The organism is Amycolatopsis sp. NPDC005961 (assembly GCF_040629235.1).
GTDB lineage: Bacteria > Actinomycetota > Actinomycetes > Mycobacteriales > Pseudonocardiaceae > Amycolatopsis > Amycolatopsis camponoti.
The window spans coordinates 225,154-273,093 of sequence record NZ_JBEXVF010000003.1; the positions used below are offsets into that span (position 1 = coordinate 225,154).

48 protein-coding genes (1 of these 48 only partly in view) are annotated in these 47,940 nt (G+C 72.0%); 22 read left to right on the top strand and 26 right to left on the bottom strand.

Features of this window, described 5'->3' with window-relative positions; genetic code table 11:
- Positions 1-1,003, bottom strand: partial view of an RNA degradosome polyphosphate kinase gene (locus ABZ342_RS04470; protein WP_196425504.1) — the start only. The gene continues 1,373 nt to the left of window position 1, outside the view; only the first 1,003 of its 2,376 coding nucleotides appear in the window; its start codon is at positions 1,001-1,003; its stop codon lies off the left edge, out of view.
- 42 nt (positions 1,004-1,045) lie between these two features.
- Entirely contained in the window at positions 1,046-1,657 is a 612-nt protein-coding gene (cofC, locus tag ABZ342_RS04475; protein WP_360468665.1) for a 2-phospho-L-lactate guanylyltransferase, read from the bottom strand.
- A 187-nt stretch (positions 1,658-1,844) separates the two neighbouring features.
- Here cofC and ABZ342_RS04480 point away from each other — a divergent pair, with 187 nt between their 5' ends.
- From ABZ342_RS04480 to ABZ342_RS04490, 3 genes are all read left to right on the top strand, one after another.
- Positions 1,845-2,564 (top strand): lysophospholipid acyltransferase family protein, encoded by a 720-nt coding sequence (locus ABZ342_RS04480; protein WP_360468667.1) that lies wholly within the window; start codon positions 1,845-1,847, stop codon positions 2,562-2,564.
- The gene (locus tag ABZ342_RS04485) at positions 2,564-3,580 is read left to right on the top strand and encodes an NAD(P)H-dependent glycerol-3-phosphate dehydrogenase (protein WP_360468669.1); all 1,017 of its coding nucleotides are present in this window, start codon (positions 2,564-2,566) and stop codon (positions 3,578-3,580) included. The genes ABZ342_RS04480 and ABZ342_RS04485 overlap by 1 nt, the downstream gene beginning before the upstream one ends.
- Positions 3,581-3,770: 190 nt before the next feature.
- Positions 3,771-4,250, top strand: a complete 480-nt coding sequence (locus tag ABZ342_RS04490; RefSeq protein WP_155547257.1) for a cysteine dioxygenase family protein — start codon at positions 3,771-3,773, stop codon at positions 4,248-4,250.
- A 5-nt stretch (positions 4,251-4,255) separates the two neighbouring features.
- On the opposite strand, the gene ABZ342_RS04495 is transcribed toward ABZ342_RS04490, so the two are convergent.
- From ABZ342_RS04495 to ABZ342_RS04520, 6 genes are all read right to left on the bottom strand, one after another.
- On the bottom strand, positions 4,256-5,239 hold the full coding sequence (locus ABZ342_RS04495; RefSeq protein ID WP_360468672.1) for an asparaginase: 984 nt from the start codon (positions 5,237-5,239) through the stop codon (positions 4,256-4,258).
- A gap of 13 nt (positions 5,240-5,252) precedes the next feature.
- Entirely contained in the window at positions 5,253-6,077 is an 825-nt protein-coding gene (locus ABZ342_RS04500) for a class I SAM-dependent methyltransferase (protein WP_360468674.1), read from the bottom strand.
- A complete protein-coding gene (locus tag ABZ342_RS04505; protein ID WP_360468676.1) occupies positions 6,074-6,454 on the bottom strand; it encodes a VOC family protein in 381 nt (126 codons plus the stop codon). Before ABZ342_RS04505 ends, ABZ342_RS04500 begins: the two co-directional genes overlap by 4 nt.
- Before the next feature lie 63 nt (positions 6,455-6,517).
- Positions 6,518-7,297, bottom strand: a complete 780-nt coding sequence (locus tag ABZ342_RS04510) for an FAD:protein FMN transferase (RefSeq protein ID WP_360468678.1) — start codon at positions 7,295-7,297, stop codon at positions 6,518-6,520.
- Positions 7,294-7,749, bottom strand: coding sequence for an FMN-binding protein (locus ABZ342_RS04515; RefSeq protein ID WP_360468680.1), 456 nt, complete (start codon positions 7,747-7,749; stop codon positions 7,294-7,296). The genes ABZ342_RS04510 and ABZ342_RS04515 overlap by 4 nt, the downstream gene beginning before the upstream one ends.
- A 12-nt stretch (positions 7,750-7,761) precedes the next feature.
- A complete protein-coding gene (locus ABZ342_RS04520) occupies positions 7,762-9,108 on the bottom strand; it encodes a ferredoxin reductase family protein (RefSeq protein ID WP_155547258.1) in 1,347 nt (448 codons plus the stop codon).
- 147 nt (positions 9,109-9,255) lie between these two features.
- Here ABZ342_RS04520 and ABZ342_RS04525 point away from each other — a divergent pair, with 147 nt between their 5' ends.
- Complete coding sequence (locus ABZ342_RS04525; RefSeq protein ID WP_155545133.1) at positions 9,256-9,969, top strand: response regulator transcription factor; 714 nt, start codon at positions 9,256-9,258, stop codon at positions 9,967-9,969.
- Positions 9,966-11,387, top strand: a complete 1,422-nt coding sequence (locus ABZ342_RS04530; RefSeq protein WP_360468683.1) for a HAMP domain-containing sensor histidine kinase — start codon at positions 9,966-9,968, stop codon at positions 11,385-11,387. The genes ABZ342_RS04525 and ABZ342_RS04530 overlap by 4 nt, the downstream gene beginning before the upstream one ends.
- On the opposite strand, the gene ABZ342_RS04535 is transcribed toward ABZ342_RS04530, so the two are convergent.
- Complete coding sequence (locus tag ABZ342_RS04535) at positions 11,365-12,015, bottom strand: pyridoxamine 5'-phosphate oxidase family protein (protein ID WP_360468685.1); 651 nt, start codon at positions 12,013-12,015, stop codon at positions 11,365-11,367. The genes ABZ342_RS04530 and ABZ342_RS04535 overlap by 23 nt on opposite strands.
- A gap of 81 nt (positions 12,016-12,096) precedes the next feature.
- Here ABZ342_RS04535 and ABZ342_RS04540 point away from each other — a divergent pair, with 81 nt between their 5' ends.
- Both ABZ342_RS04540 and ABZ342_RS04545 read left to right on the top strand, forming a co-directional pair.
- Complete coding sequence (locus ABZ342_RS04540; protein WP_360468687.1) at positions 12,097-13,467, top strand: PLP-dependent aminotransferase family protein; 1,371 nt, start codon at positions 12,097-12,099, stop codon at positions 13,465-13,467.
- A gap of 274 nt (positions 13,468-13,741) precedes the next feature.
- Positions 13,742-14,836, top strand: a complete 1,095-nt coding sequence (locus ABZ342_RS04545; protein WP_360468689.1) for a D-alanine--D-alanine ligase family protein — start codon at positions 13,742-13,744, stop codon at positions 14,834-14,836.
- 7 nt (positions 14,837-14,843) lie between these two features.
- Here the strand turns inward: ABZ342_RS04545 and ABZ342_RS04550 are convergent, their stop codons facing one another.
- Both ABZ342_RS04550 and ABZ342_RS04555 read right to left on the bottom strand, forming a co-directional pair.
- Complete coding sequence (locus tag ABZ342_RS04550; RefSeq protein WP_196425505.1) at positions 14,844-15,383, bottom strand: DUF3515 domain-containing protein; 540 nt, start codon at positions 15,381-15,383, stop codon at positions 14,844-14,846.
- A 19-nt stretch (positions 15,384-15,402) separates the two neighbouring features.
- Positions 15,403-15,636: an Lrp/AsnC ligand binding domain-containing protein gene (locus tag ABZ342_RS04555; RefSeq protein ID WP_155545137.1), complete on the bottom strand. Its 234-nt coding sequence runs from the start codon at positions 15,634-15,636 to the stop codon at positions 15,403-15,405.
- Positions 15,637-15,773: 137 nt separating this feature from the next.
- On the opposite strand from ABZ342_RS04555, the gene ABZ342_RS04560 reads away from it, so the two are divergent.
- Positions 15,774-16,730, top strand: coding sequence for a thiamine-phosphate kinase (locus ABZ342_RS04560; protein WP_155545138.1), 957 nt, complete (start codon positions 15,774-15,776; stop codon positions 16,728-16,730).
- 16 nt (positions 16,731-16,746) lie between these two features.
- Positions 16,747-17,226 (top strand): GNAT family N-acetyltransferase, encoded by a 480-nt coding sequence (locus ABZ342_RS04565; protein WP_360468692.1) that lies wholly within the window; start codon positions 16,747-16,749, stop codon positions 17,224-17,226.
- Here the strand turns inward: ABZ342_RS04565 and ABZ342_RS04570 are convergent.
- On the bottom strand, positions 17,213-18,367 hold the full coding sequence (locus ABZ342_RS04570) for a glycoside hydrolase family 27 protein (RefSeq protein WP_360468694.1): 1,155 nt from the start codon (positions 18,365-18,367) through the stop codon (positions 17,213-17,215). The two genes, ABZ342_RS04565 and ABZ342_RS04570, sit on opposite strands and share 14 nt — an antisense overlap.
- Positions 18,368-18,459: 92 nt before the next feature.
- On the opposite strand from ABZ342_RS04570, the gene ABZ342_RS04575 reads away from it, so the two are divergent.
- The 3 genes from ABZ342_RS04575 to ABZ342_RS04585 all read left to right on the top strand — a co-directional run bounded on the left by ABZ342_RS04575 (position 18,460) and on the right by ABZ342_RS04585 (position 20,530).
- Complete coding sequence (locus tag ABZ342_RS04575) at positions 18,460-18,990, top strand: gamma carbonic anhydrase family protein (RefSeq protein WP_360468696.1); 531 nt, start codon at positions 18,460-18,462, stop codon at positions 18,988-18,990.
- Between the two features lie 30 nt (positions 18,991-19,020).
- Positions 19,021-19,698, top strand: a complete 678-nt coding sequence (locus tag ABZ342_RS04580; RefSeq protein WP_360468698.1) for a uracil-DNA glycosylase — start codon at positions 19,021-19,023, stop codon at positions 19,696-19,698.
- Between the two features lie 61 nt (positions 19,699-19,759).
- The gene (locus ABZ342_RS04585; protein WP_360468700.1) at positions 19,760-20,530 is read left to right on the top strand and encodes an alpha/beta hydrolase; all 771 of its coding nucleotides are present in this window, start codon (positions 19,760-19,762) and stop codon (positions 20,528-20,530) included.
- A gap of 58 nt (positions 20,531-20,588) precedes the next feature.
- Here ABZ342_RS04585 and rpmB read toward each other — a convergent pair whose 3' ends face one another.
- Positions 20,589-20,780 carry a 50S ribosomal protein L28 gene (rpmB, locus tag ABZ342_RS04590; protein ID WP_247062089.1) on the bottom strand — a complete coding sequence of 64 codons (192 nt, stop codon included), beginning with the start codon at positions 20,778-20,780 and terminating at the stop codon, positions 20,589-20,591.
- Between the two features lie 134 nt (positions 20,781-20,914).
- Between rpmB and ABZ342_RS04595 the strand changes: the two genes are divergently transcribed.
- The 3 genes from ABZ342_RS04595 to ABZ342_RS04605 are packed head-to-tail and all read left to right on the top strand — an operon-like array spanning position 20,915 to position 25,113.
- Positions 20,915-22,489: a DAK2 domain-containing protein gene (locus tag ABZ342_RS04595; protein WP_360468702.1), complete on the top strand. Its 1,575-nt coding sequence runs from the start codon at positions 20,915-20,917 to the stop codon at positions 22,487-22,489.
- A 3-nt stretch (positions 22,490-22,492) separates the two neighbouring features.
- Positions 22,493-24,646 (top strand): ATP-dependent DNA helicase RecG, encoded by a 2,154-nt coding sequence (gene recG / locus ABZ342_RS04600; RefSeq protein ID WP_360468704.1) that lies wholly within the window; start codon positions 22,493-22,495, stop codon positions 24,644-24,646.
- Complete coding sequence (locus ABZ342_RS04605) at positions 24,643-25,113, top strand: GNAT family N-acetyltransferase (RefSeq protein ID WP_360468706.1); 471 nt, start codon at positions 24,643-24,645, stop codon at positions 25,111-25,113. The genes recG and ABZ342_RS04605 overlap by 4 nt, the downstream gene beginning before the upstream one ends.
- On the opposite strand, the gene ABZ342_RS04610 is transcribed toward ABZ342_RS04605, so the two are convergent.
- Positions 25,073-25,708 (bottom strand): TetR/AcrR family transcriptional regulator, encoded by a 636-nt coding sequence (locus ABZ342_RS04610; RefSeq protein WP_360468708.1) that lies wholly within the window; start codon positions 25,706-25,708, stop codon positions 25,073-25,075. The genes ABZ342_RS04605 and ABZ342_RS04610 overlap by 41 nt on opposite strands.
- 31 nt (positions 25,709-25,739) lie before the next feature.
- On the opposite strand from ABZ342_RS04610, the gene ABZ342_RS04615 reads away from it, so the two are divergent.
- The 5 genes from ABZ342_RS04615 to ABZ342_RS04635 all read left to right on the top strand — a co-directional run bounded on the left by ABZ342_RS04615 (position 25,740) and on the right by ABZ342_RS04635 (position 34,687).
- Positions 25,740-26,873 (top strand): erythromycin esterase family protein, encoded by a 1,134-nt coding sequence (locus ABZ342_RS04615; protein WP_360468710.1) that lies wholly within the window; start codon positions 25,740-25,742, stop codon positions 26,871-26,873.
- 53 nt (positions 26,874-26,926) lie between these two features.
- Complete coding sequence (locus ABZ342_RS04620) at positions 26,927-29,257, top strand: caspase family protein (protein WP_360468712.1); 2,331 nt, start codon at positions 26,927-26,929, stop codon at positions 29,255-29,257.
- A gap of 43 nt (positions 29,258-29,300) precedes the next feature.
- Complete coding sequence (locus tag ABZ342_RS04625) at positions 29,301-30,197, top strand: S8 family peptidase (RefSeq protein WP_360468751.1); 897 nt, start codon at positions 29,301-29,303, stop codon at positions 30,195-30,197.
- Positions 30,198-30,521: 324 nt separating this feature from the next.
- Positions 30,522-33,899, top strand: a complete 3,378-nt coding sequence (locus ABZ342_RS04630) for a pyruvate carboxylase (protein ID WP_360468714.1) — start codon at positions 30,522-30,524, stop codon at positions 33,897-33,899.
- Positions 33,896-34,687, top strand: a complete 792-nt coding sequence (locus ABZ342_RS04635) for an arginase family protein (protein ID WP_360468716.1) — start codon at positions 33,896-33,898, stop codon at positions 34,685-34,687. The genes ABZ342_RS04630 and ABZ342_RS04635 overlap by 4 nt, the downstream gene beginning before the upstream one ends.
- On the opposite strand, the gene ABZ342_RS04640 is transcribed toward ABZ342_RS04635, so the two are convergent.
- Both ABZ342_RS04640 and ABZ342_RS04645 read right to left on the bottom strand, forming a co-directional pair.
- On the bottom strand, positions 34,680-35,045 hold the full coding sequence (locus tag ABZ342_RS04640) for a GntR family transcriptional regulator (RefSeq protein ID WP_155545150.1): 366 nt from the start codon (positions 35,043-35,045) through the stop codon (positions 34,680-34,682). The two genes, ABZ342_RS04635 and ABZ342_RS04640, sit on opposite strands and share 8 nt — an antisense overlap.
- Positions 35,042-35,737 carry a hypothetical protein gene (locus tag ABZ342_RS04645; RefSeq protein WP_360468718.1) on the bottom strand — a complete coding sequence of 232 codons (696 nt, stop codon included), beginning with the start codon at positions 35,735-35,737 and terminating at the stop codon, positions 35,042-35,044. The genes ABZ342_RS04640 and ABZ342_RS04645 overlap by 4 nt, the downstream gene beginning before the upstream one ends.
- Positions 35,738-36,020: 283 nt before the next feature.
- Between ABZ342_RS04645 and ABZ342_RS04650 the strand changes: the two genes are divergently transcribed.
- A complete protein-coding gene (locus ABZ342_RS04650; protein WP_155545152.1) occupies positions 36,021-37,301 on the top strand; it encodes a PucR family transcriptional regulator in 1,281 nt (426 codons plus the stop codon).
- Between the two features lie 78 nt (positions 37,302-37,379).
- On the opposite strand, the gene ABZ342_RS04655 is transcribed toward ABZ342_RS04650, so the two are convergent.
- Positions 37,380-38,798: a DUF6801 domain-containing protein gene (locus tag ABZ342_RS04655; RefSeq protein ID WP_360468720.1), complete on the bottom strand. Its 1,419-nt coding sequence runs from the start codon at positions 38,796-38,798 to the stop codon at positions 37,380-37,382.
- A 78-nt stretch (positions 38,799-38,876) separates the two neighbouring features.
- Positions 38,877-39,515: a DUF6801 domain-containing protein gene (locus tag ABZ342_RS04660; RefSeq protein WP_360468722.1), complete on the bottom strand. Its 639-nt coding sequence runs from the start codon at positions 39,513-39,515 to the stop codon at positions 38,877-38,879.
- A gap of 442 nt (positions 39,516-39,957) precedes the next feature.
- Here ABZ342_RS04660 and ABZ342_RS04665 point away from each other — a divergent pair, with 442 nt between their 5' ends.
- Positions 39,958-40,830, top strand: coding sequence for a hypothetical protein (locus ABZ342_RS04665; RefSeq protein ID WP_360468724.1), 873 nt, complete (start codon positions 39,958-39,960; stop codon positions 40,828-40,830).
- A 42-nt stretch (positions 40,831-40,872) separates the two neighbouring features.
- Here the strand turns inward: ABZ342_RS04665 and ABZ342_RS04670 are convergent, their stop codons facing one another.
- From ABZ342_RS04670 to ABZ342_RS04705, 8 genes are all read right to left on the bottom strand, one after another.
- On the bottom strand, positions 40,873-41,523 hold the full coding sequence (locus ABZ342_RS04670; protein ID WP_155545156.1) for a hypothetical protein: 651 nt from the start codon (positions 41,521-41,523) through the stop codon (positions 40,873-40,875).
- Positions 41,524-41,590: 67 nt separating this feature from the next.
- Positions 41,591-42,607, bottom strand: coding sequence for a hypothetical protein (locus tag ABZ342_RS04675; RefSeq protein ID WP_360468726.1), 1,017 nt, complete (start codon positions 42,605-42,607; stop codon positions 41,591-41,593).
- A complete protein-coding gene (locus ABZ342_RS04680) occupies positions 42,604-43,107 on the bottom strand; it encodes a hypothetical protein (protein WP_360468728.1) in 504 nt (167 codons plus the stop codon). Before ABZ342_RS04680 ends, ABZ342_RS04675 begins: the two co-directional genes overlap by 4 nt.
- A complete protein-coding gene (locus ABZ342_RS04685; protein ID WP_360468730.1) occupies positions 43,095-44,294 on the bottom strand; it encodes an MlaD family protein in 1,200 nt (399 codons plus the stop codon). The genes ABZ342_RS04680 and ABZ342_RS04685 overlap by 13 nt, the downstream gene beginning before the upstream one ends.
- Positions 44,294-45,355 (bottom strand): MCE family protein, encoded by a 1,062-nt coding sequence (locus tag ABZ342_RS04690; RefSeq protein ID WP_360468732.1) that lies wholly within the window; start codon positions 45,353-45,355, stop codon positions 44,294-44,296. The genes ABZ342_RS04685 and ABZ342_RS04690 overlap by 1 nt, the downstream gene beginning before the upstream one ends.
- On the bottom strand, positions 45,352-46,380 hold the full coding sequence (locus ABZ342_RS04695) for an MCE family protein (protein WP_360468734.1): 1,029 nt from the start codon (positions 46,378-46,380) through the stop codon (positions 45,352-45,354). The genes ABZ342_RS04690 and ABZ342_RS04695 overlap by 4 nt, the downstream gene beginning before the upstream one ends.
- Positions 46,377-47,360, bottom strand: coding sequence for an MCE family protein (locus ABZ342_RS04700; protein WP_360468736.1), 984 nt, complete (start codon positions 47,358-47,360; stop codon positions 46,377-46,379). Before ABZ342_RS04700 ends, ABZ342_RS04695 begins: the two co-directional genes overlap by 4 nt.
- Positions 47,357-47,940 (bottom strand): MCE family protein (locus ABZ342_RS04705; protein WP_360468738.1); only part of this gene is annotated, 584 nt, incomplete at its 5' end. The genes ABZ342_RS04700 and ABZ342_RS04705, both read right to left, overlap by 4 nt.

Genomic DNA, 47,940 nt, shown 5'->3' on the forward strand with positions numbered 1-47,940 from the left:
TGACGCGGAAGACGTGGTGCTCGGTGACGTCCATCCCGGTGAACAGCTCGCCGAGGTGCGCCGCGATGAGCTCTTCGAGGGGCAGGAACGTCGCGGTCCGGCTGGTCCGCTCGGTCTCGACGCGCATCAGGCGCGGCACGTTGCTCGGCACCTTCACCCGCGCGAAGCGCTCGGTGCCGCCCTCCGGGTCGCGGACCGTGACCGCCAGGTTGAGCGAAAGGCCCGAAATGTACGGGAACGGGTGCGCCGGGTCGACGGCCAGCGGCGTCAGCACCGGGAAGATCTGCTCGGAGAAGTAGCTGGACAGCCGGAGCTGGTCGGCGCCGGAGAGGTCGGCCCAGCCGACGATGTGGATGTCGTGCTCGGCCAGCTGCGGGCGCAGGTGCTTCTCGAACGCGCCGGTCTGCCGCTCGACCAGGTCCTGGTTGCGCTTGGCGATGTAGTCGAGCTGCTCGCGCGGGGTGAGCCCGTCCGCGCTGCGCACGAGGAGGCCGGTCTCGTCGCGGCGCTTCAGGCCGGCGACGCGGACCATGTAGAACTCGTCCAGATTGGACGCGAAGATGGCGAGGAACTTCGTCCGTTCGAGCAGCGGCTGCGACTCGTCCTCGGCCAGCGCGAGCACGCGGGCGTTGAAGTCCTGCCACGAGAGCTCGCGGTTGAAGTACCGGTCATCCGGGAGCGTCTCGGTGGCTGTCGGGGCCGTGGTGACCGCGGGCGGCGCCGACGGGCCGGCGCGGAACTCCTCGCCGGGGCGCTCGCTGGCGCGGCGCCGGGGCGTGGCCGCGGCGGCGGTGCTCTTGCGGGTTCTCGGCTTCCCGGCGTTGGCACGGGCGGCGGTGTCGCGCGCGGTCGACTTCGACGGGACCTTCTTGGCGGCGGCCGGTTTGGCCGCGTTCGCCCGGGCGGTGGTGGTCTTCTTCGCCGCCTCCGAAGATCCGTCCGCCGGGTTCCGTCGCCTCCGCGGTGCGGGTGTTCCGCCGTCGTCTGTGCTCACGGCCCCCATTCTTCACTAAGCCCGGCCGAATTGCGCAGGGCGCGGTGAAGGTCAGATGAACAGCTCCGCGGTGTGTTTCCCGACACCCAGCGCGCGCACGTGGGCGAGGTCTTCGGGGGTGTCGACGTCGCTGCGGAGACTCGGGAGCGGGTTTTTCAGCGGAACGGCCCCGGAGCCGGCGTGTTTTCGCGCCGAGCCCGGGCCGAAGTGCGGGTCGAGGGGCGCGCCGGGCGCGGACAGCAGGAGGGTGGTGCCGGTGCCCTGCCGGTCCGCGACGAAGGCGCGCTGCCCCGCCGCTTCGGCGAGGGCGTCGGCCAGGTCGCCGGCGCGCAGGGCCGGGAGGTCGGCCTGGAGGGCGCCGACGACGGAGCCGGGATCGTCTCGCCGGAGGAGCTCCGCGCCGTGGCGGAACGCGGAGTTCAGGGTTTTCTCGGCAGGTTCGCGGACGATCTCGACCCCGAGCTGGGCGAGCTCGGCGACGGAATCGGGATCGGCGGCGACGAGCAGGACGCGCCGCACGTGCGCACCCGAGGTGACGGCGGCGAGGGTGTCGGCGGCGAGGGCGAGGACGAGGCCGGGGTGCCGATCGGCCTCGACGGCGCCACGCAGCCGCGACTTGCCGTCTCGGGGGTGTTTCATCGGCACGACCAGGTCCACGTCCACCCGTCCATCTTTACCCGAACCGGCGGGTGGGTGCCGCCGACCGCCGGGTTCGGACGGTGGGCCCGGCCGGGAGGCCCTGTCGCCCGGACTCGCCGGCACCCCCCGATCACCGCCTCGACCTCGGCGAAGGCACCCTCCCTGGACTGCTCTCACCCCGGCGCGGCAGGATCTGGGGCGGACGTGACGTGTGGAGGAGGAGATCGTGGCCCGGCGTGAGAAGGGCGGCTTCTGGGTTGGGCTCGCCGCCGTACTGTTCTACCCGCTCACCGCCATCGGGCGGCGGGTCTACGTCGGGGCCGAGAAGATCCCCCGGCAGGGCCCCGCGCTGCTCGTCATGAACCACATCTCGCACCTGGACCCGGTCGTCGACGCCGTCTTCGTGCACCGGCAGAAGCGCGTTCCCCGCTTCCTCGGCAAGGAGAGCCTGACGCGCACCCCGGTCTTCGGGAAGATCTTCGTCGGGGCCGGGCAGATCCCCGTCTCGCGCGGGTCGGCCGCCGCCGGGGACAGCCTCAAGGCCGCCCACCAGGCCCTCGAAGAAGGCAAGATCGTCGTCATCTACCCCGAGGGCACCATCACCAAGGACCCCGCCGGCTGGCCGAAGGAGTCCTTCACCGGCGCCGCGCGGCTCGCGCTGCAGAACGACGTCCCCATCATCCCCATCGCGCGCTGGGGGACCAACCAGATCTTCAACGGCTACACCAAGAAGTTCACGCCGTTCCCGCGCAAGACGATCACCCACTCGATCGGCGACCCGATCGATCTCTCCGCCTACCGCGGCGGCAACACGCGCAGCGCGTCGAAGCTGCGGGAGGTCACCAAGGTCATGATGGACGAGGTGACCCGCCTGCTCGGCGAGATCCGCCACGAAGAACCGCCGACGGCGAAGCCGGGGGACCCCGTCTGATGCGCGCCGACGTCCAGCGGGTCACCGTGCTCGGGGCCGGCTCGTGGGGCACCGCCTTCGCGAAGGTGCTCGGCGACGCCGGTCGCGACGTCACGATGTGGGCGCGCCGCGAAGAGGTCGCCGCCGACATCCGCGAGCGGCACGTCAACAGCGCCTACCTGCCCGGTGTCGGCCTGCCGGAGAACATCACCGCGACCAGCGACCCCGCGAAGGCGCTCGAAGACGCCCAAGCCGTCGTCCTGGCCGTGCCCAGCCAGAGCCTGCGGGCGAACCTTTCGGAGTGGCGCCCCCTGCTGCCGCCCGACGCGGTCCTCGTCAGCCTCGCCAAGGGCGTCGAGCTCGGCACGCTCAAGCGGATGAGCGAGGTCATCGGGGAGATCGTCGGGATCGACCCCGGCGAGGTCGTCGTGGTCACCGGGCCCAACCTGGCCAAGGAAATCGCCGCCGGGCAGCCGTCCGCGGCGGTGCTCGCCTGCGCCGACCACGAACGTGCCGTCGCGATCCAGCGCGCCTGCGCCAACTCCTACTTCCGCCCGTACACCAACACCGACGTCGTCGGCTGCGAGCTGGGTGGCGCGTGCAAGAACGTCATCGCGCTCAGCACCGGCATGGCCGCGGGTCTCGGCCTCGGCACCAACACGATGGCCACGCTCATCACCCGCGGCCTGGCCGAGATGGCCCGCCTCGGCGCGAAGCTGGGCGCCGACCCGCTGACGTTCGCCGGGCTCGCCGGCGTCGGCGACCTGGTCGCGACGTGCTCGTCGCCGCTTTCGCGCAACCGGACGTTCGGCGAGCGCCTCGGTCGCGGCGAGACCCTCGAACAGGCGCAGGCGGCGGGCGGCGGGCAGGTCGCCGAGGGTGTCATGTCGTGCTCGTCGATCCGGGCGCTGGCCATGAGCGTCGGTGTCGACATGCCGATCACCGACGCGATGCACCGCGTCTGCCACGAGGGCGTCGACCCGCGGCAGGCCGGCGCCGAGCTGCTGGGCCGCTCGCAGAAGCACGAGTGGTCCTGACCCTCCCGGCAGGTGGGACGTCTTGACCGGGCCGGCACGGTAGGGAACGCTGAGCGCCATGTTCGCGTGCGAGATGACTGAGCTGCGGGGCCTTACGGGTCTCCGCGCCGTCATGTGCGCGTGTCGCTGTTGTCGGTGAACCCCGCCCCGGCCCCAGTTCGACACCCCTTTTCTCTTCCGTGAGGACCTCATGTTCGCCGTTCCCGACAACACCCTGCTGCGTCCCGAGAACCCCGCGCTGCGCCACCCCGTGCGCGTCGCGCTGGAGGTCGCCGCCGACCGCGACCGCTGGAAGCACCTGCTGCGCTACGACCCCGACGAGCGGTTCGCCACGCTCGTCGAGAAGGACGAGCGGCAGGAGGTCTGGCTGATGAGCTGGCTGCCCGGCCAGCGCACCGACCTGCACGACCACGCGTTCGCCAGTGGCGCATTCACGCTGGTCAGCGGTCATCTGACGGAGGCGGTGGCCCGCCGCGCGCCGGACGGCCGCGCGATCACCGAGCTGCACGCGCTGTCGGCGGGGCAGTCACGGGTGTTCGGCCCGGGGTACGTGCACGAGGTGCGCAACGACGGCCCGGACCCGGCGATCTCGATCCACGTCTACCGCGACGCCGAGCGCGAGATGCGCTCGTACCACCTGGACCCGCTCGGCGGCCCGGTCCTGGACTGAACCATTCAGTCCAGGACGCCGCGGGCCCGGAACTCGCGCTCGATCGCTTCCCGGTCCGCGCCGCCCGCGAGCAGCGTGTGCAGCAGGATCCGGGCCTTGCGCGCGTCCAGCCAGCCGGCCATCGTCGCGCCCATCGCGATCAGGCTCGACTCCGAGCCGGGGAAGCCGTACGTCGACCGCAGCGTCGGGCCCGCGCCCGTCCGGGAAGCGACGACCACCGGCAACGACGTCACCAGCCGGGCCACCACGTCGGCCGTGCCGGCCGACACGTGGCCGGCGCCGGTCGCCGCCAGCACGATTCCGCGCACTCCAGGCTGCGAAGCGGCGTGAGAGAGCACCGCGCCCGAGTCGTCGAGGCCGGATTCCACCACCGGCACCAGCCCCGAAAAGTCCGTGCCCGGCAACGCGGGCAGCCGCGGCGGCGACGGGTGGAACCAGTGCACCGCCCGCTCGACGACCATGCCGAGCGGCCCCGCCGGCGCCGATGAGAACGCCTCCAGGTGGCTCGAATGCGCTTTCCGCACCCACCGCGCCGCGTGGACGTCGTCGTTCAGCGTCACCAGCACGCCCCGCCCGCGGCTGCGCGGGTCGGCCGCGACCGTCAGGGCGTTGCGCAGGTTCGCCGGGCCGTCCGGGCTGAGCAGGCCCGCGTTGCGCATCGCCCCGGTGACGACCACCGGGACCTCCGACGGCCAGCCCAGCTCCAGGAAGTACGCCGTCTCCTCCAGGGTGTCGGTGCCCTGCACGACGACGAACCCGTCGGCGTCCTGCCGCAGCCCCCACTCGCGGCACCGCAGCAGCGTCGCGAAGTCCATCGACGCGCTGCCGATTCCGGCCAGGGTCTCGGCCAGCACGTCCATCGGGAGGTCGCCGAGGCCACCGAGCAGTTCCGACGCGCCGAGCCGGGGGACGGCGCCACCCTCGCCGGAGACGGGGGCCATCGAGATGGTGCCGCCCAGCGTGGCGACGGCGATCAAGGGACGAGCCATGTCGCCACCCTATTCAGCCGCCCTTGACCGCCTGGAGCGTGTAGCTCGCCGCGACCCGCGACGGCGTGTCCGTCATCCGCCACTCGTCCGTGGCCTCGTCGTGCGTCATCTGCCCGGGGATCGCGTTCCACGGGACGCTGTCGTGCTCGGTGAACGCGGTCAGCGTCAGGCCGTTGTCCAGCAGCGCCGTGATGATCTCGCCGAGGGAGTGGTTCCACGAGTGGCTGATGCTGTTCTCCAGCTTCCGCGAGACCTTCATGTACGTCTCGGGCTCGTCGAACACCAGCGGTTCGGCGTGCTCGAAGTACGGGTACCGCGGCCACGCCGGGTCCGCGGTTTCGTCGAGCGCCCACAGCATCGGGTGCCCTTCGCGGACGAACAGCCGGCCACCGGGCCGCAGGAGACCGGCTACGACCGACGCCCACCGCGCGATCGAAGGCAGCCAGCACAGGGCGCCGATCCCGGTGTAGACCAGGTCGAACCGCCCCGCGCCGAGCACTTCGACGGCGTCGTAGACGTTCGCCTCGTGGAAGTCGATCGAAGCGCCGGCGGCGGACGCGAGCCGCCGCGCCTCCGTCAGCGCCGCGCCCGAGAAGTCCAGGCCCGTCATCGAAGCGCCCAGCCGGGACAGCGAAACGGTGTCCGTCCCGATGTGGCACTGCAGGTGGACCGCGCGCAGCCCGGTGAGGTCGCCCAGGCGCGGCCGGTCGAACCGCACGACGCCGCTCAGGTACGCCGGGTCGGCCGCGATGGCCGCGAAGTTGGATTCCGGCGAAGCCGCGTGCAGCGCCGCGCGTTCGTCCCAGTTGGCCTTGTTGACGGCGAACGAGTCCGTCACGACGTCGCTGCCCGTTCGGCGGCGCTGCGCAGGACGCAGAACTCGTTGCCCTCCGGGTCGGCGAGCACGGCCCAGCCGGTGCCGTCGGGCTTGCGGAGGTCGTTCACCAGCGTCGCGCCCAAGCCCAGGATCCGCTCGACCTCTTCGTCGCGCAGGACGTCCGGCTGCAGGCACACGTGCAGGCGGTTCTTGACGGTCTTCGGTTCGGGGACGCGCAGGAACAGCAGGTCGATGCCGCCTTCGAGACCGATGCCGCACTCATCGTCCCCGGGCTGGTCCTCGTCGGGGACCGGCTTCCCGGTGACTTCGCTCCAGAACTGGCAGAGCTTGTAGGGGTCGGCACAGTCGACGGACACGTGCAGGACGGACGACGGCATGGCACTCCTCAGGATCGGGTGCCGTCGAGTCTGGCCGAGCCGCCGGAGGAGGGCGAACCGATTTCAGGACGCCCGAGCGCTCGCGCGAGGATGTCCCGCTTCTCCGGAAGCCAGCGCGAGCCCGGCCGTCCGGTGCACGCGCCGGCTGTCGTCGACGATCAGGATCTCGCAGTCCGGCCGGTCGGCCGCCCAGGTGATGCCCTCGGCGCCCATCGCGAACGCCGCGGTGGCCAGCGCGTCGGCCGTGACCAGGTCGCCGGCCACGATGGTGACGCTCATCAGCCCGGTCGCCGGTGTTCCCGAACGGCCGTCCACGATGTGCGAGCCGCGCTCGTAGGCCGCCGACGTCGCGATCGCGCCGTTGCGCGACTCCAGCACCGCGCACACGGCCAGGGGCTGCTCGGGGTGGCGGATGCCGACCCGCCACGGCCGTCCCGGTTCCGGCTCGCCCGCCGTGACGACGTCGCCGCCGGCGTTGAGGCAGAACGTCGTCGCGCCCTCGGCCTTGAGCATGTCGGCGGCGCGCTGCACCGCCCAGCCCTTGACCACCGCGCACGGGTCGAGCCCGCGCCCGGGCAGCCGCGCGCGGAACGCGCCGCCGGAGAGCTGCTCGTAGTACGCGCAGAGCTCCAGGACCTCCAGGAGGTCGTCGGTCAGCTCGGCCGCGGTGAGCTCGCCGCGGTCGTAGCGGCTGACCTCGCTGTCCGCCTTGAACGGGCTGAACCGGGCGTCGACGTCGCGGAACCAGGCGAACACCTCGTCGACGATCTCGGCGAAGTCGCCGTCGTCCCGCAGGTCGAGGGAGATCGGCAGGCCCATCACCTGCTCGACGCGCGTGGTCATCTGTTGCCCCTGGCGTCGATGGCCGCCCGCAGCGACGTCTTGTACGACTCGCTCGTCTCGGTCGCCCCGGTGATCGTGTCGATGTCGGCGCTCTGCGCTTTCATGGCTTCCTCCTGCAACCGCGGCAACGCGGTCAGCGCGCGGCCGTCGTGGGGAGCCTGCAGCAGCGTCACCGCCACCATCCGGGAGCCGGTGAACGTCACCTCGACCTGGACGGTCCCGTAGTTGCTGGACTCCGCGGAACCCTGGGTCGTGACTGTCGCGTTCGCACTGTCCGGAGTGGACGTGGTGGACGGTGCCGTCGAAGCCCGCGGAGCGGGGGCGGTCGACGGTGCGGCGATACTCGGCGGCGGCGCGGCGACGGCGGTGTTGTGCACCGGCCCCGGCTCGAACCGCCAGACCGCGATGAACCCCGCGACCGAAAGCGCGACGACGAAGATGGTCCGTTTCACTGGGCTGTCCCCTTAGGCCGCGAGGCTGAAGCGTTCGGCGTGGACCTGGGCCTTCGGCACGCGCAGCTCGCGCAGGCTGCGCAGCACCGCCGACGTCATCCCCGGCGGGCCGCAGACGAACACGTCCCGCTCGTGCACGTCCGGCACCATCATGTGCAGGTTCGCCGGGCCGAGCATCGCCCCGCGCGGGCCGACCGCCTGGTCCGATCCGGTGAGGACGCTCACCACCGCGCCACGGGCTTTGGCGAGCCCGTTGAGCTCGGGCAACAGGACCGCGTCGGCCTGCGTGCGCACCCGGTAGAGGACGACGACGTGGCCGTCGATGTCCTCCAGCAGCGCCCGGATCGGCGTGATGCCGACGCCGCCCGCCACGAGCAGCGCGTTGGGCCGCTGCTGGTGGATCGTCGTGAACGCGCCGTACGGGCCTTCGGCGAACACCCGCGTCCCGACGCGCAGGCTGCGCAGCGACGCGCTGGAGTCGCCGAGCGCCTTCGCGGTCAGGCGCAGCGTGCGCCCGTCGGGCGCGGCGGACAGCGAGAACGGGTTGGCCTGGTACCAGCGGTCCTTCGTGAGGAACCGCCACAGGAAGAACTGGCCCGCGCGCGCCGGCATCTTGTCGAGGTGCTTGCCCGTCATGTAGACCGAAACCACGTCCGGCGCCTCGGAAACCACGGCGGTGACGCGCAGCTGGTGGCGCAGGTTCCGCCACAGCGGGAGCACGACGCGCCCGGCGAGCACGGCGAAGCCGGCGCCCAGCCACATCGTCCACCAGTAGGCCTTCGCCGTCGGGGCACTGGCGAACGACGTCCCGAGCGCGATCTGGTGCGTGAACGCCAGCACGATGGCGGCGTAGGTGTAGAGGTGGATGAAGTGCCACGTCTCGTAGGCCAGCCGCTTGCGCGCGAACTTCGCCGAAGCCGCGCCCACGATGAGGATCACGGCGAACGCGACCAGGGCCCGCAGGATCCCTTCGAGCGTGTTCGCCATTTCGACCAGCTCGTCGACGACGCCCTTGTTCGAGACCTCCGCGTACCCGAACGCGATGAACACGAGGTGCGCCAGCAGGGTCCAGAGGATCGTGAAGCCGGTCCACCGGTGCCACGTCGTGAGCCGGTCCATCCCGATCCGCCGGTCCAGCCAGGGCAACCGGGCCACCAGCAGCAGCTGCGTGGCCATCGCCAGCGCGCCGTACATCCCGGCGAGCCTGCCGATGCTGATCAGCACGTTCTGGGACAGCCCGGCCTGGGCGAAGAGCACCGTGACGGCGCCCACGTTGGCGCCCAGGAAGAGGAAGAGGCCGGATTTCGCGGCGATCCGGGGGCGGATCGCCGGGCGCGTGGCCTCGGCGGTCTGCGTCATGCTGGTCACACGGATCCCCTTCGGTTTCGGTTCACGAAGGCCAGCTTCGCCACGGAGCCTGTGGCGAGTCTGGGTAACGGCTGTCGGATTCCTGTCGGCCCGGGTCACCGGTCGCCGCTCGCCCGCGCGCCGGGAGAAGATGGGGTGGTGCAGCCCTCCGAACCCGTGCGCCTGCTCGTCGTCGACGACGAGCCGCACATCGCCGACCTCGTCGCCACCGTCGCCCGGTACGAGGGCTGGCAGGCGGTCACGGCCGGGTCCGGGAAAGCCGCGCTGAGCCAGGCCGCGGAGTTCGGGCCGGACATCGTCGTGCTCGACCTGATGCTGCCCGACCTGGACGGCTTCACCGTGCTCGACCGCCTCCGGGAGAACGGCAGCACGGTGCCCGTGGTGTTCCTCACGGCCAAGGACGCGACGGCCGACCGGATCGCCGGGCTCACCCGCGGGGGTGACGACTACCTCGTGAAACCGTTTTCCGTCGAGGAGCTGATGGCGCGGCTGCGGGCGGTGCTGCGGCGCAGCTCCGGCGTCACGCACCAGGTGGTGACGCGCGGCGCCGTCCTGCGCGTCGGCGACCTGACGCTGGACGAGGACACCCGCGAGGTCCGCCGCGGCGACCGGCCGGCCGAGCTGACCCCGACCGAGTACGAGCTGCTGCGCTACCTCATGCGCCGCTCGCCCGCGGTGCTGACGAAGGCGCAGATCCTCGACCACGTCTGGGAGTACGACTTCGGCGGCCGGTCCAATGTGGTCGAGCTCGTCATCTCGCACCTGCGGCGCAAGGTCGACGCGGGCGACGGCGAACCGCTGATCCACACCGTGCGCGGCGTCGGGTACGTCGTGCGCCAGGCCAGCCGGTGAAGCGCTTCTTCCGCCGGTGGTACGGGGCCTGGCAGCGCACGCGGCTGGGCACCCGGATCACGCTCGGCCTCGGCGCGCTCGCGCTGGTCGTGTTCGCGGCCGTCGGCGTCACGACGGTCGGGATCATGCACGGCTACCTCGACCGGCGGCTCGACGAGCAGCTGTCCAAGAGCCAGAACACGCAGCTGCCGATGCTGCGCGAGACGCACGGCTCGCCGCAGTCGATCTACTCGTGGTACTCGGCGCTGTACAAGGTGCGCGACGGCGTCGCGATGCCCGAGCCGGGCGGCAAGCTGCCGGGGGACGGCCGCCAGCTCGCGAAGATCGCCGCCGAGGCGGCGGGCGGCGACGTCACGCGCACCGTCTACCTCTCCGACGACGGCCCCTACCGGGTGCGGGCCTGCCCGGTCGACAACGGTTCGGTGCTGCTGTCCGCCGCGCCGCAGAAGGACCTCGACGGCACGGTCCGGCAGCTGATCTGGGTGGAGGTCGGCGCCTTCGCGTTCGCGCTGGCCGTGCTGGTGGTCGTGGGACGGCTCGTGCTGAGCCGCGGCTTGCGCCCGCTGGCCGACATGGCCGGGACCGCGCACGACATCGCGTCCCACGACCTCACCGCGAACCCCGCCCTGCCGGCCCGCGCGGCGGGCACGGGCGGTGGCGCCGAGGTCGACGAGCTGCGGACGGCGTTCAACGTGATGCTCGCGCACATCGACACGTCCCTGGCGGCGAAGACCGAGGCGAACGAGCGGCTGCGCCGGTTCGTGGCGGACGCGTCGCACGAGTTGCGGACGCCGTTGACGTCGATCCGGGGCTACGCCGACCTTTTCCGCTACGCGGCGGCGAACGAGCCCGCGGAGCGGGAAGCGCACCTGGGGAAGATCCGCTCCGAGACGGCGCGGATGAGCGTCCTCGTCGACGACCTCCTGCTGCTGGCCCGGCTCGACGCGCGGGCGGCCGAGACGCCGTTGCGGCCGGAGCGCGTCGACCTGGCCGAGCTGGCCGGCGACGCGGCGGACGCGTTCGCCGCCGGCCGTCCCGACCACCCGCTGACGACTTCCCTCGACGCGGCTTTCGTGGACGCCGACCCGGTGCGGCTGCGGCAGGTGTTCGACAACCTGCTGGCCAACGCGGCCGTGCACACGCCGCCCGGGACCGCGGTGCACGTCTCGGTGACGGCCTCGGCGTCCGAAGCGGTCGTGGCGGTGGCCGACGCCGGACCGGGGATCGCCGCGGCCGATCAGGAGCGCATCTTCGACCGGTTCTTCCGCGTCGACGACTCGCGCACCCGCGGCAACGGCGGCACCGGGCTCGGGCTGTCGGTGGTCCAGTCCCTGGTCACGGCGCACGGCGGCACGGTCGCGGTCGCCTCGGAGCCGGGCCGGACGGTGTTCACGGTCAGGTTGCCGCTCGCCCGGTGACGTGGTCCGGGGTCGTCCAGCCGGGGGAGAGGTCGGTGGACGGCTCGGGCGCGCCGAAGACCGTCCGGACCGGGAGCACTCCCGCCCAGGCGGCGTCCGCGTCGAGGTCCTCCGGCTCGTCGTCCGGGCCCTCGGCGCGCATTTTCACCGACGCCTCGGCGAGGTCCAGCGACAGGACGCTCACCGCCGCGAACTCCTTCGCGTTGACCTCGCGCGCGTGCTCCCAGGAACCCGGCGCGAGGTGGTCGGTGAGGACCTTGAGGCCGTGCATCTTCGCTTCGGGGTCGACGACCGGCTCCGCCTTCCCGAAGATGACCGCGCTGCGGTAGTTCATCGAGTGGTTGTTCACCGAGCGCGAGTAGACGATGCCGTCGAGGAGCGTCACCGTGACGCAGACGTCGAGGTCCCGGGACGCCGTGCGCAGGCTCGACGCGCCGGTGGAGCCGTGCAGGTAGAGCGTGTCGCCGTCGCGGCCGTAGCCGGTCGGCAGGACCAGGGGCGCGCCGTCGCGGACGATGCCGAGGTGGCAGATCAGGCCCTCGTCCAGGACGGCGTGGAGTGCGGAGCGGTCGGTCACGGCCCGGTGCTTCTTGCGGCCGAGCGTGGTGCGGGGCGTGGTGGACAGCATGCGACCAGCGTCTCCCAGCACAGTGGCATCGGAGAACGTCCACTTCTCGTACACTTGGGAAGTCCACTTGAGGAGGTCCCCGTGACCCACGCCGACACCGCGCTCCCGGTCAGCCTCGACCGGGACGACGCGACGCCGCTGGCCGTCCAGCTCGCCGACGCGCTGCGCGAAGCGGCCGCTTCGGGCCACCTCCGGGGCGGCGACCGGCTCCCGTCGACGCGGGCACTGGCCGGACGCCTCGGCGTCAGCCGGACGGTGACGTCGGCGGCGTACGAGCAGTTACACGCCGAGGGGTGGATCGCCGGGCGGCACGGGTCCGGCACGTACGTGACGACACCGCCCTCGTTTTCGGCGTCGGAGGTGCCGGCGCCGGCTGTCCCGGCGCCCGAGTCCGAAGCGCCGTCGCTGCTCGACCTCGGGCCGGGGACGCCGTGGGCGGACGGCCTGGACCGCGCGGCCTGGCGCCGCGCGTGGCGGGCCGCGGCCGACCCGGATCCGCTGGTCCGCGCGCACCGCGCCGGGCTGGCGGAGTACCGCGCGGCCGTGTCGGAGCACCTGCTGCGCCACCGCGGGCTGGCGGCGGGCTCGGTGCTGGCGACCGGCGGGACGACGGCGGCGGTCGTCGAGCTGGCCGCGGCGGTGCTCGAACGCGGGGACGTCGTCGCCGTCGAGGAGCCCGGCTACCAGCGCGCGGTGCAGGCGTTCCGGCGGGCGGGCATGCGGGTGGTGGGCGTGCCGGTGGACGACGAGGGCCTGCGCCCGGACGCGATCCCGGCGGGGGCGAGGGCGGTGTACTGCTCGCCGGCGCACCAGTACCCGATGGGCAGCCGGCTGAGCGCGGCGAGGCGGGTCGCGCTGGTGGAGCGGGCGCGATCGTCCGCGATGTTGGTGATCGAGGACGACTACGACGGCGAGCTGCGCTTCGACGTGGCGCCGCTGCCGATGCTGGCGTCGCTGGCACCGGACGTGGTGGCGCACTTGGGGACGACGTCGAAGATCCTGACGCCGACGCTGGGGGCGGGGTGGATGGTGGCGCCGGAGGCGATCACGTCGGCGGTGCTGGCGTACCGGGATTCGACGGGGACGCGGCCGTCGCCGGCGGGGCAGCGGGTGCTCTACGAGTTCGCGCGGAACGGGGATCTGGGGCGTCACTTGCGGAAGCTGCGCCGCGAGATGGCCGAGCGGCGGACGTTGCTGGCGGGAGCGTTGGCCGGGGCGGGGATCCCGGTGCGGGGCGATGACGCGGGGGCGCATCTGGTGGTGCCGTTTTCGTCGGCTTCGGTGGAGGCTTCGGTGATCTCCGCGGCGGAGCGGCGGGGGATCCGGCTGGACGGGTTGGCGCGGCACTTCGCGGGGGAGCCTTCGGCCCACGGGGTGGCGATCGGGTACGCGGGTTGTGGGCGGGAGGCTTTGGTGGCGGCGTTGCCCACGTTGGTTTCGCTGCTGCGGTGAGGTTCGCGGTTGTCCACAGTCCTTGCGTGATGTGGACAACGAGGCCCGGCCGGCGGTCTTTCGCGGCTTCGGGCCGGTTCGCGGCGCTACGCTCAGTGGGGTGGCAGTCCCCCTGGGAGGGCGGGTTTCGCCCTGGCCCGGCGCGGGGACCTGGCGGTGCCTCGATGTACCAGACGTGACAGGGCCCGCACAGGTTGCGCTCATCGCCCGTGGGGTGCCGCCCGGCGCACCGGGCTCGGCTGTTCGCCGAGGTCACCGGGTACGGTGGCTCACCATGAGCGAGAAGATCCGGGTGGCGGTCGTGTTCGGCGGGCGCAGCAGCGAGCACACCATCTCCTGCCTCTCCGCCGGCAGCGTCCTGGGGAACCTCGATCCCGGACGGTTCGAAGCCGTTCCCGTCGGGATCACCCGCGCGGGCCGGTGGGTGCTCGGCACCGGGGACTCCGCGCAGCTCGCCATCCGGGGCCGCGAACTGCCGTCCGTCGATGACGGCAAGGGACTCGTCCTCGCCGGCGATCCCTCCAGCCAGGGGCTCGTCGCCGTCGAAGCCGGGCGGGAAAGCGAACTCCTCTCGCAGGTGGACGTCGTCTTCCCGGTGCTGCACGGCGCCTTCGGCGAAGACGGCACCATCCAGGGCCTGCTCGAACTCGCCGGCATCCCGTACGTCGGCCCCGGCGTGCTCGCCAGTGCCGCCGCCATGGACAAGGAAACCGCCAAGAAACTCCTGGCCGCCGAAGGGCTTCCGGTCGGTACCTTCGCCGCCCTCAAGCGCAGTGAGTCCACTTTGGACGAACACGACAAGGCCAAGCTCGGCCTGCCCGTCTTCGTCAAGCCCTCGCGCGCCGGTTCCTCCGTCGGCATCAGCCGCGTGACGTCGTGGGACGACCTCGACGCCGCCATCGAGCTCGCCCGCGCCACCGATCCCAAGGTCCTCGTCGAAGCCGCGGTCGTCGGCCGTGAGGTCGAGTGCGGCGTCCTCGAGTTCCCCGACGGCCGCGTCGAAGCGTCGCTCCCCGCCGAGATCCGCGTGCTCTCCGAGGACGAAAACGCTTGGTACGACTTCGAAACCAAGTACCTCGGCGACGACGCGGAGCTGGACATCCCGGCCAAGCTCGACGACGCGCTCACCGAGAAGCTGCGCGCCATGGCCGTCAAGGCGTTCCGGGCGCTCGACTGCCAGGGTCTCGCCCGCGTCGACTTCTTCGTCGGTGCCGACGGCGAGCTGACCATCAACGAGGTCAACACCATGCCCGGCTTCACGACGAAGTCCGCCTACCCGAAGATGTGGGAGGTCACCGGCGTCGACTACACGACCCTGCTGACCACGCTCATCGACACGGCCATCGCGCGGGGCACGGGCCTGCGCTGACCGAGGCTCAGGAGAACCGCAGCGGCCGAGCGGGCAGCTTCGCCGCCACGGTGTCCGAGATCTGCTGCAACGGCCCGGTCCCGGCGCTGTCCGGCACCGTCAACGCCGCGTAGACCTCGCGATCCACGACGTACCACGTCGACGCGCCGTCGCCCGGCACCTGCAGCCACTGGACCTTGTTCACCAGCCGCAGCGCCGCCGTCGGCGTCAGCTCCGGGGGCCGGCTCAGCCCGCACCGGAGCACGAGCGGGTCGTCGGAGCCCCAGGCCACCGTGGCCGGCGGGGCCGGGTCCGCCAGCGCGCGCACCTTGAGAGAAGTCCCGTTCGACGTCAGCTCCGTCGGCACCGCCCCCAGCAGCGTCGTGCAGCCCGGCGACCCCGCGAACGGCGCGGGCACGGGGACGAGCGGCAACGGGCCGGAGTCCGCGGACTCCGAGGAACGCAGGGTCAGGGCGAAGACGGCGACGGCGACCGCCAGGGCCACGGCGAGCGCGGCCGCGGTGACGAGCACCACCCTGGGCGGGGCACCGGTGTCGGAATCGGGCACGCCACCACTACACCATTACTCAGAGATGCACGACCGGGCAGGTCAGCGTCCGCGTGATGCCTTCCACGTTCTGCACCTTGGCGACCACGAGCTGGCCCAGCTGGTCGACGCTGTCGGCGGCCGCGCGGACGATCACGTCGTACGGCCCGGTGACATCCTCCGAACTGGTGACGCCGGCGATGCTGGAGATCTCGGCTGCCACCGCGGCCGCCTTGCCGACCTCGGTCTGAATGAGGATGTATGCGTGGACCACGGCGCGCCCTTTCGTCGGGATCGATCGGCTCAAGGTAGGAACGTTCTCAGCAACGTATCGCCAGCTCACGGAAAAACATAGGGCATCCGACTATCGGTGATCGATCTTTGTCCCGGTAGAGAAAGCAGAGGTGACCGGTGTCACCGAACGACGGAACGGTCGCCGAGACCGGGGAGTTCGCGCTCATCCGCGCCGTCACCGAAGGACGGCGCCAGCCCCCGGGCACGCTGCTCGGCCCGGGCGACGACGCCGCCGTCGTCGCGGCCCCCGACGGCCGCGTGGTCGCCAGCACCGACGTGCTCGTCCAGGGTGTCCACTTCCGGCTCGACTGGTCGCCGCCCGAGTACGTCGGGCGCAAGGCCGTCGCGGTCAACCTGGCCGACATCGCCGCCATGGGCGCCACCCCGACCACCGTCCTGGTCGGCCTCGCCTGCCCGCCCGACACCCCGCGCGACGTCGTCACCGCGCTGGCCGACGGCATGTGGGCCGAGGCCGAACGCGCCGGCATCGGCGTCTCCGGCGGCGACATGGTCCGCGCCGACCAGCTCGTGATCAGCGTCACCGCGCTCGGCGACCTGGGCGACCGCGAGCCCGTGACGCGCTCGGGCGCCCGGCCCGGCGACGTCCTCGCCGTCAACGGGAAGCTCGGCTGGGCGGCGGCCGGCCTGGCCGTGCTCGGCCGCGGGTTCCGCTCGCCGGTCGGCGTCGTCAACGCCCAGCGCTGCCCGGAACCGCCGTACGACGCGGGTCCGCGCGCTGCCCTCGCGGGAGCCACGGCGATGATCGACGTCTCCGACGGGCTCCTGGCCGACCTCGCCCACATCGGCGAGGCGTCCGGCGTCGGGATCGACGTCCGCACGGCCGACCTCGACGTCCCCGGGCGGCTCACCGAAGTCGGCGCCGCACTGGGCGCCGACCCGCTGGACTGGGTCCTGACCGGTGGTGAGGATCACGCCCTCGTCGCGACCTTCCCGCCGTTCACCGAACTCCCCGAGGGCTGGCGCACGATCGGCGTCGTCACCATGGCGGACTCCGGGATCACGGTGGACGGGAAACCGTTTTCGCGAGAAGCAGGATGGACGCACTGGCGCTGATCTAGGCTCGGAAAGCGTGAGAATCGTTCCGGTCCCCTTCGACCATCCCGACGCGGCCAAGCTCATGGCCGCGGTGCAGCAGGTCTACGTCGAGCGCTACGGCGACGAAGACGCCACCCCGATGACCCCGGCGGACTTCGACCCGCCGCAGGGCGTCTTCCTCGTGGGTTACCAGGGCGCCGAAGCGGTCGCCTGCGGGGCGTGGCGCGCCCACGACGGCCCCGCCCCGGACTTCCGGGACGGCGACGCCGAGTTCAAGCGGATGTACGTCGCCGATTCCGCCCGCGGCCGCGGGTTCGCGCGGATGATCCTGTCCGAGCTGGAGCGCACGGCGGCGCTGTGCGGCCGCAAGCGCGCGATCCTGGAAACCGGGACCAAGCAGCCCGAGGCCATCGCGCTGTACACGTCTTCGGGCTACACCGAGATCCCGAAGTTCGGCGTGTACAAGGACGAGGAGTCGAGCCGCTGCTACGGCAAGGACCTCACTTCGGTGTGAGCTTCAGCAAGGCCGCCGCGTGTGGTCGCAGGGACATCGAGACGTCGGAACCGAGGTCTCGATGCGCCCAGAGATCCCGGACGGTCCAGGCGCCCGGGATCGCCGCGGAGACGGTCGCGGTGGTGGTGCCGGTGTTGAGCAGCACCACCGCGAACCCGCCGCCGGTCAGCGGTTTCCCCCACACCTGGTAGCCGGGGCCGGCGGCGAGCTGACGGCCCTGGCCGCCCGCGAAGTCCTGGTCGACGGCGATCGCTTCGGGGTTGGCGAGCGTCGCGAGGTCGGCGCCGGAGAGCTTCGCCGGGTCGGTGCCGGCGAACAGCGGCGCGTTCAGCACGGCCCAGACGCTGAAGTGGGCGCGGGCCTCGTCCGCGGTGAGGGTGCCGTTGCCCACCTGCAGCATGTCCGGGTCGTTCCAGCCGCCGGGCGAGCCGCTGTGGGGCGCGACGGCGGCCTGCTGGTCGATCGTCGCGAGGACGGAGTCCCAGGTCGGGACCAGGTCGTTGGTGGTCCGCCACAGGTTCGCCACCGGCCGGGCCCAGGTCCACGGGCTGGAGACGCCGTATTCGGAGATCGCGTAGACGATCGGGCGGGGCAGCGCGGCGAGCTCGTCGCGCATCTTCTCGAACGCCGCCCTGCGGTCGAGGCCGTCGACGGTGTCGGCGTTGCACCAGTCGTACTTGAGGTAGTCGACGCTCCACCGGTCGAACGTCTCCGCGTCCTGGCGCTCGTGGCCGAGCGAGCCGATGCCGGACGCGGGGTAGGCGTCGTTCGCCATCGCGCAGGTCCGGCTGCCCGGCACGGCGTAGATGCCGAACAGCAAGCCGCGGGAGTGCACGTAGTCGGCGAGGTCGGCGATGCCGTGGGGGAACCGCGTCGGATCGGCCCGCAGCGAGCCGTCGGCCGCGCGCGTGGGTGCCTGCCAGCAGTCGTCGACGACGACGTAGCGGTAGCCCGCGTCCCGCAGGCCGGTGTCGGCCAGGGCGTCGGCGGCCTGCTTGACGACGTCTTCGGTGAGGTCGTAGCAGCGGACCTGGTTCCAGCTGTTCCAGCCCATCGGCGGCGTCGCGGCCAGGCCGTTCGCCAGGGCCGGGGATGCGCCGGGCAGGCTCAGCAGCCAGGTCAGCACGATGAGCAAGAGCACGAGGCCCGTGCTCCCGGTACTGGCGTTCCGGTTCGCGGCGATGGCGTGATCCAATCGCACGGGAAGTGAAACTGCAGTCACTCGGAGGCGGCATGCCGATCTACGCCCTCGGTTCGCTCGAGCCGACGATCCACCCCGACGCCTACGTCCACCCGGACGCCACGGTCATCGGCGACGTCCGGATCGGCGCCCACGCGTCGGTGTGGCCGCAGACCGTGTTGCGTGGCGACCACGGCTACATCGAGATCGGCGAGCGCTCCAACGTCCAGGACGGCTGCGTCCTGCACTGCACCGAACGGCACCCGACGATCCTCGGGCCGTCGTCGGCGATCGGGCACGCCGTGCACGTCGAGGGCGCGACGATCGGCACCGGCTGCCTGATCGCGTCCGGCTCGGTGGTGCTCAACGGTTCGGTGATCGAGGACGGCGGCATGGTCGGCGCGGGCGCGGTGCTCTCGTACGGCTCGCACGTGAAGACCGGTGAGATCGCTCTCGGCGTGCCCGCGAAGACGCGGGAGAACAAGTCGTTCAGCGCGGAGAACATCGCTCTCGTCGTCGATTCCTACGTCCAGCGGGGCCGCCGGTTCCGGACCGAGCTGAGGCGGCTCGACCCGCTCGGGTGACGCCGGCCACGCCCGGTAGGCTTGCGCGCCGTGACCGCACGACCGCTGCAGGACATCGTCGAGGCAGGCTGGGCCGAGGCCCTCGAACCCGTGGCGCCGCAGGTGTCCGCGATGGGGGAGTTCCTCCGCGCGGAGATCGCCGCGGGCCGCACGTACCTGCCGGCGGGTGAACACGTGCTGCGGGCGTTCAAGCAGCCGTTCCACGACGTGCGCGTGCTGATCGTGGGGCAGGACCCGTACCCGACGCCCGGGCACGCGGTGGGCCTGAGCTTCTCGGTGGCGCCGGACGTCCGGCCGATCCCGAAGAGCCTGGTCAACATCTACAAGGAGTACGCCGAGGACCTCGGGTACCCGCTGCCTTCGAACGGCGACCTGACGCCGTGGGCCGATCAGGGCGTGCTGCTGCTCAACAGGGCGCTGACCGTGCAGCCCGGCAAGTCGAACTCGCACCAGGGCAAGGGCTGGGAAGAGGTCACCGAGCAGGCGATCAAGGCCCTCGCGGCGCGCTCGGAGCCGATGGTGGCGATCCTGTGGGGCCGCAACGCGCGCAACCTGCGCCCGATGCTGGGCGACGTGCCGTGCATCGAATCGGCCCACCCGAGCCCGCTTTCGGCGCACAACGGCTTCTTCGGGTCACGGCCGTTCAGCCGCGCGAACCAGCTGCTGGAGCAGCAGGGCGCGGCGCCGGTCGACTGGAAACTCCCGTAGGTTCGGTGTCCGGAACCGCGTGACGGCTCCGACCAGGGGGAAACGGACCTTGGAGGACACCATGAACGTCACATCGGCCGACGGCACGACCATCGCCTTCGACCAGCGCGGCTCCGGGTCGCCGGTGATCCTGGTCGGCGGCGCGTTCAACGACCGGACGACCGTCGCGGGCCTGGCCGAGGTGCTGGCCGCGGATTTCACGACGATCGCGTACGACCGGCGTGGCCGCGGGGACAGCGGGGACGCTCCCGAGTACGCGTTCGAGCGGGAGATCGAGGACATCGCGGCGCTGATCGCGCACGCGGGCGGGTCGGCGTCGGTGTTCGGGCACTCGTCGGGGGCGGTGCTGGCCCTGGAAGCGGCGGCGGCCGGTCTCCCGATCGACAAGCTGGTGGCGTACGAGCCGCCGTACGCGACCGCGGAGGAGGCCCGCGGAGACGTGCTGGAGAAGGTGCGGGCGCAGCTCGCGGCGGGCGACCGCGACGGCGCGGTGGCGACGTTCCTGATGATCGCGGGCACGCCGGCGGAGATGGTCGAGGGGATGAAGCAGGCCCCGGTATGGGGCTGGTTCACGGGGCTGGCGCACACGCTGCCGTACGACCTGACGATCTGCGGCCCCGGCGCCCACCCGCGCACGGAGAACCTGGCGAAGATCGCGATCCCGGCCCTGGTCATCGGCGGCGGTGCGAGCCCGGAAGCCCTCCAGGCGGGCGCGCGCGTGGCGGCGTCGGCGGTGCCGGGCGCCCGGCACGAGACCCTGGCGGGGCAGGACCACGGGGTGCTGCAGTTTCCGGAGACGCTGAAGGACCTGCTGACCGGCTTCCTGAAGTAGCCGCAAAAAAATGGCGGGTGCTCCGAGGAGCACCCGCCATTTTCGAACTCTTCTCGCCTCAGCCGCGAACGACCTTGCCCGCCTTGATGCACGAGGTGCACACGTTCAGGCGCTTGCGCTGGGAAATACCCACCTTGGCGTGAACGGTCTGGATGTTCGGGTTCCACCGGCGGTTGGTACGGCGGTGGGAGTGCGAGACCGACTTGCCGAAGCCGGGTCCCTTGCCACAGACGTCGCACACGGCAGCCACGTCGAACTCCTTTGGATCTGGGTCATAGAGATGAGCCCAGCTCGACTGGGCAACTCGACCATAGTAACTACTGCTTTCCCGGCCCCCGGCACCGGGTCGATACGCTGCCCCGGAACCGGTCAGGAGGTCACGGGGTGCGGGTGCTGGACACGGCGGCGGTATCGGCCTGGGCAAGGGGCTGCGTACACAGTCTCGCGAGCCTGCGGCCGGCCATCGACGAGATCAACGTCTACCCCGTCGCAGACTCCGACACCGGCTCCAACATGCTCTTCACGATGACCGGCGCGGCGAAGGAACTCGAAGCCGCGCAACCGAAGGACGCCGCCGAGGCGCTGAAGATCCTCGCGCGCGGCGCGGTCGCCTCGGCCAAGGGCAACTCCGGCGTGATCCTCTCGCAGGTCGTGCGCGGGCTGGCCGACAGCGCCGAAGGGGACCTCGACGGCGCGTGGCTGGCCAAGGCGCTCGGGCACGCCGACCAGGTCGCCACCGGCGCCGTGAGCCGCCCGGTCGCCGGGACGATCCTCACCGTCCTGCACGCCGTCGCGCTGGCCCTGCGCGGCGACACCCGGTCGCTGGCCGAGGTCGCCCGAGAGGCCGCGAAGGAGGCCGCGCACGCCCTCGAGAAGACGCCCCTGCAGCTGCCCGCGCTGGCCCGCGCCGGCGTCGTCGACGCGGGGGCCCGCGGGCTCGTCGCCGTGCTCGACGCGCTGGTCGGGGTGCTCACCGGCACCGCGCTCGAACGGGACCACGCGCTGGAAGTGCCCACCGCCGAGGAGCTGACCTACGCCTGGGAGGTCATGTACCTCCTCGACGGCGTCGACGAGCAGAGCCTGCCGACCCTGCGCAAGGAGCTGAGTGGCCTCGGCGACAGCGTCACCGTGGCCGGCGACGGCTCGGGCAGCCACGCCGTGCACGTCCACTGCGCCGACATCGGCGCCGCCATCGAGGCCGGGCTCGGCCTGGGCCGCCCGCGCAAGATCCGGGTCGAGCCGTTGCTCACGCCGACGCCGATCGAGCCCGGTGGCGGGCTCGACCGCACGGTCGTCGCGGTGGTGCACGGCGGTGAGCTGGCCGAGCTGCTGCGCGCCGAGAGCATTCCGGTGCTGGCCGTGGCCGAAGGCGAAACCCCGAGCGTCGAGGACGTGATCGGCCTGCTCAACGAAGCCGCCGGGCGCCACGTCACCGTGCTGCCGGGCAGCGTCGCGCTCACCGCGGCGGTCGACACGGCGGCCGGGCACGCCATGGCCGCCGACCGGGACGTCGTGGTCATCCCGTGCGTCTCGCCGGTGCAGGTGCTGGCCGCCCTCGCCGTGCACGACGCCGGGCGCCGCACCAACGACGACGTCGTCGCGATGGCCGAAGCGGCCGCCGCGACCAGGCGTGGCGAACTGCGGATCGCGCGCGAGGAGTCGCTAACCTGGGTGGGCCGGGCCCAGTCCGGCGACGTGGTCGGCCTGATCGACGACGAGGTGGTGCTGATCGAGCCGGCACCGGCGTCGGAGACGAACCTGGTCGCGGCCGCGATGAACGTGCTGAACCGGATGCTCGCGCTCGGCGGTGAGCTGGTGACGGTGCTGAGCGGGGCCGCCGCCCCGCCCGGGGTCGCCGAGGAGCTCGCCGAGCAGCTGCGGCTGGAGCACCCGGAGGTGGAGCTGGCCGGCTACGCCAGTGGTCAGGCGGAAGCCGTGCTGCTGATGGGAGTCGAATAGCCGATGGCCGGACTGCGCGACAAGCTGCCGCTGTTGCTGGGCGCCAAGACGGCGAAGGCGCTCGCCACGGCGTTGGACATCGAGACGGTCAGCGACCTGCTGCGCCACTACCCGCGCCGCTACGCCGAGCGCGGCGAGCTCACCGACATCGCCGGCCTCGAGCTGGGCGAGCACGCCACGGTGCTGGCGCGCGTGGAGAAGGTGAGCAAGCGCCGGATGAAGTCCCGCAACGGGACCATCCTCGACATGGTGATCACCGACGGCAAGCGCCGGCTCACCTGCGCCTTCTTCAACCAGGCCTGGCGCGAGAAGGACCTCGTGCCCGGCAAGACCGGCCTGTTCGCCGGCAAGGTGTCCGCCTTCCGCGACACTCTGCAGCTGACCAACCCCGAGTACGAGCTGTTCGAGGCCGACCGCGAGGCCGAGGCGATGGACGACTTCCTCGCCGCGATCATCCCGGTCTACCCGGCGGCGCAGGGCATGCCGACGTGGTCGATCGCGAAGTGCGTGCGCCAGGTGCTCGACGTCCTCGAGGTCGACGACGACCCGATGCCCGCGGAACTGCGGCGGCTGCACAAGCTGTCCGACCTCGACACCGCGCTGCACGGCATCCACCGCCCGGCCAACTGGGCGCACCTGGAGGCGTCGAAGAAGCGGCTCAAGTGGGACGAGGCCATGGCCGTCCAGCTGATCTTCGCGCAGCGGCGCCACTCGGCCATCTCGCGGCCGGCGAAGGCGAACCCGCACGTCAGCGGCGGCCTGATGGATGCCTTCGACAAGCGGCTGCCGTTCGACCTGACCGCGGGCCAGCGGGCGATCGGCGAGGAGATCGCCACGGACCTGACCTCCGAGCACCCGATGAACCGGCTGCTGCAGGGCGAGGTCGGCTCCGGCAAGACGATCGTCGCGCTCCGGGCGATGCTGCAGGTCGTCGACAACGGGCGGCAGACGGCCATGCTGGCCCCGACCGAGGTCCTCGCCGCGCAGCACGCGCGGTCGCTGCGCGAAATGCTCGGCGACCTGGGCCAGGCGGGCGAGCTGGGTGCGGCGGAGAACGCCACCCGCGTGACGCTGCTCACCGGGTCGATGGGCGCGAAGGAGCGCAAGAAGTCCCTGCTGGAGATCGTCAGCGGCGAAGCCGGGATCGTCGTCGGCACGCACGCGCTGATCCAGGACCACGTCGAGTTCGCCGACCTCGGCCTCGCCGTCGTCGACGAGCAGCACCGCTTCGGCGTCGAGCAACGGGACGCGCTGCGCACCCGCGGCGCCGGCGACACCAGCCCGCACGTCCTCGTCATGACCGCGACGCCGATCCCGCGCACGGTCGCGATGACCGTGTACGGCGACCTGGAGGTGTCCGCGCTGCGTGAGATGCCGGTCGGGCGGTCGCCGATCAAGACCACGGTCGTGCCGGTCGCCGAAAAACCCGCCTGGTTCGACCGGATCTGGCAGCGCGTGCGCGAAGAGGTCGGCAAGGGACACCAGGCGTACGTCGTGTGCCCGCGGATCGGCGACGAGCCGCCGTCGGACAAGAGCGACAAGCGGCCGCCGCTCGCGGTCCTCGACGTCGCGCCCGACCTGGAGCACGGCGCGTTGCAGGGCTTGAAGATCGGCGTGCTGCACGGCCGGATGCCCCCCGACGAGAAGGACGCCGTGATGCGCGCGTTCTCCGCGGCGCAGCTCGACGTCCTCGTGGCCACCACGGTGATCGAGGTCGGCGTCAACGTCCCGAACGCGACCGCGATGGTGATCATGGACGCCGACCGGTTCGGCGTCAGCCAGCTGCACCAGCTGCGCGGCCGCGTCGGCCGGGGCAGCGTCCCGGGCGTCTGCCTGCTGGTCACCGAGGCCCTCGACGGCACGGCGACGCGCGAACGGCTGGCGGCGGTCGAGTCGACGACCGACGGCTTCGAGCTGTCGCAGCTGGACCTGGAGCTGCGCCGCGAGGGCGACATCCTCGGCGCCGCGCAGTCCGGCAAGCGCTCGACGCTGAAGCTGCTGTCGCTGCTGCGGGACGAGGACGTGATCGCCGCGTCGCGGGCCAGCGCGCAGGAGATCGTCGAGAAGGACCCGGACCTGAAGAAGTACCGCGGACTGGCGCAGATGGTCGCCGACGTCGTCGACGTCGACCGCGCGGAGTACCTGGAGAAGAGTTGACGATCCGCGACGCGACAGTGGCCGACGCACAGGCGATCGGCGAGGTCCACGTGGCCTCGTGGCAGGCGGCGTACGAGGGGCTGATTCCCGCGGACTTCCTCGCCGGGCTGTCGGCCGAGCCGCGCGCGGCGGCGTGGGCCAGGCAGATCAGGGACGGCGGCCGGGTGCTGGTCGCGGAGGACGACGGCGTCGTCGCGGGGTTCGCCGCCTTCGGGCCCGGGCAGCTCTACGCGCTGTACCTGCTGCCGGAGTTCTGGGGGCGGGGTCTCGGCCGGGCGTTGCACGACCGCGTCGTCGAGGAGCTGCCCGGCGACAGCGCCATCCTCTGGGTGCTCTCGACGAACGAGCGCGCGAAGGCCTTCTACGTCCGGCAGGGCTGGGTGGACGACGGCGCCACCCAGACGGAGACGATCGACGAGGGCCGGGTCACGCTGGAGGAACGGCGGTTCCGGCGTTCGCTGCCGTGAACACGCCGGCTTTCGCGGCGGCCGCGGCGGCTTTCGCGGCGAGATCGGCGTCCCACGGCGTCACGCCTTCGCGGGAGACGAACAGGCGGTAGAAGATCGGCCCGCACGCGACCCGCACCACCTCGACGGCGTCCGTGCCGGGCGGGACCTCGCCGCGTTCGACGGCCCGGTCGACGACGACGGCCGAACGCGCGTGGCGGTCGACGTAGAACTCCTGCAGCGCGTCCGCCGCGCGAGTCGAGAGGAACGCCGCCGAGATCGACGCCGTCGGCAGCTCGCGCTCGCCCGGCGAGGTGAAGTAGTGCACCAGCTCGAGGTTGATCCCGCGCAGGTCGCCTTCGAGGGAACCGGTGTCCGGGGCCGTCCACTCCTGCTCGGTCCCCATCAGCAGGGCCGCCGCGACCAGGCCTTCGGCGGACTCCCACCGGCGGTACAGCGTCGTCTTGTGCACGCCGGAGCGCTCGGCGACCGCCTCGACGGTCAGCTCGGCGTACCCGCGTTCGCCGAGCAGCTCGAGGGTGGCGTTCAGCGCGGCGAGGCGGGTCCGCTCGGTGCGGCCGCCCGGCCGTCGCGTGCCGGAAATCTCGGTTGCCAACTGCTACTCCTGTTGCGTTAGTGTGCCCAGTATGCCAGAACCGGGGTCGCTCGACGTCACGTCCATCGCCGCGCTGATCGGCGACGCCGAGGTCGTCGCGATCGGCGAGAACAACCACCACATCCGCGAGTTCGGGGTGCTGCGCGACCGCCTCCTCCGCCACCTCGTCACCGAACGCGGGTTCACCCTCCTCGGCTTCGAGGGTGGGTACCCCGAAGGACGCCTGGTCGACGCGTGGCTCCAGGGCGGTCCTGGTGACGTCGCCGACATCGCGCGGGACGGTTTCACGTTCGGCCTCGGCGACTCGGCCGAGGTCCACGGGATGCTGACGTGGCTGCGCGGCCGCGGTGTCCGCTTCCACGGGGTCGACGTGCCGGGTTCGGCGGGTTCACCGGTGCCCGCGCTGCGAGCGGTCCGCGAAGTCCTGGCGCGGGTGGATCCCGCCAATGTGTCCCTTGTGGACACGGCGCTGGCGGCCTGTGAGCCGTACGCGTCGGTGAGCAGCGCGGTCGCGCCGGGGCGGTACCAGGAGATGAGCGTCGCCGCGCGGGACGCGGCCACCACGGCGTTGACCGTCCTCAAAGGACACGTCGAGGCGCTGGCGCCCGGCGCCGCGCACGACGCGGAGGGCGCGCTGCGCGTCGACCTCTACCTGCGTGAGCTGGACGCGCTGATGGCGGGCCGCGCGCCCGAGCCGCAGAGTTCGTCGCGGGACACGTACATGGCCGCCACCGTGCGGCAGCTGCGTCGCCTGCACCCGGGCGAGAAGATCGTGCTGATGCTCCACAACGGACACCTCCAGCGCGTGCCGTTCTCGCCGATGCCCGGCATGACGGCGCCGTCGGCCGGCACGCTCCTGGCCGCCGAGCTGGGGGAGAAGTACTTCGCATTGGCGCTCACCGCCGTCTCGGGGACGACGACGGGCCTCGTTCCCGACCCGGCGGCCCGGCTCGGCTTCCGGATGTTCGAGCAGGCCCTCGGGGAACCCGCGGAAGGCGGTGTCGAGGCGGCGCTGGCGTCCGAAGCGCCGTGCGTGGTCGCGCGCCCGGTGGGCTCGAGCATCCGGCACGCGCACATGTCGGTGTCGGTGGATGTGGCCGCCGCGTTCGACGCCGTCGTCTGCCTGAAAGGGCAGGAAACGATTTTCCGCGACGTCGTCGAATAGGTGTGCCCGTTCGGCTGCTTGCCGTAACGCCGGAGTGGGCGTTTCCTACCGGTATGGCCGGGCGGAGGCGGGCGCTGATCGTCGCCAACGGCGAGTACGACAACGCGGGGCTGCAGCGGCTGGGCTCGCCCGCGGCGGACGCGGACGCCCTCGTGGAGGTGCTGTCCGACCGGGCGATCAGCGACTTCGAGGTCCGCGTGGTCCGCAACGAGACCGCGCACGTCGTGCAGGCGGAGATCGAGGACCTGTGCGCCGAGGGGCGTCCCGACGACGTCCTGCTGATGCACTTTTCGTGCCACGGCTTGAAGGACGACTCCGGCGGCCTGTACTTCGCCGCGCGCAACACCCGGCCCGACCGGCTGCGGTCCACGGCCGTGCCCGCGCAGTTCGTGCAGCAGTGCCTCCGGCAGAGCCGCTCGCGCAGCGTCGTCCTGCTGCTCGATTGTTGCTACGGCGGGGCGTTCGGGCAGGGCGTGGCCGTGCGCGCGTCGGGTGACGCGAACGTGCTGGACAGCTTCCGCGGCGGCCGCGGCCGCGCGGTCATCACGGCGTCGAACTCCATCGAGTACGCCTTCGAGGGTGCGCGGCTGGCCGAGGGACAGCCCGCGCAGCCGTCGGTGTTCACGGCGGCGCTGGTGGAGGGGCTGCGCACGGGGGAGGCCGACCGCGACGAGGACGGCTGGATCGCGCTCGGCGAGCTGTACGAGTACCTGTTCGACCGCGTCCGCGAGCGCAACCCGAAGCAGACCCCGAGCCGCGACATCGAGATGCAGGGCGAGCTGTACCTGGCGAAGAGCAGACGCCGCCGCATCAAGCCGTCCCCGACCCCGGTGGACCTGGCGGCGGCGATCGCGGCGGAGAACCCCTTCACGCGGCTGGGCGCGGTGGCGGAGCTGCGACGCCGGCTGGCGAGCGACAACCTGCCGGTGGCGATGGGCGCGTTCGAGGCCCTGAAGTCCATGGCGGCGACGGACATCCAGCACGTCGCGGCGGCGGCGTTGGACGCTTTGGGTTTCGCGGTGGTGCGGGTGGACGTGCCGTCGGTGCGGCTTTCGGCGCCGGCGGGTTCGCGTGCTTCGGCTTCGCTGCGGGTGTCGGGCCCACCGGTGGCGCGAGAGGTGCGGTTCGAGGCGTCGCACGCGTGGATCGGCGTCGCGCAGACGGCTTCCGGTGCGGAGTTGTCGGTCACGGCGGGGGAGCCGGGGGTGCGGCGCGGGAAGGTCGTGGTGACCGGGCCGACCGGCGATGCCGTGGTGGAGGTGGAGATCGAGGCGGTTCCGGTGGCCGAGCCGGTCGCCGAGCCGGAGTCGGTGGTGGAGGCCGAGCCGGTCGCCCAGCCGGAGTCGGTGGTCGAGGCCGAGCCGGTCGCCAAGCCCGTCGCCGAGCCTGAGCCGGTCGCCGAGCCCGTCGCTGAAGAGGTTGAGCCGGTGGCCTCGGAGCAGGCGCCCGAGCCGGTCGTCGAAGCACCCGCGTCGCTCGTCACGGCCGATCCCGAGCCCGAGCCGGCCGCCGAAGAATCTGCGCCCGTCGCACCGGTGCCGAAATCCGAGCCGGTGGCGACCACCGCGGAGTCCCCGGCGGACCCGGTCGCCGGCACCGCCGGTGTCACGGCGATCGCGGCCGCCGTCTTCGCCGTGATCGGGCTCGGCCTGAACTACCGCTACGACGAATACACCCTCGGCCAGTACCGGCCCGGCATGCCGCTCTACGTCAGCTTCGTCGTGGCCGGTGCGCTCGTCGGCGGAGTGCTGGTCCTGGCCCCGCGGACGCGGCGGCGGACCGGCCCGGCCGTCCTGGTCGGCACCGGTTTCGCCGCGCTCTTCGGGCTGCTGCGGTTCATCGGCGAGGGGATCACCCTCGGCGCGAACTCGTCGGACACCGAACTGAACGCGGGTTACGTCTTCGAGTTGATCGCGCACGTCGCGGTCGTGGTGGCGGCCCTGCTGGCGCTCGCCGCCCTGCGCCGCAGCCCGGGGCTCGCGTTCGGCGCCGGTGGGGTGCGGGGGTGGCAGCCCTGGGTGGCGATCGCGCTTGCCTGCGTGGTCGCCACCGGCTGGCTCACCCAGCTCGCCGAGCTGGACCACTTCGACCCGAGCGAAGCCGGCCGGGCCACGGCCTACTTCACGCTCGGCCCGCTCGTGGTCGTCCTGCTCGTGATCACCGTGGCGGCCCTGCGCCCGCCGGCGGTCGCGTGCGCCGTGCTGGGTGCCGGGACCGCAGGGCTGGCGGGGGTGCTGGGCCCGACGTATTCGAGCCTCCGGGACAACACGTCGCTGACCCTCTTCGGTGAGGTCCTCGCGGGAGTGGGACTCGCCGGGCTGGTGGCGCTCACCGCCGTCTGGGCGCTCCGGCTCCGGAATCAGCCGATCGAGCGACAGCCCTGAGTTGTCGCCCGGGCAACGCCGGGGTACCACGACGATCATGAGGATGCTTCTCGCCGCCGTCGTGGTCGTGCTCGCAGGTCAGACCCCGGCGGCCGCCGCCGGTGGGGTGCAGGCGGACCCGCCCGGCTGGGGGCTCGACCGGATCGACCAGCGCACCGGGCTCGACCACGCCTACCACTACGCGAGCGACGCCTCGGGCGTCACCATCTACGTGATCGACAGCGGCGTCGACGCGAAGCACCCCGACTTCGAGGGCCGGGTCGCGCCCGGGCGGGACTTCCTGAACGGCGGCTCCGACACGGCCGACACCAACGGCCACGGCACGCGCCTCGCCGGGATCGCCGCGGGCAAGGCGTACGGCGTCGCGAAGGGCGCGCAGATCGTGCCGGTGCGGGTGCTCGACAAGGACGGCGGCGGCGCCACCGACCAGATCATCGCGGGCATCGACTGGGTCGCGCAGAACGCGCAGCAGCCGGCGGTCGCCCTGCTCGGCATCGGCGGCGTCCCGAACGACCAGCTCGACGCGGCGGTGAAGCGGCTGGCGGCGGTGGTCCCGGTCGCGGTCCCGGCGGGCAGCGAGACGGCCGACGCGAGCGGCTTCTCGCCGGGCCGGGTCGCCGAAGCGCTGACCGTCGGGGCCACCGACAGCCAGGACCACCCGGACCAGGCGTCGAACTTCGGCCAGGACATCGACCTGTACGCCCCCGGCGTCGACGTCCCGGGTCCGATCGCGGGCGGCACGGGCGCGGGCCCGGACTCGGGTACGTCGATGGCGGCGGCGTTCGCGGCGGGAGTGGCGGCGATCTACCGCGCGCAGCACCCGGAAGCGGGTCCCGACCAGGTGGACCAAGCGCTTGTTCAGGCGGCGACCCCGGACGCGCTCAAAGGTGTGCCGGGCGGCACGGCCAACCGGTTGCTCTACACGCCTTCAGGGGCCTGAAGCCCGGTTGTCCCCAGGCCGGCTCGATTGTGGACAACCCGGCCGGGCATCCCCGATTTCCGGGGGTCTTCCCGGCCGGGGTCGATACGGTGAGCGCAGTCCGGATCACCGGGCAGGCCTTGGAGGAGGTGCACCGTGCTCGAACCGTCGCCGGAGCGGATCCGGCTCTTCGCGCGCCGAGGAGTCGTCGAGAGGTGCCACCGAGGCCGACCACCCAATCGTCTGGTCCGCATGATGTCCATCACCTGGTACTGAACTCCCGCAGAGCGGGAAGAACCGGGTAACGTGCGTTGACTTACCGATCCATACGGGAAGGACCGGGCAATGTTCCGCAAGGTGCTGGTGGCCAACCGCGGGGAGATCGCGATCCGAGCGTTCCGCGCCGGCTACGAACTGGGCGCGGGGACCGTCGCCGTGTTTCCGCACGAAGACCGCAACTCCCTGCACCGGCTGAAGGCCGATGAGGCGTACGAGATCGGCGAGCCCGGTCATCCCGTGCGTGCCTACCTCTCGGTCGACGAGATCGTCGCCGCCGCGAAGAAGGCGGGAGCCGACGCCGTCTACCCCGGCTACGGCTTCCTCTCCGAGAACCCCGATCTGGCGCGCGCGTGCGAAGAAGCGGGCATCACCTTCGTCGGGCCGAGCGCCGACATCCTCGAGCTCACCGGCAACAAGGCCCGCGCGGTCAAGGCCGCGCGCGAGGCCGGCGTGCCGGTGCTCGGGTCGTCCGAGCCGTCCAGCGACGTCGACGCGCTCGTCGCGGCGGCCGACGACCTGGGCTTCCCCGTCTTCGTGAAGGCCGTCGCCGGTGGTGGCGGGCGCGGGATGCGCCGCGTCGAGGACCCCGCCCAGCTGCGCGAGTCCATCGAGGCCGCCGCGCGCGAGGCCGAGTCCGCCTTCGGCGACCCGACCGTCTTCCTCGAGAAGGCCGTCGTCGAGCCGCGGCACATCGAGGTGCAGATCCTCGCCGACGGCGCGGGCAACATCATCCACCTGTACGAGCGCGACTGCTCGGTGCAGCGGCGCCACCAGAAGGTCGTCGAGCTCGCCCCGGCGCCGAACCTCGACCCCGAACTGCGCGACCGGATCTGCGCGGACGCCGTCAAGTTCGCGAAGCAGATCGGCTACCGCAACGCCGGCACCGTCGAGTTCCTGCTCGACAAGCAGGGCAACCACGTCTTCATCGAGATGAACCCGCGCATCCAGGTCGAGCACACGGTCACCGAAGAGGTCACCGACGTCGACCTCGTGCAGTCGCAGCTGCGGATCGCCTCCGGCGAGACCCTCGACGACCTCGGCCTGAGCCAGGACAAGATCTACCTGCGCGGCGCGGCGCTGCAGTGCCGCATCACCACCGAAGACCCGGCCAACGGTTTCCGCCCGGACACCGGGATGATCTCCGCCTACCGCTCGCCGGGCGGCTCGGGCATCCGGCTCGACGGCGGCACCGCCTTCTCCGGCACCGAGATCAGCGCCCACTTCGACTCGCTACTGGTGAAGCTCACCTGCCGCGGCCGCGACTTCGAGACCGCCGTCGGGCGCGCGCGCCGTGCCGTCGCCGAGTTCCGGATCCGCGGCGTCTCGACGAACATCCCGTTCCTGCAGGCGGTCCTGGACGACCCGGACTTCCGCGCCGGGCGCGTCACGACGTCGTTCATCGAGCAGCGCCCGCAGCTGCTCACCGCGCGGCAGTCCGCCGACCGCGGCACGCGGCTGCTCACCTACCTCGCCGACCAGACGGTCAACAAGCCGAACGGCGAGCGCCCGAAGACCCCCGATGCGACGCTCAAGCTGCCGAAGCTCGCGAAGGACGCCCAGCCGGCCGACGGGTCGAAGCAGAAGCTCGTCGAACTCGGCCCGGTCGGGTTCGCGGAGTGGCTGCGCAAGTCGCCGCACGTCGGCGTCACGGACACGACGTTCCGCGACGCGCACCAGTCGCTGCTCGCCACCCGCGTCCGCACCAAGGACCTCCTGGCGGTCGCGCCGGTCGTCGCGAACACCCTCCCCGGATTGCTGTCGCTCGAGTGCTGGGGCGGCGCGACCTACGACGTCGCGCTGCGGTTCCTCGCCGAGGACCCGTGGGAGCGCCTCGCCGCGCTGCGCGAAGCCGTGCCGAACATCTGCCTGCAGATGCTGCTGCGCGGGCGCAACACCGTCGGGTACACGCCTTACCCGACCGAGGTGACGCACTCGTTCGTCCAGGAGGCGACGAAGACCGGCATCGACATCTTCCGGATCTTCGACGCGCTCAACGACGTCGAGCAGATGCGCCCGGCCATCGAAGCCGTGCGCGAGACCGGGTCCGCCGTCGCCGAGGTGGCGCTCTGCTACACCTCGGACCTGTCCGACCCGGGCGAGAAGCTCTACACGCTCGACTACTACCTCAAGCTGGCCGAGCAGATCGTCGGCGCCGGGGCACACGTCCTGGCGATCAAGGACATGGCCGGGCTGCTGCGCGCGCCCGCGGCGACCAGGCTGGTCACCGCGCTGCGCAAGGAGTTCGACCTGCCGGTGCACATCCACACCCACGACACCGCGGGCGGCCAGCTGGCCACCTACCTCGCGGCGATCAACGCGGGCGCGGACGCCGTCGACGGCGCGGTGTCGTCGATGGCGGGCACGACGTCGCAGCCGTCGCTGTCGTCGATCGTGGCGGCCACCGACCACTCCGACCGCACGACCGGGCTCGACCTGGACGCGATCGGCGAGCTGGAGCCGTACTGGGAGAGCGTGCGCAAGATCTACGCGCCGTTCGAGGCCGGGCTGGCCTCGCCCACCGGGCGCGTCTACCACCACGAGATCCCCGGCGGGCAGCTGTCGAACCTGCGCACGCAGGCCATCGCGCTGGGCCTGGGCGACCGGTTCGAGGACATCGAGGCGATGTACGCGGCCGCCGACAAGATCCTCGGGCACCTGGTGAAGGTGACGCCGTCGTCGAAGGTCGTCGGCGACCTCGCGCTGCACCTGGTCGGCGCGGGCGTCTCCCCGGCCGACTTCGAGGCGGAGCCGAACAAGTTCGACATCCCCGACTCGGTGATCGGCTTCCTGCGCGGTGAGCTCGGCGACCCGCCGGGCGGCTGGCCGGAGCCGTTCCGCACCAAGGCCCTCGAAGGCCGTGCCGCCGCGAAGCCGGTCGCGGAACTGTCCGAAGAGGACCGCACGGCCCTTGCGGAACACCCCCGCAAGACGCTCAACCGGCTGCTGTTCCCGGCGCCCACCAAGGAGTTCGAGGCGCACCGCGAGGCCTACGGCGACACGTCCGTGCTGCCCAGCAAGGACTTCTTCTACGGCCTGCGGCCGGGGGAGGAGTACCAGGTCGACCTCGAGCCGGGCGTGCGCCTGCTCATCGAGCTGGAGGCGATCGGCGAGGCCGACGAACGCGGCGTGCGCACGGTGATGTCGACGCTCAACGGCCAGCTGCGCCCGATCCAGATCCGCGACCGCTCGATCGCCTCGGACATCCCGGCGACCGAGAAGGCGGAGAAGGGCAACCCGAAGCAGGTGGCGGCGCCGTTCGCCGGCGTGGTGACGCTGCAGGTTTCGGAGGGTGACACGGTCGAGGCCGGCGCGACGGTCGCGACGATCGAGGCCATGAAGATGGAGGCGTCGATCACCGCGTCCGCCGGGGGCAAGGTCGGCAGGCTGGCGATCAACTCCGTCCAGCAGGTCGAGGGCGGCGACCTCCTGCTCGTCCTGGAATGACGCTGATCACCGCGGTCCCGCAGCGTCAAGGCGCGGTGGGACCGCGGGTGGCGGAGCTGCCGGACGGCTGCCTGGCGCTCGCGGAGCTGGCCGGGCACGTGCTCGGTTCGCCCGTCCACCACGTCCGGCAGACCCGCGAAGTGTCCGAAATGGACCGCGGGATCGCGTCGCGCGCGGTGCTGACGGGCCCGAACCGTGCGGCGCAGCTGGCGGCGCTGGAGGCCCCGGGCGGCCCGGTCCTGACGATCGGCGGCGACTGCGGGGTCGAGCTGATCCCGATCGGGGTGGCCCGGTTCCGGCACGGACCGGGCCTGGGCGTCGCGTGGTTCGACGCGCACGCCGACCTGAACACGGCGGCGACGTCCCCGTCGGGGGCGTTCCACGGGATGGTGCTGCGGTCCCTGTTCGGCGAGGGCGACCCGGAGTTCGCGGCCGCCCCGGCGTTGACTCCCGGAAACGTGGTTCTCGCCGGGACGCGCGTGTTCGACCCGGAGGAGCGGGCGGCGGTCTCGCGGGGCTTGGCGGTCACGTCGATGGAGGCGCTGGCGGGCGTGGAGAAGCTGTACGTCCACGTGGACCTGGACGTGCTGGACCCCGCGGAGTTCGCGGGCCTGAACTACCCGGAGCCGGACGGCTGGACCATCTCGCGGCTGGTGTCCGAGCTGGACGCCCTGGCCGCGTACGAAGTCGTGGGCGCCGGAATCACCGAGTGCGTGGGGACGTCGCGCGAGGTCGAGGTGCTGGAACCGGTCCTGGCCGCGATCGGCCGCCTCCTCGCCGCTAGCTGACGTCGTAGGCGGCGCGGACCGCGGTCACCGCGGCTTCCACGTCGATGCCGAGGTCACGCGCCCGCGTCGCGTACTCGATCGCCGCGGTGAGGAGCTGCGCCGTCGGGTCCGGGCGGTCCGCGGGGGTCGTGACCACCGTGCCGCGTGCGCGGGCCGTCACCACCCAGCCCGCCGCCTCCAGCTCGCGGTAAGCGCGGGCCACCGTTCCGGACGCCAGTCCCAGGTCCCGGGCCAGCTGGCGGATCGGCGGCAGGCGCGTCCCGTCCGGGAGCGCCCCCGCCGTCACCGCGCGGACGATCTGGTCGTGCACCTGCCGCCAGGGCGCCAGGCCGTTTTCGGTGTCGACGACGATCTTCACGCCGGGGCCGGCTGCCGTTTCACCGGTGCGGTCACCGCCAGGAACGCGGCCAGCCCGGCGACGACCGCCAGCAGCGATCCGAGGTTCCCGGCCGGCCAGCCGAGCGCGGCGCAGGCGGCGATGCCGAGGCCGAGCGCGACACGTCCGCTGCGTCGGCGCAGGGCCAGGTCGGCGCGCTGCTCCCCGACCGCCGGGCGGCGCACCGTCAGCGCCGTGATCACCCAGCAGACCACCGTGGTGCCCGCCGCGGCCGCCAGCAACGTCCACTGCGCGGTCCAGGCCAGGTGCACGATCGCGCCGGCCGACGCCAGGCCGCTCAGCACCAGCGCCCAGATCGGGACGATGTCGGTCAGCGTCCGCGCGGCCAAGACGGCTTCGCGGCGCGGGGTCCGCGACGGCCGCTGGGCCAGCAGCTCGGCGATCAGGCCGCCGATCAGCAGCGTCGTGATGATCGTGCCCGGCCCGGTGTCGTCGAGCACGGGCGGGATCGCCAGGTAGAGCCACGGGTACCAGAGCCGGCGCCGCTTGAGGTACCGGACGGCGAGCGCCACCTCGCCGGCGTCCGGGTCGGGGACGCCCCAGCGCACGAGCAAGCGCTTTCCGTGCTTCTCGCCCGGCCAGAGCACGATCAGGATCGCCAGCCCGATCAGGCCGCTCAACAGCCCGACGGCGAGCACGTTGTCCCACGGCATGCGAACCTCCTCGCTTGTATCAACCACACGATACAAGCGATCGGGGTGGCGTGCGCGACGGGTTCCGGGTTCGCCCGTTCGTACGTACAATCGTGAGCAGTCGGCGGGGTAGTTGTCAGCGTTCCGCAGCTGCGCCTCGTGAACTTGTCACGAAGATGACAAGAAATCGGTTTCCCTTCGAAGGTGTGACACGTTCCGGACTAGTTTTTCGATGTGTCCGGTGTCACCCCGCACCAGGTGGGGTGCACGGGCCGGGGTCCCGGGGCGGAGCGAAGGAGCTGCGATGTCGGTGGAGCGCGGATTCGATCACGCTGCGCCGCCGCCCGCCGCACTACCCCGCAAGCTCGCCGACATCCTGCGTCCCGAACTGGCCAGCCTCGCGGCCGAGATCGTCGACGAGATCCGCGCGACCATCCCGGCCTACGCCCGCCCGCTCGACGGCCCCTACGGCAAGTCGATCCGGGCCGGCGTCGAGTACGCGATCACGTTGTTCGTGGCGCAGATCGCCGACCCGACGGTGTCCAAAGAGCAGTCCCACGAGGTGCACCACCGGCTGGGGCAGAACGAAATGCGCGAGGGGCGCAGCCTCGACACGCTGCAGTCGGCGTACCGGGTCGGCGCGCGCGTGTCGTGGCGGCGGATCATGCGCGTCGGGCGGCGGAGCGGGCTTTCGTCGGCGGTGATGTCCCAGCTGGCCGACGCGATGCTGGCGTTCATGGACGAGCTCGCCTCCGTCGCGCTCGACGGCTACCTGGAAGCGAAGGCGCGCACAGCGGGAGCGCTCGACACGTGGCGCCGCAAGCTGCTGCACCTCATCCTCGAGACCCCGCCCGCGTCCCCCAAGGCGATCGCCGAGCTGGCCCAGCTGATCGGCTGGCCGGTGCCGACCGACGCGACGCCGGTGGCGGTCTGCCCGGCCGACGGCGTCGCCCCGGCCCGCCGCCACGCCGGGCTGGACGCGGACATCCTCGCCGAGCTCGACACGCCCGACCCGAAGCTGGTGGTCCCGGGTGAGCTCGGCGGCGCCCGCCTGGCGACGCTGCAGGTGGCCCTGCCGGACTGCCGGCTCTCGATCGGCCCGTCCGTCCCGCTCGCGTCGGTGGCGGATTCCCTGCGCTGGGCCCGGAACGCGCTGCACCTGGCCGAGCGGGGCGTGCTGGTGCCGCGCCCGGTGCTGCGGGCGGAGGAGCACCTGGCGACGCTGCTGGTCAACTCCGACACGGGACTGGTCGGCACGCTGCGGCACCGCCTGTTCGCGCCACTGGCGGACATGACGGGCAAGCAGCAGGAGCGGCTGCTGGAGACGCTGCGGGCGTGGCTCGACAGCCAGGGCAACGTGGTGGAGATCGCGGAGCGCCTGGGCGTCCACCCCCAGACGGTCCGCTACCGCATGCGACAGCTCCAGGCGACGTTCGGCGACAGCCTCCGCGACCCGGCGGCGCGCTTCGAGATGGAGCTGGCGTTGCGCGCGGGCGCGGCACCGTTGCCGTTGCGCTACCCGGTGAGCGAGCTGCTGCCGTCCCAGCGCGCCGGGGTCACGCGTCCACAGTGGACGTCCAGCTAGCCCTGGGTTCGCGTCGGCCCTGAATGACCGAAGGGTCCTCTCCTCCCGGGTGAGGAGAGGAAAGGACCCATCGCGACGTCAGCGCGGGTGCTTGGCCACCGCTTTCTTCGCGGCCGAGACCGCCGGGTCCGGCGGGGGTCCGTCGGATCCCGGCGGGCACTGGGTGTGGTCCGGTTCGGTGCACACGATCAGGTTGTAGGTGTCGACGAAGGCCTGGTTGCCCGGGCCCGAGCCCATCCCGGACAGCAGCGGGTCCAGGTCCTGGCCGCCGGCGCCGCAGCCGGTGAACTTCGGCAGCTCGAACCCGGTCTTCTCGTCGGTCCGGATGTGCCCGACGCCGAACGCTTCGTACGGGCCGTTCAGCGTGAGGGTCACCTTGTCCGCCGTCACGCAGTCGGGGCCCAGGTCCAGCGGGACGCCGTTGACCTTCGCGTTGCTCAGCCGGGCCATCACCTGCAGCGTCGTGTTCAGGAACGTGGCCCCGGTGTCCGGGTCGGTGGTGATCTTGCCGGCGATCTCGATGACCTTGCTGTTCCGGTAGTCGACCGGCAGGAACTCGACGGTCGCCGTCACCGGCACGAAACCGAAGCCGAGGAAGGACGTCGTCGCCGGGTTGAAGGTGGTCGACCCGGTCACCCGCGAGGTGCCGTCGACCAGGTTGAGGATGAACAGCCCGTTGAACAGGAACGCCGGGTCGGCGGTGACGGTCGCGCCGAGCTTCCGGACCGTCGACTTCGTCATGATCGTGACCAGGCTCAGCGGCACCGCGAACTCGTCTTCGGTCGGGGGATCGCCCGGCCCGGGCGCGTCGGCGGCCGCGGCCAGCTGCTTCTGCTTGGTGCCCGGCACCGTCTTCGGCAGGACGAGCACCTTGCCCAGCGTCGTCTGCTGGTCGGGGTCGAGGGTGCACGCGATCTGCGGCACCGGCTGCGTGGCCGCGGTGTCCGGCGGCGGCACGGCCTCGAGCGACAGCGTCGGCGCGGTGACGTCGAAGGTGACGGCGCCGACGGTGTTCAGGGCGATCTCCGGCACGGTGCCGGTGGCCGTCAGCGTGACGTCACCGGTCTCCGGCAGCGGGGTGGCCGGGACGGTCAGGTCGACCGGCACCTTGTCCGCCTTGTCGTCCTGGCGCACGGCCAGGTCGACGTGCACGCCGCCACGCAGCGAGCCGGCGGTGGCGCCTTCGGGGAGGTAGGAGAGTGCGACGTCGCGGGGGAGCGTGAGCTTCGCCGAGAACGCGCCGATCTTGGCCGACGTCCCGGTCTTCGCCTGCGCGGGCAGCGTCGCCGCCGTCTCGGCCGTGAGCTTCCGCGCGCCGAGCGGGTCGGCGAACGGGCACGTCACCGAAACCGACGCCGTGGCCTTCGTGTCCGGCGGGACCGCGGGCGCGGGGGCGGCCGAGCCGACCCCGGTCAGCGCGCCGTTCACCGCGGAGAGCAGGCCGACGGCCGCCAGCGCGGAAACGGTGAGGGTGCGGGGCCGGACTCGACGTGGCATCGGGTTCCCTGGGTGCGTTCGGAAGGGACGGGACGTCCCGGTGCGGGCCGGGGACCGGACCCGCACCGGGAAACCCGGTCAGGAGACGGTGATGCTCGGGCTGAACGCGGTGTTCTGCGCCGGGCTCGTCACCTTCAGAGTGCAGTTCATCGTCCACGGCGACCAGGTGTTGGTCGACTTCTTGTGGAACTCCAGGTTCGCCGACAGCCCGCTCGTCAGCGACAGGGACGCGGTGCCCGCGGTGGCCGGGGCGGTCCAGTTCGGGATGCTGGACGTCGCGACCTGCGAGATGTTCACCGTGATCGGCCCGCCGGTCGGGTAGATCACCTCCGGGATGTTCAGCCCGGTGGCCGACGGCTGCGAAAGCGTCCCGGACGAGGCCGTCACCGGCACCGTCGCGGTGCCCCGGATGCCGTCGTAGCCGACCGCGGTGAGCAGCGAGTGGACGGTCGCGCTGATCGTCGCGGACCCGCCGACGTTGGCGGGCGTGACGGTGGTGCCGTGCACGACGGTGTCCGGCGCGTCGAGGTGCGCCGTGATCGCGACCGGCTGCGGCGAGATGCCGGGGAAGGTGCAGTTGTAGGTGAGCCCCGCCGTGCCGCCGGCGGTGTAGGTGACCGTGGCGGCGGCCGCGGTGCCCGCGGTCAGCACCGCGATGGCGCCGATCGCGGTAGCGGTGGTGGCGATGCCGGCGGACAGCCTGCTGAGTCGGGACATACCTGTCATCTCCTTTGATTCAGTTCAGTCTCGGCTTTGGCTGATCGATTGCTCGCCGCCGTGAGCCCCCATCGCGTTCACCGTCCCCTTTGCCCCGGGCGGCGGGTCGCGATTTCATCGGCGTGCGAGGTGGAGGTCCATCTGCCGAAATCGAGGCTACTCGCCAGTTCAGTAAGGAACAAGACTTCGCGGCGGCACGGGTGAGGCGGCGTTCGGCGGTATCGGTTTCTTGTGCGCGACGGCGTAGGCTGACGGCCGGACTTGGCGGATTTTGACAAAGAACGGCCGACGCGGCGAAGTGCCGCGTGCACCGGTCTACCATTTGTGATCTTGCCGAAGCAATCCCGGATAACGAAACCGGAGAAATGAGGCTACCGTGCCGGGTACTTCCCGTTGTGGACGGGTATCACTGAAGGGCGCCGCATTCGCGGTGACGGCGGCGATGGCCGCCTCGGTGTTCGCGCAGCCGGCGTCCGCGGCCACCGTCGGCGGCGTGATCGCCTGGGGCAAGCCGGACTACGACGTCACGATCCCGCCGCCGGACGCGCTGGCCGGCGTCACCGCCGTGTCGGCAGGCAGCACGACCGCGCTGGCGCTCAAGGGCGGCGCGGTCCTCGCGTGGGGCGCGAACAACTGGGGCGCCAACGAAATCCCGGCCGCGGCGACGTCCGGGGTCAGCCAGATCGCGTCGGGCTGGGGACACGAGCTGGCCCTCAAGAACGGCAAGGTCCTGGCCTGGGGGAACAACTGGTACGGCCAGACGACGCTGCCCGCGTCGGTGGCGAGCGGGGTGATCGCGATCTCGACGTCCAACATGCACAGCCTGGCGCTGAAGCAGGGCGGATTGGTGGTGAGCTGGGGTTCGCGGACCGACGTGCCGGCGGCCGCGCAGTCCGGCGTGACCGCGATTTCCGCTGGGGGAGACCACAACCTGGCACTCAAGAACGGCGGCGTGCTGGCCTGGGGGAGCAACACCTACGGGCAGACGACCGTGCCGGCCGGGCTTTCTTCGGGCGTCACGGCGGTTTCCGCCGGCTTCTACCACAGCCTGGCGCTCAAGGGCGGCCGTGTCTACGCCTGGGGCCGCGACAGTCTCCACCAGACCGAGGTGCCGCCGGAGGCGCTCTCGGACGTCGTCAGCGTCGACGCCGGGTTCAACCACAACGTCGCGCTCAAGGCCGACGGCTCGGTGGTGACCTGGGGTTCGAACTTCGTCGGCGAGTCGTACTTCCCCTGGTGCGGGCCGGTGTTCGCGGTTTCGGCCGGGGACAACGACAGCTTCGCGCTGAAGGAAGACCCGGCCGCCCCCTGCTGACAGCCGCGGGTGGCGGGCACTCGGCCCGCCACCCGCGTCACGTCACTTCAGGGTGGCGTCGCTGGCCAGGTCGAGCGAAATGGTGTTGCCCGGCCCCGAAACCAGGGCGCCGAGCGCGATGTCGGCGACGAAGCAGTTGGTGAACTCGGGGATCGTGTAGGTGCCGGTGACCGTGATGGCCGGCGCGGTGATGTCGATGTCCTGCGCGGACAGCGTGAGGTCGAGCGGGGTCTTCGTCTTGCAGCTGCCCGGGACGGTCGGCAGCGGGAAGATCGGGATGATCGGGCCGGCCCAGATGTCGTAGATCTCCATGTTGGCCTTGGCCTTGGTGACGAGGTTGCCGTCGGCGATCGTGCCGGTGGCCGGGCCGAGCGGGGTCACCTTGACCTTGGCCTTGATCCGGAAGATGCCTGACAGCAGGGAAATGTCGGCCTGGGAGGGCGGGAGCGCCAGGTCCGCGCTGAGCCCGACCGAGCCGGTCTGGTCGTCGATCAGCAGGTTGCCCTTGAGCGAGCCGGGGCCGAGCGCCATGGCGCTGCCGGTCTTCTTCACCGTGGTGCTGCCGGTGACCTTGTAGGACACGGGGATCGGGATGACGTCGGCCGAGGCCGGGGTCACCACGACCCCGGTCAGCACGACGGCCGCCGCCGACGTGAGCACGGCCATTCTCCTCAGCTGCGTTGCCACGGACATGGTTGTCCTCCTTGTGCGTTTCCCGTCCGTTTCCGGGTGCTTCCGGAAACGGTGAAGTGCTCGTTGTTCAGCGGGGTTCGAGCTCGGTGACGACCCAGCCGTCACCCGTGCGTTCCGCGGTCACGGAAAGCTGTGCGGCGGCGCTGTCGGTCGCATTGTTGTCAGCCCGGACGGCTGATTGATCGAGAAAGACGAGTAACCGCGCGTGACCATTTCGCAGTTCTTGCACGGCGATCGCCGAAACGCGCGAAGTGAGCACGAGTTTTTGCTCGGGAGCCTTCTGCCTGACTTGGGCGAAGAGCTTGTCGTAGGAATCCTTGGCGGACCCCCGGAGCACGGCGGCGGCGGCCTTTTCGGTGACGTCGGTCTTGTCGTAGGAATAGGAGAAGATCCGGTTCATCGCGAGGGTGACGGCCGAGGTGACCTCGGAAGTCTGGCCGACGTCGGTGAGCGCGAGGTTGCCGGCGGCGGGGTTGCTCGAGGCGGAGCGGGCTTCGAGGGTGAACCAGACACCGGCCCCGGCGAGGACGAGGGCGGCGGCGAGCAGGAGGGCGGGGAGCCGGAGCCAGGCGGGGCGGGGCTTGGCGGGTTGAGCTGCGGGTTCGCCTTCGGCTTCAGCTTCCGCCGGCTCGCCGGCGGCGGGTTCAGTCTCGCCTTCGGCCGGGTCGCTGCCGGTGGCTTCGGCGGACGCGGCTTCGGACTCGGCCGACGCCTCAGCGGCCCCGGCGGCCTCGGCCCCGGCCTCGGCGGCCCCGGCGGGCTCGGCCCCGGCCTCGGCGGCCCGATCTGTGTCGGCGGCCCGGTCGGTTTCGGCGACGGCCCCGGTGGGCTCGGCGGGCTCGGCCGCGGCCTCGGCGGCCCGATCTGTGTCGGCGGCCCGGTCGGTGTCGGCGACGGCCCCGGCCTCGGCAGCGGCCGAGCCTTGCTCGGTCGCCCGGCTGCCGGGTTCGCCGGCCCCGGCAGAGCCGGGCCGGGTGTCCCCGATGCTGCCCGGTGAGAGTTCAGCCGAGTCGCTCGAGCTCCGCGCCGATCCGTCCCGCCCGTCGGCGGGCGCGGCCTGCTCGGCCACCCTCGCGCGGTTCATCGGGCGCCCACCGGCAGCTGGTCCAGCGCGCTCAGCTTCCACCCGTCCGCCGTCCGGGACAACGCCGCCGCGAAGCGGTTGCGCTTCACCGCCGGGGCCGTTCCTTCCTTCGCCATCGTGATCTCCACCGAAGCCAGCATCTTCGCCGTGCCCGCGTGCTCGTCCAGCTCGCTCAGGGCCGCGTCCAGCACCCGGCCGGTCGCCACCGTCGCGTTCGCCGCCAGGGTTTCCTTCGTCTTGGCGTCCGTGCGGGCCAGCTGGTCGTGCAGCGGGCCCGTCGAGGCCGACAGCCAGCGCCCCAGGCCGCCGTTCACGTCGTGGTAGTCCAGGCTGCTCAGCTCCGCCACCAGCGTCCGCCCGGTCGTCAACGCCTCGTCGCGGGCCACCCCGTACGTCAGCGACGGATCGTGCGACGCCGAGTACCACGAATAGCCCGACCAGCCTGCGAAGACGGCGGCCGCCGCGAACACCACGACCGCACCCTGCTTCACCGCAGCCACAGCATCTCCTCGAGGCTCGTCGACGTCGCCTGCCCGTCGAGTCCGGTCAGCCCGCCCGGCACGGCCGGTTCCGGCACCGGCGGGTGCGGCGCGTTCTGCACGCCGCGCACCGAGCTCTCGTTGCCGTACGGCAACGTGCACGCCGCTCCGGTGTCGAACGGCAACGGCGAAAGGTCGTCGCTGGGCCGGTGCCGCGTCCCGCCGTAGCCCTGGACGCACGGCGGCGGGTTGTCGAAGTTCAGCACCAGCGCCATCCGCAGCGCGTCACCCCGGGGGTTCAGTGCCGACCCCACCCCGGCGACCGCGCGCGGCAGGTTCGCGAACAGCGACTCCTCCGCCGCGGTGCGGGTGCCGAACACCCGGGCCGTCGTCAGGAGGTTGGCCAGCAGGATCGGCAGCCCCGGGTCGTTCTCCTTCAGCAACGCCGAAAGCTCCGTCGCCGCCGGTGGGGCGGTCGCGATCAGGCGCCGCAGGTCGCCGTCGGAGCGGGCCAGCTGCTGGGCGAAGACCCGGGCGTTGCTGCTGAACGAACGCCACTCCGACGACGAGTCGACCTGGGTGCGCAGCACCGTCGCGCCGTCGTTGATCAGCTTCGACGTCTGGGGCAGGTTCGCGCTCGCCTCGTGCGTGAACGTCGTCGCCGAGTCCATCAGCGTCTGCAGGTCCGGGCCGGCGCCGCGCAGGGCATCGTCGAGCTCGTCGACCACCGTGCGCAGGTCCTGGGTCGGCACCGACGCGGTGAACGAGTCCAGGTCCGTCAGCAGGCTGTTGACCGGCAGTGGCAGCGTCGTCGACTCGCGCCGGATGACCGAGCCCGCCGCGAGGTAGGGCGCGTCGGCCGTGCGCGGCTGCAGGTCGACGTACTGCTCGCCGACGGCCGAGCGGTTCGCCACCACCGCGCGGGAGTCTTCCGGGATGGGCGGGGCGCCGTCGTCGATCAGCAGGTCGGCCTCGGTCCCGGTGACGGTGAGCCGCAGCTCGCCGACCCGCCCGACGGCGACGCCGCGGTAGGTGACCTCGCCGTTGGTGAACAGGCCGCCGCCCTCGGCCAGCTCCAGCTTCACCACGTAGCTGCCGGACCCGAACAGCCGGCCGAGCCCGGCGTAGTTCGCGCCGACGAAAGCCGTGGTGGCCAACGCGATCACGATGAACAGCACGACCTGAAGACGTACTCTGCGCGTCAGCATCACTGGCCTCCCGAGGGGATCGGGAGCGGCGGCAGGCCGGGCGGCACGCCCTCGCCGGGCGGGGGCAGCGGCACGCCGGACGCCGGGATCATCGACGCGTAGGCGTTGACGTAGTCGCCCTTGATCGCCGGGAGCACCGAGTCGGGGAACGGGAACGTCGGCAGCATCTGCAGCGACTTCGGCAGGTCGGCGCCGGCGTCCGCGAGCTGGCCCAGGATCGGTGCGAGCGCGCGCAGGTCGGCCACCATGTCGTCGCGGCTGCGGTCGACGACGTCGGTGGCCACCGTGGACAGCCGGTCCAGCGCCTGCAGCATCGAGACGAGCTGGGTGCGCTGGTCGGTGAGGGTCTGCAGGCCGGGCGTCAGGTCGGTGAGCGCGCCGGAGACCTGCTCGTGGCGGTTCGCGAGCGTCGAGGAGAGCCGGTTCAGCCCGTCGAGCGCCTCGGTGATGTCCGACCGGTGCGCGTCCAGGTCCGTCATCAGGGTGTTCACCCCGGACAGGAACGAGCGGATCTGGGCCTCGTTGCCGTCCATGACCTTCGACAGCTCTTTGTTGATCGTCTGCAGCTGCCCGATCCCGCCGCCGTTGAGCAGCAGCGAAAGGGCGCCGAAGATCTCCTCGAACTCGGGGTTGCGGTTCGTGCGGTCCAGGGGGATCGTCGCGCCGTTCACCAGCCGCGCGCCGCCCGCGTTCGGCGCCTCGCCGTCCGGTGCGGCCAGCTCGACGAACTTTTCGCCCAGCAGGCTCGACTGGCGCAGCCGCGCGACGGCGCCGGCCGGCAGCACGACGTCGCCGTTGACGTCCAGGACCGCTTCGGCCGTCCACCCGTCGCCGCCCAGCCGGATCTCCCGCACCCGCCCGACCGGGACGTCGCCGACCTTGACGGCGGCCTGCGGCACGAGGTCGAGGACGTCGGCGAACTGCGCGGTCACCGCGAACGGGTGGTCGCCGAGGTCGGCGCCGCCCGGCAGCGGGAAGTCGTAGACGCCCTTGAACTCGCCGCCCGAGCAGCCCGCGAGGGCCAGGCACCCGATGGCCACGGCGGTGAGGATCCGCTTCATCGCCCACCCCCCTCGTTGGTGTAGACGTCGCCGGTGACCGGCAGGGGCAGGTAGTAGTCGAGGTTGCCGCGGCCCCTCAGCCGCCCGGTCGCCGGGTCGATCGCGTTGAGCACGTTCGTCACGGCCAGCGGTGCGCCGTCGAGGGTGTCGGCCAGCGACTGGCGCTGCTCGACGAGCGTCCGCGTCGTCGTCACCAGGTCGTCCACAGTGGACTTGATCGCGCCGCGGTTGTCGCGGATGAACGTCTGGACGTCGCCGAGCGCCTGGCCGAGGCTGTCGAGCGCGTGGGCCAGCTCGCCGCTGTTGGCGGCCAAGGTGCCCGAGATCTGCGCCAGCTGCTGGTTGACGCCGCTGATCTGCTGGTCGTTGGTCGAGAGCATGGTCGTGAACCGCTGCAGCTCGTCCACGGTGCCGAACAGGTCACCCGAGTTGCCGGCCAGCGTCCGGGCGAGCTGGGCGAAGTTGCGGACGCTGTCGTTGAACGCCTGCCCGTTGCCCCGCAGGTTCTGCGCGCCGGTCTTGAGCAGGTCCGACAGCGCGCCCTGGGAGTTCGCGCCGTTCGGGCCGAGGGCTTTCGACAGCGAGTCGAGGCTGGCGTAGAGCTGGTCGAGCTCCACCGGGGTGGCCGTCCGCTGCACCGGGATGGACGCGCCGTTCTTCAGCCGCGGCCCGCCGCGGGCCGGCTTGGCGAACTGGACGTAGCGGTCGGCGACGACGCTGGGGGCGATGACCAGCACCGTCGTGTCCTCGGCGATGCCGACCGAGCCGTCGACGGTCATGTCCACCTGCACCTGCTCGCCGCGCGGGGTGACGGAGTCGACCTGGCCGATGCGGACGCCGAGCACGCGGACGTCGGAGCCGGAGTAGACGCCGACCGCGCGGGAGAAGAACGCCGTGACGTGGTGCTCGCCGGTGCCCGAGAACACCCACCACAGCGCGGCCGTCACGACCAGCGCGAGCAGGATCGCGGCGGCGACGAACCGGGTGGTCAGTACCCCCGCGCGGGTGGTGGTCAGCGCGCTCACTTGGTGCCTCCCGGCGCGGTGCAGGGGTCGTGGTTCTCCGGCAGCAGGCCGCAGAGGTAGGCGTCGATCCAGCGCCCGTTGCCGGTGGTGTTGGTGACCACGCGGAAGTACGGCCCGGCCAGCTGCAGGCCCCGGGTGAGGTTGTCGTTCTGCCGCTTCAGCAGATCGGTCACCTGGGACAGCGACTGCAGCGCCTTCTTGAGCGGGTCGGAGTTCTCCGCGACCAGGCCGCGCAGCTGGTCGGCCAGCCGCGCCGAGCCGGTGAGCAGGTCGTGGATCGCGTCGCGGCGGCGGTTCAGCTCGGTCAGGAGCAGGTTGCCGTCGTCGATCAGCTTTTCGAAGTCCTCGTTCGAGTTCGCCAGCGTCGTGGTCAGCTTCCGCGCGTTGGCCAGCAGCTCGGCGATCTCGCCGTCGCGGCTGGAGACCGTCTTGGACAGCTGCGACAGGCCGTCGAGCGCGCTGCGGACGTGCTCGGGGGAGTTGCGGAAGGTGTCGGACAGCGTGGTGAAGCTGTCCGCGAGCTGCTTGGTGTCGATCGCGCCGACCGTGTCGGCCAGGCCGTTGAACGCGTCGGTGACGTCGTAGGGCGTGACCGTCCGGGTGCGCGGGATCGCCTGGTCCGGGTTCTGCACGCCGTCGCCGGTCGGGTTCAGCGCGAGGAACTTGCGGCCCAGCAACGTCTTGATCCTGATGTCGGCGGTCGTGCGGTCGCCGACCCACGCGTCCTTGACCCGGAAGGTCACCAGGACGTGGTCGTCGGCCAGCTCGACGTCGCGGACCTCGCCGACCTTGATGCCGGCGATCCGCACCTCGTCGTCCGCCTGCAGGCCCGCGGCCTCGGAGAACTCGGCCTGGTAGGTGGTGCCGCCGCCGACGACCGGCAGGTTGTCGTAGTTGAACGTGACGGTGAGCAGCGCGGCCAGCGCGACGCTGCCGACCACGCCGAGGGCGATCGGGTTGCGCTCCTTGAAGGACTTCACGAGTCGCACCTCGCCGTCGGGACGTACACGCCGCGCGGGGGCGTGGTCTGGAGCGTGGCGCGGCAGAGGAAGAAGTTCATCCACGTTCCGTAGGAGGCGACGCGGCCGATCTCGGTGAACTTGACCGGGAGGTTCGTCAGGAAGCTGTCCACATCGGACTGCTTCTGCGCCAGCGTGCCGGCCACCTCCTGCAGCCCGGCGATGCTCTCCTTCAGCGGCGGCCGCGCCTGCTCGAACAGGCCCGCGGTCGACTGCGTCAGGTCGCCGATCCCGCTGATGGCGTCGCCGATCGCGGCGCGGTCACCGGCCAGCCCGGACACGAGCTGCCGCAGCGTGGACACCAGGTTCGCCAGTGCGTCGCCCTTGCCGTTGACCGTCTTGAGCACCGAGTTGAGGTTCCCGATCACCTCGCCGATCACCTTGTCGCGCCCGGCGAGGGTGGTGGTCAGCGAACCGGTGTGGGCCAGCAGGCTTTCGACGGTGCCGCCTTCGCCCTGCAGCACCTGGACGATCTCGCCGGAGAGCTCGTTGACGTCGTTCGGCGACAGCGCCTGGAACAGCGGCTTGAAGCCGTTGAACA

Bases quoted from the DNA above. Each gene is read 5' to 3' on its own strand.
- ABZ342_RS04485 (WP_360468669.1), top strand. From the start codon at position 2,564: ATGCGCGCCGACGTCCAGCGGGTCACCGTGCTCGGGGCCGGCTCGTGG.
- ABZ342_RS04490 (WP_155547257.1), top strand. From the start codon at position 3,771: ATGTTCGCCGTTCCCGACAACACCCTGCTGCGTCCCGAGAACCCCGCG.
- ABZ342_RS04495 (WP_360468672.1), bottom strand. From the start codon at position 5,239: ATGGCTCGTCCCTTGATCGCCGTCGCCACGCTGGGCGGCACCATCTCG.
- ABZ342_RS04505 (WP_360468676.1), bottom strand. From the start codon at position 6,454: ATGCCGTCGTCCGTCCTGCACGTGTCCGTCGACTGTGCCGACCCCTAC.
- ABZ342_RS04510 (WP_360468678.1), bottom strand. From the start codon at position 7,297: ATGACCACGCGCGTCGAGCAGGTGATGGGCCTGCCGATCTCCCTCGAC.
- ABZ342_RS04520 (WP_155547258.1), bottom strand. From the start codon at position 9,108: ATGACGCAGACCGCCGAGGCCACGCGCCCGGCGATCCGCCCCCGGATC.
- ABZ342_RS04535 (WP_360468685.1), bottom strand. From the start codon at position 12,015: ATGCTGTCCACCACGCCCCGCACCACGCTCGGCCGCAAGAAGCACCGG.
- ABZ342_RS04545 (WP_360468689.1), top strand. From the start codon at position 13,742: ATGAGCGAGAAGATCCGGGTGGCGGTCGTGTTCGGCGGGCGCAGCAGC.
- ABZ342_RS04575 (WP_360468696.1), top strand. From the start codon at position 18,460: ATGCCGATCTACGCCCTCGGTTCGCTCGAGCCGACGATCCACCCCGAC.
- ABZ342_RS04585 (WP_360468700.1), top strand. From the start codon at position 19,760: ATGAACGTCACATCGGCCGACGGCACGACCATCGCCTTCGACCAGCGC.
- recG (WP_360468704.1), top strand. From the start codon at position 22,493: ATGGCCGGACTGCGCGACAAGCTGCCGCTGTTGCTGGGCGCCAAGACG.
- ABZ342_RS04615 (WP_360468710.1), top strand. From the start codon at position 25,740: ATGCCAGAACCGGGGTCGCTCGACGTCACGTCCATCGCCGCGCTGATC.
- ABZ342_RS04620 (WP_360468712.1), top strand. From the start codon at position 26,927: ATGGCCGGGCGGAGGCGGGCGCTGATCGTCGCCAACGGCGAGTACGAC.
- ABZ342_RS04625 (WP_360468751.1), top strand. From the start codon at position 29,301: ATGCTTCTCGCCGCCGTCGTGGTCGTGCTCGCAGGTCAGACCCCGGCG.
- ABZ342_RS04630 (WP_360468714.1), top strand. From the start codon at position 30,522: ATGTTCCGCAAGGTGCTGGTGGCCAACCGCGGGGAGATCGCGATCCGA.
- ABZ342_RS04635 (WP_360468716.1), top strand. From the start codon at position 33,896: ATGACGCTGATCACCGCGGTCCCGCAGCGTCAAGGCGCGGTGGGACCG.
- ABZ342_RS04645 (WP_360468718.1), bottom strand. From the start codon at position 35,737: ATGCCGTGGGACAACGTGCTCGCCGTCGGGCTGTTGAGCGGCCTGATC.
- ABZ342_RS04650 (WP_155545152.1), top strand. From the start codon at position 36,021: ATGTCGGTGGAGCGCGGATTCGATCACGCTGCGCCGCCGCCCGCCGCA.
- ABZ342_RS04655 (WP_360468720.1), bottom strand. From the start codon at position 38,798: ATGCCACGTCGAGTCCGGCCCCGCACCCTCACCGTTTCCGCGCTGGCG.
- ABZ342_RS04660 (WP_360468722.1), bottom strand. From the start codon at position 39,515: ATGTCCCGACTCAGCAGGCTGTCCGCCGGCATCGCCACCACCGCTACC.
- ABZ342_RS04665 (WP_360468724.1), top strand. From the start codon at position 39,958: ATGGCCGCCTCGGTGTTCGCGCAGCCGGCGTCCGCGGCCACCGTCGGC.
- ABZ342_RS04670 (WP_155545156.1), bottom strand. From the start codon at position 41,523: ATGTCCGTGGCAACGCAGCTGAGGAGAATGGCCGTGCTCACGTCGGCG.
- ABZ342_RS04675 (WP_360468726.1), bottom strand. From the start codon at position 42,607: ATGAACCGCGCGAGGGTGGCCGAGCAGGCCGCGCCCGCCGACGGGCGG.
- ABZ342_RS04685 (WP_360468730.1), bottom strand. From the start codon at position 44,294: ATGCTGACGCGCAGAGTACGTCTTCAGGTCGTGCTGTTCATCGTGATC.
- ABZ342_RS04690 (WP_360468732.1), bottom strand. From the start codon at position 45,355: ATGAAGCGGATCCTCACCGCCGTGGCCATCGGGTGCCTGGCCCTCGCG.